General features: G+C 63.1%; 59 protein-coding genes and 1 tRNA gene (1 of these 60 cut by a window edge). 24 read left to right on the forward strand and 36 right to left on the reverse strand.

Annotation, left to right across the window (positions count from 1 at the left end; translation table 11 throughout):
* The first annotated feature begins 137 nt into the window (after positions 1–137).
* The 3 genes from acnA to FFS68_RS03755 are packed head-to-tail and all read left to right on the forward strand — an operon-like array spanning position 138 to position 3,444.
* Positions 138–2,813, forward strand: a complete 2,676-nt coding sequence (acnA, locus tag FFS68_RS03745; protein WP_137751979.1) for an aconitate hydratase AcnA — start codon at positions 138–140, stop codon at positions 2,811–2,813.
* A 24-nt stretch (positions 2,814–2,837) separates the two neighbouring features.
* Positions 2,838–3,122 carry a ribosomal protein L7/L12 gene (locus FFS68_RS03750; RefSeq protein ID WP_137751980.1) on the forward strand — a complete coding sequence of 95 codons (285 nt, stop codon included), beginning with the start codon at positions 2,838–2,840 and terminating at the stop codon, positions 3,120–3,122.
* Positions 3,123–3,168: 46 nt separating this feature from the next.
* Entirely contained in the window at positions 3,169–3,444 is a 276-nt protein-coding gene (locus tag FFS68_RS03755; protein ID WP_137751981.1) for a hypothetical protein, read from the forward strand.
* On the opposite strand, the gene FFS68_RS03760 is transcribed toward FFS68_RS03755, so the two are convergent.
* Together FFS68_RS03760 and FFS68_RS03765 are read right to left on the reverse strand one after the other, a co-directional pair.
* Positions 3,441–4,895, reverse strand: a complete 1,455-nt coding sequence (locus FFS68_RS03760) for an amidohydrolase family protein (RefSeq protein ID WP_137751982.1) — start codon at positions 4,893–4,895, stop codon at positions 3,441–3,443. The genes FFS68_RS03755 and FFS68_RS03760 overlap by 4 nt on opposite strands.
* A gap of 70 nt (positions 4,896–4,965) precedes the next feature.
* Positions 4,966–5,041, reverse strand: a tRNA-Val gene (locus FFS68_RS03765).
* A gap of 182 nt (positions 5,042–5,223) precedes the next feature.
* On the opposite strand from FFS68_RS03765, the gene FFS68_RS03770 reads away from it, so the two are divergent.
* Positions 5,224–6,120: a hypothetical protein gene (locus FFS68_RS03770; protein WP_137751983.1), complete on the forward strand. Its 897-nt coding sequence runs from the start codon at positions 5,224–5,226 to the stop codon at positions 6,118–6,120.
* A 58-nt stretch (positions 6,121–6,178) separates the two neighbouring features.
* On the opposite strand, the gene FFS68_RS03775 is transcribed toward FFS68_RS03770, so the two are convergent.
* Complete coding sequence (locus FFS68_RS03775) at positions 6,179–7,111, reverse strand: MarR family winged helix-turn-helix transcriptional regulator (RefSeq protein ID WP_212742316.1); 933 nt, start codon at positions 7,109–7,111, stop codon at positions 6,179–6,181.
* 346 nt (positions 7,112–7,457) lie between these two features.
* Here FFS68_RS03775 and FFS68_RS03780 point away from each other — a divergent pair, with 346 nt between their 5' ends.
* Genes FFS68_RS03780 through FFS68_RS03805 form a run of 6 tightly spaced genes read left to right on the forward strand, consistent with a single transcriptional unit; the run spans position 7,458 to position 11,233 of the window.
* Positions 7,458–8,039, forward strand: a complete 582-nt coding sequence (locus FFS68_RS03780; RefSeq protein WP_137751984.1) for a thermonuclease family protein — start codon at positions 7,458–7,460, stop codon at positions 8,037–8,039.
* Positions 8,040–8,090: 51 nt separating this feature from the next.
* A complete protein-coding gene (gene crcB / locus FFS68_RS03785; RefSeq protein WP_137751985.1) occupies positions 8,091–8,468 on the forward strand; it encodes a fluoride efflux transporter CrcB in 378 nt (125 codons plus the stop codon).
* Entirely contained in the window at positions 8,465–9,694 is a 1,230-nt protein-coding gene (locus FFS68_RS03790) for an RluA family pseudouridine synthase (RefSeq protein WP_137751986.1), read from the forward strand. Before crcB ends, FFS68_RS03790 begins: the two co-directional genes overlap by 4 nt.
* Positions 9,694–10,314: an FMN-binding negative transcriptional regulator gene (locus FFS68_RS03795; RefSeq protein WP_137751987.1), complete on the forward strand. Its 621-nt coding sequence runs from the start codon at positions 9,694–9,696 to the stop codon at positions 10,312–10,314. The genes FFS68_RS03790 and FFS68_RS03795 overlap by 1 nt, the downstream gene beginning before the upstream one ends.
* Positions 10,311–10,547 carry a hypothetical protein gene (locus FFS68_RS03800; RefSeq protein ID WP_137751988.1) on the forward strand — a complete coding sequence of 79 codons (237 nt, stop codon included), beginning with the start codon at positions 10,311–10,313 and terminating at the stop codon, positions 10,545–10,547. Before FFS68_RS03795 ends, FFS68_RS03800 begins: the two co-directional genes overlap by 4 nt.
* Positions 10,544–11,233 carry an ATP12 family protein gene (locus tag FFS68_RS03805; RefSeq protein WP_137751989.1) on the forward strand — a complete coding sequence of 230 codons (690 nt, stop codon included), beginning with the start codon at positions 10,544–10,546 and terminating at the stop codon, positions 11,231–11,233. Before FFS68_RS03800 ends, FFS68_RS03805 begins: the two co-directional genes overlap by 4 nt.
* Before the next feature lie 119 nt (positions 11,234–11,352).
* Here FFS68_RS03805 and FFS68_RS03810 read toward each other — a convergent pair whose 3' ends face one another.
* From FFS68_RS03810 to FFS68_RS18085, 4 genes are all read right to left on the reverse strand, one after another.
* Positions 11,353–12,156 carry a crotonase/enoyl-CoA hydratase family protein gene (locus FFS68_RS03810; protein ID WP_137751990.1) on the reverse strand — a complete coding sequence of 268 codons (804 nt, stop codon included), beginning with the start codon at positions 12,154–12,156 and terminating at the stop codon, positions 11,353–11,355.
* 17 nt (positions 12,157–12,173) lie between these two features.
* Positions 12,174–12,782 (reverse strand): 2-hydroxychromene-2-carboxylate isomerase, encoded by a 609-nt coding sequence (locus FFS68_RS03815; protein WP_137751991.1) that lies wholly within the window; start codon positions 12,780–12,782, stop codon positions 12,174–12,176.
* A complete protein-coding gene (locus FFS68_RS03820) occupies positions 12,782–14,308 on the reverse strand; it encodes an acyl-CoA synthetase (RefSeq protein WP_137751992.1) in 1,527 nt (508 codons plus the stop codon). Before FFS68_RS03820 ends, FFS68_RS03815 begins: the two co-directional genes overlap by 1 nt.
* Positions 14,309–14,398: 90 nt before the next feature.
* Positions 14,399–15,112, reverse strand: coding sequence for a response regulator transcription factor (locus FFS68_RS18085; RefSeq protein WP_249340008.1), 714 nt, complete (start codon positions 15,110–15,112; stop codon positions 14,399–14,401).
* Between the two features lie 87 nt (positions 15,113–15,199).
* On the opposite strand from FFS68_RS18085, the gene FFS68_RS03830 reads away from it, so the two are divergent.
* On the forward strand, positions 15,200–16,732 hold the full coding sequence (locus FFS68_RS03830; RefSeq protein WP_137751993.1) for a class I adenylate-forming enzyme family protein: 1,533 nt from the start codon (positions 15,200–15,202) through the stop codon (positions 16,730–16,732).
* A 143-nt stretch (positions 16,733–16,875) separates the two neighbouring features.
* Here FFS68_RS03830 and FFS68_RS03835 read toward each other — a convergent pair whose 3' ends face one another.
* Genes FFS68_RS03835 through crtY form a run of 7 tightly spaced genes read right to left on the reverse strand, consistent with a single transcriptional unit; the run spans position 16,876 to position 22,587 of the window.
* On the reverse strand, positions 16,876–17,394 hold the full coding sequence (locus tag FFS68_RS03835) for an ATP-binding protein (RefSeq protein ID WP_137751994.1): 519 nt from the start codon (positions 17,392–17,394) through the stop codon (positions 16,876–16,878).
* The gene (pnuC, locus tag FFS68_RS03840; RefSeq protein WP_137751995.1) at positions 17,391–17,960 is read right to left on the reverse strand and encodes a nicotinamide riboside transporter PnuC; all 570 of its coding nucleotides are present in this window, start codon (positions 17,958–17,960) and stop codon (positions 17,391–17,393) included. The genes FFS68_RS03835 and pnuC overlap by 4 nt, the downstream gene beginning before the upstream one ends.
* Entirely contained in the window at positions 17,957–18,931 is a 975-nt protein-coding gene (locus FFS68_RS03845; RefSeq protein WP_137751996.1) for a phytoene/squalene synthase family protein, read from the reverse strand. Before FFS68_RS03845 ends, pnuC begins: the two co-directional genes overlap by 4 nt.
* Positions 18,931–19,512, reverse strand: coding sequence for a TIGR00730 family Rossman fold protein (locus FFS68_RS03850; RefSeq protein WP_137751997.1), 582 nt, complete (start codon positions 19,510–19,512; stop codon positions 18,931–18,933). The genes FFS68_RS03845 and FFS68_RS03850 overlap by 1 nt, the downstream gene beginning before the upstream one ends.
* Positions 19,509–19,952: a T6SS immunity protein Tdi1 domain-containing protein gene (locus FFS68_RS03855; RefSeq protein ID WP_137751998.1), complete on the reverse strand. Its 444-nt coding sequence runs from the start codon at positions 19,950–19,952 to the stop codon at positions 19,509–19,511. The genes FFS68_RS03850 and FFS68_RS03855 overlap by 4 nt, the downstream gene beginning before the upstream one ends.
* The gene (locus FFS68_RS03860) at positions 19,949–21,433 is read right to left on the reverse strand and encodes a phytoene desaturase (RefSeq protein ID WP_137751999.1); all 1,485 of its coding nucleotides are present in this window, start codon (positions 21,431–21,433) and stop codon (positions 19,949–19,951) included. Before FFS68_RS03860 ends, FFS68_RS03855 begins: the two co-directional genes overlap by 4 nt.
* Positions 21,430–22,587 carry a lycopene beta-cyclase CrtY gene (gene crtY / locus FFS68_RS03865; RefSeq protein WP_137752000.1) on the reverse strand — a complete coding sequence of 386 codons (1,158 nt, stop codon included), beginning with the start codon at positions 22,585–22,587 and terminating at the stop codon, positions 21,430–21,432. The genes FFS68_RS03860 and crtY overlap by 4 nt, the downstream gene beginning before the upstream one ends.
* A 46-nt stretch (positions 22,588–22,633) precedes the next feature.
* On the opposite strand from crtY, the gene FFS68_RS03870 reads away from it, so the two are divergent.
* From FFS68_RS03870 to FFS68_RS03905, 8 genes are all read left to right on the forward strand, one after another.
* Positions 22,634–23,386 carry a sterol desaturase family protein gene (locus FFS68_RS03870; protein WP_137752001.1) on the forward strand — a complete coding sequence of 251 codons (753 nt, stop codon included), beginning with the start codon at positions 22,634–22,636 and terminating at the stop codon, positions 23,384–23,386.
* Positions 23,346–23,741, forward strand: a complete 396-nt coding sequence (locus FFS68_RS03875) for a DUF2141 domain-containing protein (protein WP_137752002.1) — start codon at positions 23,346–23,348, stop codon at positions 23,739–23,741. Before FFS68_RS03870 ends, FFS68_RS03875 begins: the two co-directional genes overlap by 41 nt.
* A gap of 33 nt (positions 23,742–23,774) precedes the next feature.
* Positions 23,775–25,484, forward strand: coding sequence for an apolipoprotein N-acyltransferase (gene lnt / locus FFS68_RS03880; RefSeq protein WP_137752003.1), 1,710 nt, complete (start codon positions 23,775–23,777; stop codon positions 25,482–25,484).
* Positions 25,485–25,551: 67 nt separating this feature from the next.
* The gene (gene metK, locus FFS68_RS03885; protein ID WP_137752004.1) at positions 25,552–26,775 is read left to right on the forward strand and encodes a methionine adenosyltransferase; all 1,224 of its coding nucleotides are present in this window, start codon (positions 25,552–25,554) and stop codon (positions 26,773–26,775) included.
* Positions 26,776–26,845: 70 nt separating this feature from the next.
* Positions 26,846–27,937, forward strand: a complete 1,092-nt coding sequence (locus FFS68_RS03890) for a hypothetical protein (RefSeq protein ID WP_137752005.1) — start codon at positions 26,846–26,848, stop codon at positions 27,935–27,937.
* Between the two features lie 48 nt (positions 27,938–27,985).
* Positions 27,986–28,699 carry a tRNA (guanine(46)-N(7))-methyltransferase TrmB gene (locus FFS68_RS03895; RefSeq protein ID WP_137752006.1) on the forward strand — a complete coding sequence of 238 codons (714 nt, stop codon included), beginning with the start codon at positions 27,986–27,988 and terminating at the stop codon, positions 28,697–28,699.
* Positions 28,700–28,744: 45 nt separating this feature from the next.
* Positions 28,745–30,058: a site-specific integrase gene (locus FFS68_RS03900; RefSeq protein WP_231729164.1), complete on the forward strand. Its 1,314-nt coding sequence runs from the start codon at positions 28,745–28,747 to the stop codon at positions 30,056–30,058.
* A 191-nt stretch (positions 30,059–30,249) separates the two neighbouring features.
* Positions 30,250–30,903 carry a GntR family transcriptional regulator gene (locus FFS68_RS03905; RefSeq protein WP_161786582.1) on the forward strand — a complete coding sequence of 218 codons (654 nt, stop codon included), beginning with the start codon at positions 30,250–30,252 and terminating at the stop codon, positions 30,901–30,903.
* Positions 30,904–30,977: 74 nt separating this feature from the next.
* Here the strand turns inward: FFS68_RS03905 and FFS68_RS03910 are convergent, their stop codons facing one another.
* Positions 30,978–32,183 (reverse strand): CaiB/BaiF CoA-transferase family protein, encoded by a 1,206-nt coding sequence (locus FFS68_RS03910; protein WP_037557658.1) that lies wholly within the window; start codon positions 32,181–32,183, stop codon positions 30,978–30,980.
* A 58-nt stretch (positions 32,184–32,241) separates the two neighbouring features.
* Between FFS68_RS03910 and FFS68_RS03915 the strand changes: the two genes are divergently transcribed.
* From FFS68_RS03915 to FFS68_RS03925, 3 genes are all read left to right on the forward strand, one after another.
* On the forward strand, positions 32,242–33,327 hold the full coding sequence (locus tag FFS68_RS03915; protein WP_235211618.1) for a DMT family transporter: 1,086 nt from the start codon (positions 32,242–32,244) through the stop codon (positions 33,325–33,327).
* Between the two features lie 246 nt (positions 33,328–33,573).
* On the forward strand, positions 33,574–34,416 hold the full coding sequence (locus tag FFS68_RS03920; RefSeq protein WP_058540050.1) for an IclR family transcriptional regulator: 843 nt from the start codon (positions 33,574–33,576) through the stop codon (positions 34,414–34,416).
* Between the two features lie 72 nt (positions 34,417–34,488).
* The gene (locus FFS68_RS03925) at positions 34,489–35,022 is read left to right on the forward strand and encodes a TIGR02444 family protein (protein ID WP_058456271.1); all 534 of its coding nucleotides are present in this window, start codon (positions 34,489–34,491) and stop codon (positions 35,020–35,022) included.
* Here FFS68_RS03925 and FFS68_RS03930 read toward each other — a convergent pair.
* The 10 genes from FFS68_RS03930 to hpaH all read right to left on the reverse strand — a co-directional run bounded on the left by FFS68_RS03930 (position 34,988) and on the right by hpaH (position 44,485).
* Positions 34,988–35,329 carry a cytochrome c gene (locus FFS68_RS03930; RefSeq protein WP_037557657.1) on the reverse strand — a complete coding sequence of 114 codons (342 nt, stop codon included), beginning with the start codon at positions 35,327–35,329 and terminating at the stop codon, positions 34,988–34,990. The genes FFS68_RS03925 and FFS68_RS03930 overlap by 35 nt on opposite strands.
* Before the next feature lie 23 nt (positions 35,330–35,352).
* Positions 35,353–36,813, reverse strand: a complete 1,461-nt coding sequence (locus FFS68_RS03935) for an FAD-binding oxidoreductase (RefSeq protein ID WP_037557721.1) — start codon at positions 36,811–36,813, stop codon at positions 35,353–35,355.
* Positions 36,814–36,825: 12 nt separating this feature from the next.
* Complete coding sequence (locus FFS68_RS03940) at positions 36,826–37,065, reverse strand: non-oxidative hydroxyarylic acid decarboxylases subunit D (RefSeq protein ID WP_037557656.1); 240 nt, start codon at positions 37,063–37,065, stop codon at positions 36,826–36,828.
* On the reverse strand, positions 37,062–38,540 hold the full coding sequence (locus FFS68_RS03945; protein WP_052182498.1) for a non-oxidative hydroxyarylic acid decarboxylases subunit C: 1,479 nt from the start codon (positions 38,538–38,540) through the stop codon (positions 37,062–37,064). Before FFS68_RS03945 ends, FFS68_RS03940 begins: the two co-directional genes overlap by 4 nt.
* Positions 38,540–40,000 (reverse strand): aldehyde dehydrogenase family protein, encoded by a 1,461-nt coding sequence (locus FFS68_RS03950; RefSeq protein ID WP_037557719.1) that lies wholly within the window; start codon positions 39,998–40,000, stop codon positions 38,540–38,542. The genes FFS68_RS03945 and FFS68_RS03950 overlap by 1 nt, the downstream gene beginning before the upstream one ends.
* 33 nt (positions 40,001–40,033) lie before the next feature.
* Positions 40,034–41,587 (reverse strand): FAD-binding protein, encoded by a 1,554-nt coding sequence (locus tag FFS68_RS03955; protein ID WP_037557655.1) that lies wholly within the window; start codon positions 41,585–41,587, stop codon positions 40,034–40,036.
* Entirely contained in the window at positions 41,584–42,156 is a 573-nt protein-coding gene (locus FFS68_RS03960) for a hypothetical protein (RefSeq protein WP_052182497.1), read from the reverse strand. The genes FFS68_RS03955 and FFS68_RS03960 overlap by 4 nt, the downstream gene beginning before the upstream one ends.
* A complete protein-coding gene (locus FFS68_RS03965; protein WP_231732769.1) occupies positions 42,156–42,779 on the reverse strand; it encodes a UbiX family flavin prenyltransferase in 624 nt (207 codons plus the stop codon). Before FFS68_RS03965 ends, FFS68_RS03960 begins: the two co-directional genes overlap by 1 nt.
* Positions 42,780–42,912: 133 nt before the next feature.
* The gene (locus FFS68_RS03970; RefSeq protein WP_231732770.1) at positions 42,913–43,623 is read right to left on the reverse strand and encodes an aldolase/citrate lyase family protein; all 711 of its coding nucleotides are present in this window, start codon (positions 43,621–43,623) and stop codon (positions 42,913–42,915) included.
* A 61-nt stretch (positions 43,624–43,684) separates the two neighbouring features.
* On the reverse strand, positions 43,685–44,485 hold the full coding sequence (gene hpaH, locus FFS68_RS03975) for a 2-oxo-hept-4-ene-1,7-dioate hydratase (protein ID WP_037557653.1): 801 nt from the start codon (positions 44,483–44,485) through the stop codon (positions 43,685–43,687).
* 111 nt (positions 44,486–44,596) lie between these two features.
* On the opposite strand from hpaH, the gene FFS68_RS03980 reads away from it, so the two are divergent.
* Positions 44,597–45,520, forward strand: a complete 924-nt coding sequence (locus FFS68_RS03980; RefSeq protein ID WP_249340010.1) for an alpha/beta hydrolase — start codon at positions 44,597–44,599, stop codon at positions 45,518–45,520.
* 68 nt (positions 45,521–45,588) lie between these two features.
* Here FFS68_RS03980 and FFS68_RS03985 read toward each other — a convergent pair whose 3' ends face one another.
* Genes FFS68_RS03985 through FFS68_RS03995 form a run of 3 tightly spaced genes read right to left on the reverse strand, consistent with a single transcriptional unit; the run spans position 45,589 to position 48,271 of the window.
* Positions 45,589–46,086 (reverse strand): aromatic-ring-hydroxylating dioxygenase subunit beta, encoded by a 498-nt coding sequence (locus FFS68_RS03985; RefSeq protein ID WP_037557651.1) that lies wholly within the window; start codon positions 46,084–46,086, stop codon positions 45,589–45,591.
* Positions 46,083–47,258, reverse strand: coding sequence for an aromatic ring-hydroxylating dioxygenase subunit alpha (locus FFS68_RS03990; protein ID WP_037557650.1), 1,176 nt, complete (start codon positions 47,256–47,258; stop codon positions 46,083–46,085). The genes FFS68_RS03985 and FFS68_RS03990 overlap by 4 nt, the downstream gene beginning before the upstream one ends.
* Entirely contained in the window at positions 47,255–48,271 is a 1,017-nt protein-coding gene (locus FFS68_RS03995; RefSeq protein WP_037557715.1) for a dihydrodipicolinate synthase family protein, read from the reverse strand. The genes FFS68_RS03990 and FFS68_RS03995 overlap by 4 nt, the downstream gene beginning before the upstream one ends.
* 173 nt (positions 48,272–48,444) lie before the next feature.
* Between FFS68_RS03995 and FFS68_RS04000 the strand changes: the two genes are divergently transcribed.
* Positions 48,445–49,230, forward strand: coding sequence for a 1,6-dihydroxycyclohexa-2,4-diene-1-carboxylate dehydrogenase (locus FFS68_RS04000; protein WP_037557649.1), 786 nt, complete (start codon positions 48,445–48,447; stop codon positions 49,228–49,230).
* A gap of 11 nt (positions 49,231–49,241) precedes the next feature.
* Here the strand turns inward: FFS68_RS04000 and FFS68_RS04005 are convergent, their stop codons facing one another.
* The 8 genes in view from FFS68_RS04005 to FFS68_RS04040 are tightly spaced (at most 27 nt apart) and all read right to left on the reverse strand, a layout consistent with a single transcriptional unit that may run on beyond the window.
* Positions 49,242–50,474: an FAD-dependent oxidoreductase gene (locus FFS68_RS04005; RefSeq protein WP_231732771.1), complete on the reverse strand. Its 1,233-nt coding sequence runs from the start codon at positions 50,472–50,474 to the stop codon at positions 49,242–49,244.
* Between the two features lie 11 nt (positions 50,475–50,485).
* A complete protein-coding gene (locus FFS68_RS04010; RefSeq protein ID WP_037557648.1) occupies positions 50,486–51,991 on the reverse strand; it encodes an aldehyde dehydrogenase family protein in 1,506 nt (501 codons plus the stop codon).
* A gap of 14 nt (positions 51,992–52,005) precedes the next feature.
* On the reverse strand, positions 52,006–52,284 hold the full coding sequence (locus tag FFS68_RS04015; RefSeq protein ID WP_037557647.1) for a 2Fe-2S iron-sulfur cluster binding domain-containing protein: 279 nt from the start codon (positions 52,282–52,284) through the stop codon (positions 52,006–52,008).
* 5 nt (positions 52,285–52,289) lie between these two features.
* On the reverse strand, positions 52,290–52,496 hold the full coding sequence (locus tag FFS68_RS04020; RefSeq protein ID WP_037557646.1) for a 2-hydroxymuconate tautomerase: 207 nt from the start codon (positions 52,494–52,496) through the stop codon (positions 52,290–52,292).
* Positions 52,496–53,266, reverse strand: a complete 771-nt coding sequence (locus tag FFS68_RS04025; protein ID WP_037557645.1) for a fumarylacetoacetate hydrolase family protein — start codon at positions 53,264–53,266, stop codon at positions 52,496–52,498. Before FFS68_RS04025 ends, FFS68_RS04020 begins: the two co-directional genes overlap by 1 nt.
* Complete coding sequence (gene dmpG / locus FFS68_RS04030) at positions 53,263–54,306, reverse strand: 4-hydroxy-2-oxovalerate aldolase (protein ID WP_037557643.1); 1,044 nt, start codon at positions 54,304–54,306, stop codon at positions 53,263–53,265. The genes FFS68_RS04025 and dmpG overlap by 4 nt, the downstream gene beginning before the upstream one ends.
* Complete coding sequence (locus tag FFS68_RS04035; RefSeq protein WP_037557641.1) at positions 54,303–55,238, reverse strand: acetaldehyde dehydrogenase (acetylating); 936 nt, start codon at positions 55,236–55,238, stop codon at positions 54,303–54,305. The genes dmpG and FFS68_RS04035 overlap by 4 nt, the downstream gene beginning before the upstream one ends.
* Positions 55,239–55,265: 27 nt before the next feature.
* Positions 55,266–55,705, reverse strand: partial view of a fumarylacetoacetate hydrolase family protein gene (locus FFS68_RS04040; protein WP_037557713.1) — the 3' portion only. Its footprint extends 364 nt past the window's final position; 440 of the gene's 804 nt are visible here — the last part of the coding sequence; its start codon lies beyond the right edge, outside the window; the stop codon is at positions 55,266–55,268.

Genomic DNA, 55,705 nt, shown 5'->3' on the forward strand with positions numbered 1-55,705 from the left:
CCCCCTTGCAATTCCCCGCCCCCGGCGTAAGGCGGCGCCAACATAAACCCGCGCGTGCGACTCCCGTTGGCCCCGCTCTCCCGCTTCGCCTTCGGACAGTCTTCCCCCGCCGCGCCAAAAATGGGGACTGCTGCAAAATGACGACCACGGGCAACGACACGCTGGGCACCCGTTCGACGCTGAGCGTCGGCGGCAAGGATTACGCATATTATTCGCTCGACAAGGCCGCGGCAAAGCTGGGCGATGTCTCGCGGCTGCCGTTTTCGATGAAGGTGCTGCTCGAAAATCTGCTGCGTTTCGAAGATGGCGGTTTCACCGTGTCGACCGACGACGTGCAGGCGCTGGTCGACTGGCAGAAAGACCCGCATTCGAACCGCGAGATTCAGTATCGCCCGGCGCGCGTCCTGCTTCAGGATTTCACCGGCGTCCCGTGCGTCGTCGACCTCGCCGCGATGCGCGATGCGATCGCCAAGCTGGGCGGCGACACGACCAAGATCAACCCGCTCGTCCCCGTTCACCTCGTCATCGACCACAGTGTGATGGTTGACGAATTCGGTCATCCCAAGGCGTTCGAGCAGAATGTCGAGATCGAATATTATCGCAACGGCGAGCGTTACGACTTCCTGAAATGGGGGTCGAAAAGCCTGTCGAACTTCAAGGCGGTCCCCCCGGGCACCGGCATCTGTCACCAGGTCAATCTGGAGCATATCGCGCAGGCGGTGTGGTCGAGCGCGGATGCGGACGGCACGACGGTCGCCTATCCCGACACCTGCGTCGGCACCGACAGCCACACGACGATGATCAACGGCCTCGGCGTGCTCGGCTGGGGCGTCGGCGGGATCGAGGCCGAGGCCGCGATGCTGGGCCAGCCGGTGTCGATGCTGATCCCCGAAGTCGTCGGCTTCAAGCTGACCGGGGCGCTGAAGGAAGGCGTCACCGCGACCGACCTCGTGCTCACCGCGACGCAAATGCTGCGCGCCAAGGGCGTCGTCGGGCGCTTCGTCGAATATTTCGGCCCCGGGCTGTCCTCGCTCTCGCTCGCCGACCGCGCGACGCTCGCCAACATGGCGCCCGAATATGGCGCGACCTGCGGTTTCTTCGGCATCGACGACAAGACGCTCGATTATATGCGCCTGACCGGGCGCAGCGCCGACACTGTCGCGCTGGTCGAAGCCTATGCCAAGGCGCAGGGATTGTGGCTGACCGCCGACATGGCCGACCCGGTGTTCACCGACACGCTGGAACTCGACATGGGCAGCGTCGTGCCGTCGCTGGCGGGGCCGAAGCGGCCGCAGGACAAGGTCATCCTGACCGAGGTCGATGATGTGTTCAACGCTGACCTCGCGTCGGTGTACAAGCATGACGGGCTGAAGCGCGTTGCGGTCGCGGGCGCGAGCCACGACATCGGCGACGGCGACGTCGTCATCGCCGCGATCACCAGCTGCACCAACACCTCGAACCCTGGCGTGATGGTCGCCGCGGGTCTGGTGGCGCGCAAGGCGAACGCTTTGGGCCTGAAGCCCAAGCCGTGGGTCAAGACCTCGCTCGCGCCGGGGTCGCAGGTGGTCACCGACTATTTCGACCGCGCGGGGCTGACCGCCGATCTCGACGCGATCGGCTTCAACCTCGTCGGCTATGGCTGCACCACCTGCATCGGCAATTCGGGGCCGCTCGCGGGGCCGATTTCGGAAGCGATCAACGGCAACGACATTGTCGCCGCGTCGGTCATCTCGGGCAACCGCAACTTTGAAGGCCGCGTGTCGCCCGACGTGCGCGCCAACTTCCTCGCCTCGCCGCCACTGGTTGTCGCCTATGCGCTCAAGGGCACGGTGACCGAAGATTTCACGACCACGCCGATTGGCCAGGACCAGTCGGGCCAGGACGTGTTCCTCGCCGACATTTGGCCGACCAATCAAGAAGTCGCCGACACGATGGCGGCGTGCATCGACCGCGACATGTTCGAGGCGCGGTACGAACATGTCTATCGCGGCGACGAGCATTGGCAAAAGATCGAGGTCGAGGGATCGGACACCTATCAGTGGCGCGCCGGTTCCACTTACGTGGCCAACCCGCCCTACTTCGAGGGCATGAGCATGACCCCGGCGCCGGTGTCGGACATCATCGACGCGAAACCGCTGGCGATCCTCGGTGACAGCATCACGACCGACCACATCAGCCCCGCGGGCAGCATCAAGGCGGACTCGCCGGCCGGAAAATGGCTGATGGAACATCAGGTTAACAAGGCCGACTTCAACAGCTATGGCGCCCGCCGCGGCCACCACGACGTCATGATGCGCGGCACCTTCGCCAACATCCGCATCAAGAATGAGATGGTCCCCGGCATCGAGGGCGGCATGTCGCGCTACGGCAGCGAGGTCATGCCGATCTACGACGCCGCGATGCGCCACAAGGCCGACGGCACCCCGCTGGTCGTCATCGCCGGCAAGGAATATGGCACCGGCTCGTCGCGCGACTGGGCGGCGAAGGGCACCAATTTGCTCGGCGTGCGCGCAGTGATCGTCGAGAGCTTCGAGCGTATCCACCGCTCGAACCTCGTCGGCATGGGCGTGCTGCCGCTGCAATTCCTCGACGGCGAGAGCCGCGAGACGCTGGGCCTCACCGGCGACGACCAGTTCACCATCACCGGCGTCGCGGATTTGAAGCCGCGCCAGACCGTCACCGTGAACGTCACCCGCGCCGACGGTTCGACCTTCGCCTTCGACACGCTCTGCCGCATCGATACCGCGAACGAGGTCGAATATTATATGAACGGCGGCATCCTGCACTACGTCCTGCGCAAGCTGGCGGCGTAAGCGCGAACGGGCAAGGATCGGGCGATGGGCAAGCTGCTGTTCCTGATCCTCGGCCTGCTGCTCGGCTTGCTCCTCGCCCGCTATTTGCGCGGGCCAAGGGCGGGCCGCGATCTCTCCGCGCCCCCGCCGCGCGCCGTCCCACGTCCCATGGTGCGGGTCGGCGACGAGCGGATCGACAATGACGAAATCCGCGCCCTGATCCGCCAGGATCGCAAGATCGAGGCGATCGAGCTGGTCCGCGAACGCACCGGCCTCGGACTCGCCGACGCCAAGGATGCGGTCGAGGCACTCGAACAGACGATGCGCTGAACATCCTGTCCCCCAGCGGGGTGCAGGTCACCCAAAGGGACGGCATATGAGCGTTTTACAGATCGCGATCGAGGTTATCGGCTGGCTCGCCGCCGTCCTTATCCTCGCCAGCTACGTCCTGCTCTCACTCGGCCGGATCGAACCGCGCGGCTATCTTTATCAATGGATGAACGTGATCGGGGCGAGCGGCTTTGTGCTGAATTCGGGCTATAATGGCGCGCTGCCCTCGGCGGGGCTGAACGTGGTGTGGGCGCTGATGGGCGTCTTCACCCTGTGGAGCGTGTGGCGCGCGCGCAAGGCGGCGGCCGCCACCGTCCACTAGGGCTTCGCCGCCGCATCCCACGCCGCGACCTTGGCCTTCGTATCGGCGAGCATGCCGTCGAGCGCGGCGCGATCATGCACCGTGCCCCGCATGATCACGGTGTCGATCGCTCGCGTCGCCGCAATATCGTCCAGCGGATTGCGCGTCAGCAGCACCAGATCGGCGGCCATGCCGGGCTTGATCGCGCCATAACGACCCAGCCAGCCGAACCACGCCGGCCCCGCGCGCGTTGCCGATGCCAGCGCCTGTGCCGGGGTCAGCCCCTTGTCGACGAACAGCGCGAGCTCGTCGTGCAGGCCAAAGCCCGGATAGTTGAAGCTGTTGAGAAACCCCGCGTCGGTCCCCGCGATGATCGGCACCCCGGCCTCGGCCAGCATCGGCAGGATCGTTCCGACATCCTCGATCTGCTGGTGCCGCGCCGCGATGGCGGCGGCGTCCGCCTTCGCCGCGCGCTCGACCCGCCAGGCATAGGTCTGGCGCAGTTTCGGTCCGATATAAGCGAGCCCAGCGTCTTTCGAATGATCGTCGCGATCGAGATAGGCGATGATCCGGCTGCCGTTCAGCGTCGGGGTGACAAACACCCCCTGCGCGGCGAAGCGGCGATAGGCGGCCATCGCGGTGGCGCGGTCGAACCCGGCGTCGAGCCGACGGTTCGCCTCAGCCCGGTCGATGCGGCCCGCGGCGAAATCGGCCGCGATCGCTGCCTCGTCCTTCGCGCCCGCGTTATAGGCATAGTCGAGATGCTCGATCGAACTGATCCCGGCATCGACCGCCTGCTGCACGGTCAGCGCCATCGGAATATGCCCCGACGTGCGTAGCCCGAGCGCCTTTGCCTTGCCCAGCATATAGAGAAATAATTCGGGTTTCAGCGTGCTGTCGGTGATCTTGACGAAATCGACCTTGTCGCGCTCCTTGAGCCGGATGAGCGCCGCATCGACATCGGCCTCGCTGCCGACCTCGATCGTCCCCTTCCACAGCGGCGCAATCCCCTCGATCTTGGCGCCGGAAGTCAGCAAGCGCGGGCCGAAAAGGCGGCCGTCCGCAATCTCGCTCCGCCAGCCAAGCACCTGATCCGGCAGATCGCCCGACGCATCGCGGATCGTCGTGATCCCGTTCGCGACATACAGCGGCAGCAGCGCCCTGTTCTCCTCGATCAGGTCAGAACCCCCGCCGAAATGGACGTGCATGTCCCACAATCCGGGGATCAGGAACTTGCCTTTGCCATCGACCTGCCGCGCCGCCCGCCAATCGCGCGCAATCATGGCGTCGGGGCCAACCGCGACGATATCTGCCCCGCGCAAGACGACCGCCTGCCCCGCTTCGGCTTTTGCAGCCTCGACATCGACCAATGTGACATCGCGGATGATGACATCACCCTGTTGCGCCGCCGCCGATACAGGCGACACGACGGCGAGCAGGGTGGATACGAGCGCGGCAAGCAGACGCTTCATGGCGGGGGAATCCTTCCGAACAGGAAAGTCCCTTAACGCCGCAACGGCGGGTACAACAAGATCGGAAAACTGGTGGGCGCTGACGGGCTCGAACCGCCGACCCTCTCGGTGTAAACGAGATGCTCTACCAACTGAGCTAAGCGCCCCCGTGCAGGGAAGGGCGCCCCTGCCATAGACGCGCGATGCGCGCAAGAGAGGTGCGCCGCCGATACAAGGCGCGGCGGTTGCGCCTCGCGCCTGTTTCATTCGGAAAACGAAACCCAGACCGCATGTGCAACCCCGATCCGGTTCAGAGCGTTTGCTGTTCGCATTTGCAAAGGACCGCATCATGATCACGACAAAGACCTTTACCGCCCTTGCTGCCGGCGCGTTGATCCTCGCTCCGGGCATCGCCATCGCCCAGACCGGCTCGGGCGAACAGTCGACTGGAAAACAGCAAGATCGTGTCGGCGCGATCCTCGGCACATTGTTCGGCGACCGCCTTGGCGTTTCGACCTCGGTCGAAAGCCAATGGGCCGTCGGTCGCAAGCCGCTCGCGACCCAGCGGACGCAATTCAACGCTCGCATCGACGCTGATGTGCGGTCGGGGGCGCTGACCGCTGCCAATGGCGCGCGGGTGAAGGCCGAGTATGATCAGATTGTGGCGCTGGAGGCGCGCTATGGCGCCGACAACCGATTCACGACGCAGGAGCGCACCGAGCTCAGCGATCGCTATGGTGCGCTGACCCAGGCGTTGACCGATGGAGGGTTCGCCGATGACGATAGTTCGGACACTTTGTCGGTTGCCGATGGCCGCGCCGAGTTCAACAGTCGGGTAGATGCGCGCGTCACCGCCCGCCGCCTGAGCCGGACCGAGGCGACGCGGCTCAAGAGCGACTACGCCGCCTTGATCCAGACCGAAGCATCCTACGCCCGCGACGGCATCAGCAACCAGGAAAGGGACGATCTCGACGCGCGCCTCGATGCGCTCGACACGCGAGTCGGCGACACCGCCTATGGCGGCGGCGCAGCGGTGCTCGACAATCGCACCCGTCTGTCGAATATCGACCGCGCCCTCACCGCCAGTGGCCTCTCCGCCGCCGTGCAGGCTCAGCTTCGCGTCGAAGTCAGCGACTTGACCCGCCTCGAGGCGGCCTATGCCCGCGCGACCCCGACCAATGACGATCGCGCTTATCTGGAGCTCCGCATCGTCGATTTGGAAACGCGGGTCAGGATCCGCCGCTAAAATCTCGCTTGCGTGTGCTTGGCGGCGCGATCGATCGCCGCCAGGCGCGCCAAACCGGCTATTCCTCCAGCGCCTCGAAATAGCGGGCGAGCGCGTCGCATGCGCCTTCGGCCAGGGCGATGAAGATGCGGCGGCCATCGTGCGGATCGGCCTCGCGCACGAACAGCCCGGCGTCGGTCATCGTCTTGATCCAACGCAGCGCCGTCGTCGCCGGCACCGCGGCGGCGATGCACAGGCTCGATACCGACACCGGCTGGCGTTCGAGCCGTGCGGCATAGAGGTCGAGCAGCATGTCCCACGCGGGATCGGCGAACAGGTCGGCCGGAAAATATTGCTCGCGCATCCGCCGCTGGCGCAGCATCCGCCGCACCGCCTTGGTGCGTTGCCGGTCGATCGTCCGCTCTTCGGGCACAAAGCTGCGCGGGATCGCGGCATAGTCGCGCGTCGGCGACCGGACCTGTCCCATATGGTCGGAAAACTCGTCGCCAAGCGGCACAAAGCCCGTCGGCGTGCCGGCAAGCCCGCCCCGCTGCCCCGCCATATCGCCCAGCAGCCGCGAAATCCGCGCGACCTCGTCCTGCAACCGATCGATCCGTTCCATCGCATCATCGCGGGCGATGTCATGCACCACCCGGTGTCGGGTGCGCCGCGCTGTGGTCAACGCGATGGCCTTGTCGACCGGATCGGCATCGACCAGGAACTGGACCGCGATGGTGGACGGAATCGCTGCGATCACCCGGTCGAGCGCGGCCAGCGAGGTTTCGCAAATCAGATTGCCCCCCTGCTGGCCCACCGCGGCGCAAATGTCGGCGAACATCTCGTCTTCCACCGCATCCGCCGCCACGACCCAGACGATGTCGAGCAAGGCGCCGTGCCGGATATAGGCCGCCGCGCGGGATGGCGGCAGTGCCGCAACCTGGCGCACGTCGGCAAGCGCCATCGTGCCAGGCGCATCGGCGGGCGGCCCAACAAACAGCAACGGCGATACCACGCCATCGCCGCTCGCCCGCCCGGCAACCCGGGTCGGCCACGCTGGTCCGGCAGAAAAATCGCCGCGCGGCAACAGCGACCTATCCCCTCGACTCAATATCCCATGGTTCGTCATGCCAATCGTCCCCATTCTATCGCGCCACCTTGGTGTAACTATGCCGTCATTTCGGCGATATTCACCTTTTGTTCGTTCCCATTTGCCGCCAATTCGGACCTAAGCCATCGCGACTGTGCGAGTCGGCGGCGCGACGGTGAATAGAATAGGTCCATTTTGGACATGCTTTGTTCTTTTCGTCAATATCTTCTTCACCCTTGTCAATCCGGCGCAATCGGATCAGGCGGGCGACATGGTGTTTCGCCCTCCCTCGCTCGCCCGCCTGCGCTGGCGGCGGCGTATCCGGTCGCTGCTGGCGTTATTGCTCTTGAGCGGACTCGCCTGGGCCGCGTGGGCGTGGTTGCCCGCCCCGGTCGACACCGTGCCACTGGTCCATGTCATCGACGGCGACAGCCTGACCGTGCGGCAGGGCGGTGGCTTGGTGACGATCCGTCTGACCGGTATCGATGCCGCCGAATATCGGCAGGATTGCGCGCGCCGCGATGCCGTTCGCTGGCCTTGCGGGCGCGAAGCGCGGGCGGCGCTCGAAAAGGTTGCGGGCCACGGGCCGCTGCATTGTGAGGTCGCCGCCAAGGACCGTTACGACCGCACCCTCGCCGCGTGCCGCACGCATCCCTTCCCCGACGGTATCGACCTGGGTGCCGAAATGGTGCGGTTGGGCTGGGCGGTGGCGACAAGCGACGCCTATTTGGTCGACGAAGCCGAAGCTCAGGCCAAGCGGCGGGGCATCTGGCAGGGCGACTTCGTCCGGCCCGCCGCCTGGCGCGCGGCGCAGGGCCGTCCGGCGACCGCGCTGGCAGCTCCCGACTCTTAGCGAAAACGCACCCGCTATGCCTCGCCGCCATTTCGGGCTAGGGCGCGTGCTATGAACAATGTGCTTCCCGTCATGATCGGCGGCGCGATCGGTGCCGGTGCCCGCCATCTGGTCGGGCAGGCGATGCTCGCGCGGCTTGGTCCCGGCTTTCCGTGGTGGACGCTGGCGATCAATGTCGTCGGCAGCCTGCTCATGGGCGTCCTCATCGGCACGCTCGCGCGCGGCAGCAGCAGCGATACGGTTCGGCTGTTCGTCGGCGTCGGAATCCTCGGCGGCTTCACCACCTTTTCCTCTTTCAGCATGGAATTCTGGATGCTTTTCGAACGCGGCCAAAACGCTCAGGCGGCCGCCTATGTTATCGCCTCGGTCGTCGGCGCGATTGCCGCCTGCGGGGTCGGCCTGTTCCTGATGCGGCAGGTGCCGGCATGACGGGCGCAAAGGCACCGCTCGACGGCGCGACGATCGCCGAAGAAGACGACGGCATCCGCCTCGACCGCTGGTTCAAGCGTCACCGCGAAGGCACGCCGCACGCATTGCTGGCGCGCTGGGCGCGCTCGGGGCAGCTGACCCTCGACGGCAAAAAAGCCGATGTATCGGACCGCATCGCGACGGGCCAGATATTGGCCATGCCGACCCCGCCGGTCGAAGCCGCGGCACGCCCGGCGCGCAAGGGCCGTCCGCTGACCGACGCCGATGTCGAACTGGCCACAGGGATGATGATCCACCGCGACGCCGCCGCCATCATCCTCAACAAACCCCCGGGACTCGCAACGCAGGGCGGGACCAAGACCGACGCGCATGTTGACGGGCTGCTCGACGCGCTGAAATTCGATGGGCCGACCCGCCCGAAGCTGGTCCACCGGCTCGACAAGGACACGTCGGGGGCGCTGCTGATCGCGCGGACGCCCAAGGCCGCGGCCTATTTCGCCAAGAGCTTTTCCAACCGCAGCGCGCGCAAAACCTATTGGGCGCTGATCGTCGGGGTGCCCGACATCCAGCAGGGCGAGATCGACCTGCCGCTGGCCAAACAGCCCGGATCGGGCGGCGAAAAGATGCACGTCCATGACGACGGCCTGCCCTCGAAAACGCGCTACCGCGTCATCGAGCGCGCGGGGAACAGCGCCGCCTGGGTCGAATTGCAACCGCTGACCGGCCGCACCCATCAGCTGCGCGTGCATATGGCGGCGATCGGCCACCCGATCGTCGGCGACGGCAAATATGGCGGCAAGGGCGCATTCCTGACCGGGACGATCAGCCGCAAGATGCATCTGCACAGCCGCCGCCTGCGGATCGACCATCCCGACGGCGGCGCGATTGACGTGCATGCCGACCTGCCCGACCATTTCGCCGCCAGCCTCGACGATCTGGGATTTGACATGCTGCTGGGCGATGTCGGCATCGATGCGGGCGAAAAGGGTCCGCCGCCCAAAGCGGCGCTGAAGGCGCAGGCCAAGGCGCACAGCAAGCAGATCCGCAAGGCGCGGCGCGGCGAACGGCGCGGGCGAACGGCCGACAGCAAGCCGACCGATTTTGCCGGCAAATCGGCGAAAGAAAAGGCAAAGGCGGGCAAGGCTGGCAAACCGGCGCCAAAGAAACCGGTGGGCAAGAAGCCGAGCGCCAAGAAACATCCGGCGCGCCCCGCCAAACCGACCTGATGCATCCCAACGCTGACTTTCGGCCGCGGCAGGACGACCTTGCCGAATATCTGGTCCGCGAGATCGGCTTTGCCGCGATCTTTGCCGCCACCCCCGACGGGCCGCGCGTCGCGCATGCGCCGGTGGTGCTGAGCGACGATCGCGTCACGCTGCAATTCCACCTGGCGCGCGGCAATGCGCTGACGCGGCACCTGGACGGCGCCAGCGCGCTCGCGGTGGTCCACGGACCCGACGCCTATGTCAGCGCCAGCTGGTATGAGGCGCCCGACCAGGTACCGACGTGGAATTATGTCGCGATCGAAATGGAAGGCACCGTCCGCAAGCTGGACGATGCCGCGCTGATCGCCCAGCTTGACGCGCTATCGGCGAGCCATGAGGCGAGGGTCGGCGCCAATCCGCCTTGGACCCGCGACAAGATGAACCCGGCGCTGTTCAGCAAGATGACCGGTGCGATCACCGGCTTTGAGCTGCGGATCACTGCGTGGCGTCCGACGATCAAGCTGTCACAGAACAAACCCGCCGCCGAACGCGGCCGCGTCGCCAAGGGCGTCGAGGCGAGCGGCCATGGCGCGCTCGCCCAGTTGATGCGCCACCTCGGCGGCGATAAGGAACCGGCATGACCTCTGCCAATGACGCGCTCGCCAAAAAACGTTTCTTCGCCATCGCCGCGATGCGCATCGCGGGTGCGCTGCTGGTGCTGATCGGCTTTGTGCTGATCCGCGGTGGCTGGGAATTGGCGGGGCCGCCGACCGACCGCTGGATTGGCGTCGCGCTCGTCCTGATCGGCGCGTTCGATTTCGCGGTGATGCCGCTGCTGCTCGCGCGGCGCTGGCGCTCGCCCAAAAACCTGTGAAACGCTTTTGGACAGACGTCGCCATCGTCGCGCAGGACGGTGGCTGGGGCATCGCGCTCGACGGACGGCCGATGCGGACACCGCAGCGCGCGTCGCTGGTGGTTGGCAATGCCGCGCTTGCCGAAGCGATCGCGGCGGAATGGCAGGCGCAGGGCGAGACGGTTGATCCGGGCGCGATGCCGATGACCGGCCTGGCCAACGCCGCGATCGACCTCGCCGTACCCGACCCGGCCGCCTTTGCCGAACCCATTGCCGCTTATGCCGCCACCGACCTGTTCTGCTACCGCGACGACCGCGATGCGGCGTTGCAAGCGGAGCAGGTGGCGGCATGGAATCCGTTGCTCGCCTGGGCCGAGGCACATTTCGGGGTCGAATTTGCGATCACGCAAGGCATACTCCCGATCGATCAGCCGGCGGCGACGGTCGCGGCGCTGCGCGAAGCGGTGTTCGCGGTCGATCCGTGGCGGATGACCGCGCTGACCCCGCTCGTCACCATCGGCGGATCGCTGGTCGCCGGGTTGGCGCGGATCGAGGACGCATTTGACGCCGAGACCCTGTGGGACGCGGTCAGCCTGGACGAACTTTATCAAGAACGTCGCTGGGGCGCCGATACTGAAGCGCAGGCGCAACGCGCCGCGCACAAGCGCGACTGGGACAATGCGGTGCGGTTTTTGGGGTTGCTGTAAAGAACCCGCCCCTCAACCCGTTCGTGTCGAGCGAAGTCGAGACACGCTAGCACGGCGTTAGACGCATCTCGACTTCGCTCGATGCGAACGGAGAAGGAAAGGGCGGCCTTGCGGCTCGCTCAATCCACAAAATTCGGCTTCCGCTTCTCCATCTCCGCCATCACCGCTTCCATCTGGTTCGGGGTACGGATGACCTTCACCTGCTCGTCGCTTTCCGCCTGTAAAATCTCTGCGTCGCTCGCATCGGCGAGCATGTTGCAAAGCCGCTTGGCGCCGCGGATCGCATGCGGATTCTTGTCGGCGATCACCGCGGCCAGCTCCATCGCCTTGGCCAGCGGATCGTCCGAAACATGCGTCGCAAAGCCGAGCAGCTTGGCCTCCGACCCGTTGAATTCGCGGTTGGTATAGATCATCTCGCGCAGCACATCGTCGGCGACCTGCGTGCGCCACAGCGCCATCCCGGCGACGTCGGGGACCAGCCCCCAGCGCATTTCCATGATCGCGATGCGCGTGTCGGGGTGGACGATACGGATGTCCGCGGCGGCCATGATCTGGCTGCCCGCCCCGAACGCCACCCCATGCACCGCCGCGATCACCGGCACCGGAATTTCGCGCCAGCCCCACGCGGCATATTGCGGGCCGTTGGCAATCCCGTGCGCGCGTTCGTTCAGACTGCCGCCGGTGCTGCTCGTCCCCGGCGCGCGCTCGCCGCTCAGGCTGGCGAGGTCGAGCCCGGCGCAAAAGGCGCGGCCCTCCCCCGACAGCACGACGACGCGCAGCCCCGCCATGGCTTTGAGCGTGTCGATCGCCTCGGTCAGCGCCGCCCACATGGCGGGGTCGAGCGCGTTCATCTTGTCGGCGCGGATCAGCCGGACGTCGGCGATGCCGCCGTCCAGCATGGTGACGGAAATCCGGTCTTTCATGGGAGAGTCCTTCATGTTCAGCGGCACAGCGCCGCTTCGACGAGCGGCAGTTGGTCGTTGCCGAAATACATATTGTCACCATCGACGAACATCGTCGGCGACCCATAGCCGCCGCGCGCGATCACCTCGTCCGTGTTGGCGCGCAGCCGCGTCTTGACCGGGTCGCTCGCTGCTGCGGCGCGGATCGCGGCGCCGTCGAGCCCTGCCGCCGTCGCCGCCGCTTCGAGCACGTCGGGATCGTCCAGATTGTCCTGGGCGCCAAAATAGCTGGCGAACGCGGCGCGCGAAAAGGCGATCAACGCCGGCTGGTCATCCTCGAGTGCGGCGGCAAAGCGCATCGCGTTGACGCTCTTTGCCGGGTGCCATTGCGAGGGGAAATTCATCGCGACCCCGGCCAGCCGTGCCCAGTCGCCCAATATCTTCCAGCTATGCTGGAGTTTGCGGTTGTCGGCCTGTTCGCGCGCCGCATAGACGCCTTGGTTGACCGCGTTGAACACCCCGCCGACCAGAATCGGCCGAAAGGTCGCCGCCGCCCCGCTCTGCGCGATGATGGCCTGGACATTGGTGAACGCCAGATAGGTCCAGGGCGACGAAAGATCGAAGAAAAACTCCAGCCGACGCGGCATCACGTTTTCGCCTTGTCCCAATATTGGTCGCGCAGCAGGCGCTTGTAGAGCTTGCCGGTGTCGTGCCGCGGCAGCGCCTCCATGAAGTCGATGCGGCGCGGGATTTTGACCCCCGACAATTTTTCGCGCGCATAGCCGATCAGCTCGTCGCGCAGCGCATCGGTCGCATCGGCCATGTCGGCGGGCTGGATCACCGCGATCACTTCTTCGCCCATTTCGTCGTGCGGTCCGCCGACCACCGCGACGTCGGCAACCTTCGGATGGGTGACAAGATGGTTTTCGATTTCCTGCGGATAGACGTTCACCCCGCCGGTGATGATCATGAAGCTCTTGCGGTCGGTCAGATAGAGGAAGCCTTCGTCGTCCAGCTTGCCGACATCGCCCAGCGTCGACCAGCCCCGCGAATTGCGGCTCGACGCGGTTTTTTCGCTGTCGCCATGATATTCGAAGACATTCTCGCTTTCGAAGAAAACAGTGCCTTCCTCGTCCGGCCCCAGCTCGGTCTCATTATCCTCGCCCATGATATGCACCGCGCCCAGGATCGGGCGGCCGACGGTGCCTTTGTGGGTCAGCCAGTCGGGGCTGGAGACAAAGGTCATGCCATTGCCTTCCGACCCCGCATAATATTCGAACAGCACCGGTCCCCACCAGTCGATCATCGCTTGCTTGACGGGGATAGGACACGGCGCGGCGGCGTGGATCGCGACCTTGAGCGAAGAGGTGTCGTAGCGCGTGCGGACCTCCTCGTGCAGTTTGAGCATCCGCACAAAATGGGTCGGCACCCACTGGCTGGAATTGACGCGATATTTTTCGATATGCGCCAGCGCCGCTTCGGGATCGAATTTCTTCATCAGGACGACGGTGCCGCCGAGCCGGTGGATCGTCATCGACCAGCGCAGCGGCGCAGCGTGGTAGAGCGGCGCGGGCGACAGGTAGATGCTGTCCGAATTGATCTGGAACACTGCCGAGGCGAGCATGACGAGACTGTTGGTCGCGTCGATCGCGGGTTCCTCGGGCAGCGGGACGCGCACCCCCTTGGGCCGCCCGGTCGTCCCCGACGAATAGAGCATGTCGACCCCGGCGCGCTCGTCGGCGACGGGGGTCGCAGGCATCGCGGCGACCGCGTCTTCCCAGCTAGCCCAGCCTGCGATCTCGCCGCCCATCGCAAAGCGGGTAATCGTCGTGGTCAGTTGCTGCGCTGCGGCGCCCAGGCTGGCCGACACGACGAGCATCTTCGCGCCCGAATTTTCGAGGATATAATCGGTCTCGTCCTGCGTCAGCCGCGACGAGATGCAGACATAACGCAGCCCCGAACGCTGCGCGCCCCAGGTCAGCCCGTAATAATGCGGCGTGTTTTCGAGCATGAAAGCGACGACATCCTCATGCCCCAGCCCGTGGGCGCGAAACAGCTGCGCGGCGCGATTCGACGCGGCGTCGAGCGCACCATAGCTGATCGCCTCGCCCGTCTCGGCGACGATAATCGCGGGTTTGTCGGGGTTGCTGCGGGCATGGACGGAAGGGTGCATCGGGCCATCATCTCCGGAATCGTTGATTTCTTATGTCGAAGATCAGTAGCAACCTGAAACTTTCGGTCAAGCGAGGCTGCGTCGCCGCGCCTAATCGGGCCGCGACCGCAGCGCATAGCCCTGCCCCTTCACCGTCCGCAGCATCGGCCAGGCGAAACCCCGATCGACCTTGGCGCGCAGCCGCGACATATGCACCTCGACGCGGTTGGTGCCGGGGTCGAAATCAAGCCGCCACACCGCCCTGAGCAGCGCCGCGCGCGAAATCGGGCGGTCGGGGACGCGCGCCAGATTCGCCAGCAGGTCGAATTCGCGCAGCGGCAGGCGGATCAACCGCCCCGCGCGCTCGACCCGCCGGTCGATCAGGTCGATGCGAAGTTCGCCCTCACCCAGCTGTCCAGCGGCAATGCGGCTGCGCCGGAGCAGGCTGGCGATCCGCGCCACGACCTCGGGCAGATTGCCGGTCCACCCGACCGCATCGTCGGCACCGGCCCCCAGCGCCACCATGCGGTCGGCGAGCGACTCGCGGTCCGACACGATAAGCAGCGGCCGGCGCCCGGCGATCGATCGCGCCAGACGGACAAACTCGGCGGGCTCCTGCCAATCGAGAAACGGGTTGATCAGCAGCAGGTCGAAACAGCAATCGACCCAATGCCGCAGGCCATTGACCTGCGGCGGCAACATCCGCGCCGCGCATCCGCCAGCTTCGATCGCGTCGCGGAGCGCTTCGGCGCGCGGCGCGTGTGGATGATAGAGAGCGACGCGCAATTTGCTGTCGCCCATTCCGGCAAGACCCGATGATGCCATCTGCCCCCCCCGTCGTCGTCGCAACATCCTGTCGCGCCGCCGCCCCACCGGCATTGCACCACCTTTTGGCTGTGCTAACCGATAGGCATGACCAGTATCGAAATGCTTGACGGCGACTTCGCCACCCTGCCCGACCTTGTCCGTGCCCATGCCGAGGAACGTCCGGATGCCGTAGCGGCTGCCGATCCGGCGCGGCGGCTGAGCTGGTCCGAACTGGATCAATTGACCGACCGAATCGCCGCGCGGTTACAGCAGGACGGGTTTGCCAAGGGCGAGCGCACCGCGATCGCAGGGCTCAACAGCGTCGAGCAGATGGCGGTCATCCTCGGCACGCTGCGCGCCGGCGGGGTCGCCGGGCTGGTCACCAACAGCGCGACGGGCGAGCAGATGGCGGCGATGATCGCCGATACCGGGGCGCGGCATCTGTTCCTCGATGCCGCTGCCAGAGCGAGCCTGGAGGGCCAGGTCATCACCGCGAGCGACCTGATCGCGATGGACGGCAGCGATGCGGGGACACCGCTCGACGCCTGGCTGTCGCTGGCGGGCGCCAAACCAGCGCCCGTCGACATCCAGCCCGAGGACGGCTTCAATATCATCTATTCGTCGGGGACGACGGGAACGCCAAAGGGCATCGTCCACAGCCATGCGATGCGCTGGCAGCATATCATCCGCGGCGCGCCCGCTTATGGTCCGAATGCGGTGACGATATTGTCGACCCCGCTCTATTCGAACACGACGATGGCCAGTTTCATGCCCACCGTCGGGTCGGGCGGGCAGACCGTCTTGATGAAGAAATTCGACGCGCGCGGGTTCCTTGAGCTGGCGGCGCGCGAGCGCGCGACCAACACGATGCTCGTGCCGGTGCAGTATCGCCGCATCATGGCGCTGGAGGATTTCGCCAGCTTCGACCTCAACAGCTTTGTCGTCAAATATTGCACCTCGGCGCCCTTCCCCGCCTCGCTCAAGGCCGATGTGCTCGCGCGCTGGCCCGGCGGGCTGGTTGAAATTTACGGGATGACCGAGGGCGGGGCGGCGTTCATTCTGGAAGCGCATCAATTCCCGGACAAGCTGCACACCGTCGGCCGCCCCGCGCCGGGGCATATCGCGAAAGTGATCGACGAGGACGGCAACGAACTGCCGCAAGGGTCGGTCGGCGAAGTCGTCGGCCGCTCGCCCGCGATGATGACCGGTTACAACAACCGTCCCGACGCGACGAAAGCGATGCACTGGTACGACGGAGAGGGAAATCTCTTCTATCGCCACGGCGACATCGGGCGGATCGACGAGGACGGATTCCTGACCCTGATGGACCGCGCCAAGGACATGATCATTTCGGGCGGCTTCAATATTTTCCCGAGCGACCTAGAAGCGATCCTGCTCGCTGACGACCGCGTCGTCGAGGCTGCGGTGGTCGGGATGCCGAGCGAGGAATGGGGCGAGACCCCGGTCGCGTTCGTGGTGCTGAAGGATGGCGCCGATGCCGAGGCGGTTCGCGAGACATGCAACGCCAAGGTCGGCAAGACCCAGCGGCTGAGCGCGATTACCGTCGTCGCCGAACTGCCGCGCAGCCCGATCGGTAAGGTGCTGAAGCGCGAATTGCGGGACGCTTACACCGCTTGATCCTCCCTGTGGCGAAGCCATGGGGAGGTGGCAGCGCGTAGCGCTGACGGAGGGGCTTTGGCGCTGCCGTCGCGGCCCCTCCACCATTCGCTTCGCGAACGGTCCCCCTCCCCATCGCTGCGCGACAGGGAGGATTAATCAAATCAGACCAACCCCGCCGCCGCGATCGCCGCCAGCGCACTGCGCAGCCGAGCGTCGCCGTCACCCTCGACCCAGGCCCATTTCAGCTTTCGCCGATCGAGTTCGCCAATCGCAACGTCCATGAACTGCCGCCGCGCCAGGTCGCTGCCGAACAGGCGGGTGCCGTCCTCCTGCCATTCGAGGTCCATCGCCGGGACCAGATAAAGGTCCGCGACATCGTCCCACCGATCGATTTCAGGCAGGCGGCGGCCGAGCAGCATGATTGCCCACGCCTGCGTCATCAGCGCGTCGGTGTCGGAGATCAGCCAGTCGGGGTTTTGCTCGCGGGCCAGCCTGGTCGCCGCGACATGCCCGTCGAAAATCGCCAGCAGGTCGATGTCGTCCAGATCGGTGCCATTGGCCTCTGCATAAGTGCGGCCATATTCGGGAACGACCAGCCCGCCCAGCCGCAGGGCCAGGCGCGGTGCCAGCGTCGATTTGCCGGTGCTTTCGGCGCCGTGGAAACAGATATGGTGCGTCATAGCGCCACCCTGCCCGTTGCCGCGGCGCGGCGCCACTGGATCAGCCCGTCGATCGACAGGCCGAGCAGCACGACATAGACCGCGCTGGTCGCATAGAGGCCGCGCGAGGCGAACAGCGGGATCGCGATCAGGTCGACGAGAATCCACAGATACCAGCTTTCGACCCGCCGCCGCGCGAGCAGCCATTGCGCCGTGATACTGAGCATCGCGATCGCACCGTCGATCCACGGCGCGACGGCATCGGTATGGCGGTCCATCGCAAAGCTCCACGCGGCCCACGCGATGATCGTCACCGCGGCCCAGATATGGCGCGATTGGGCGTCCAGCCAGCCGACCGGCACCCCGCTGTCGTCCTTGGCGCGCAGCCAGCTGGCCCAGCCGTAAAGATTGAGCGCGAAGAAAAAGCCCTGCAATACCATGTCGCTGTACAGCCGCGCGTCATAGAAAACGATCGCGTAAAGGCTGACCGCGACGAGCGCGAAGGGATAGTTCCACACGCTGCGCAGCGCCACGAGCGCCACGTTGATCAGCACCAGCGCCGCCGCCAGCCATTCGAGCTGGCTCATGCGGCGGGTTCCAGCCCCGCCGCATCCACGCGCGGGCGCGTCCACAGCCCGTCGCGGCTGATCCGGCGGCCCGGCGGGCGGCGCAGCACCGACCAGCCGGCGCGCGCGATCCAGCCGAACTTGGCCAGCCGCGTCGTGCTGGCGCGGTGGTCCCACGCATGGTCGCCGCGGGCACGGACTTCGCGCGCGATGTCGCCGTAAATGCCCGCGGCGGCGAGCACCGCCCAGCGGCTGCGCGGCTGCAGTTTGCGCGCGCCCCAGCGCGCCGACGCCTCATATTCCTCAGCCATTTCGGCGAGCCATTTGGCCATGACCGACAACCGCCCGCGAAAAGCGGGGTGCATATGTTGGCCGGGCGGAATGTCGAGTTCGACCATCCATTCCATCGGCAGGTAACAGCGGTCGGCGGCGGCATCCTCGGCCACATCGCGCGCGATATTGGCGAGCTGAAACGCGATGCCGAGGTCGGACGCGCGATCGAGCGTCGCTTCGTCGGCGGGATCGACCCCCATGACCTGTGCCATTGCGACCCCGACTGCGCCGGCGACATGATAGCAATAACGCAGCAGATCGGCCTCGCTGCGCGGGCGCCAGTCATCGGCATCGAGCGCGAAACCGGCGATGATGTCGTCGATGACCGCGCGCGGGATCGCGACGTCGGTGAGCAGATAACCGAGCGCATCGAACGCTTTGTCGCCGGTCGACTCTCCGGCGAAGGCGGCATCGGTGAGGGTGCGGATGCGCGCGAGAGCGGCCTGCGCATCATGATCCTGCGACATCGCGCCGCCATGATCCTGTCCGTCGGTCAGATCGTCGGCAGCGCGGCACCAGGCGTAGAGCAGCCAGACGCGCTCGCGGGTTTCGCGGTCGAACAACTGGCTGGCCAGCGCGAAACTTTTCGATCCGCGCGCGATGCTGTCGTGCGCGAAACCGTGGAGGGCGTGCGCGTCATAGACCCCCGCCGCGTCCATTATAGATCGTCGGCCTTCATCGCAAAGATCGGCGCATGGGGTTCATAGGTCGCCATCTTGTCGAGGAGGTCGTCGAGCCCGGCGTCGACGATCATGATCCCGGCGTGCGCGGGGCGGATGAAACCGACGTCGATCATATTCTGGTTGAACGCGATCAGGTCGTTGTAGAATCCGGCGGCGTTGAGCAGTCCGACGGGCTTGCTGTGATAACCCAGCTGCGCCCAGCTGATCGCTTCCCACAATTCGTCCATCGTGCCGACCCCGCCGGGGATGGTGAGGAAACCGTCGGAGAGGTCGGTGAACATCTTCTTGCGTTCGTGCATGCCCGAAACGACGTGCAATTCGGTGCAGCCGCGGTGCGCGACTTCGGTCCCGACGAGCGCGTCGGGGATCACCCCTATGACTTCGCCGCCCGCCTCGAGCGCGCTATCAGCGACCGCGCCCATCAGCCCGAGGCGGCCACCGCCATAGACGACGCCGATGCCGCGGTGCGCCAGCGTGCGGCCAACATGGCGCGCGGTGTCGATATAGATCGGATCGGCAGGGGTCGCGGACCCGCAATAGACGGCAAGACGTTTCATTCGGTCACTTTCAATTCGAATTTCGTTCCCTCCGGAAGGTGACGTGTCTGCTCCTCGACGCTTCCGGTGAACCGGACCAATTCGACGATCGGCACGATCCAGAGATTCTCGGGGTTATAGTCACCTGCGAGCAGGGCATGAGGTGTCAGCGAGTAACAGCAGCCTAGTGGCGGCGCTCCTAGTCGATCTTGCGCTTGTGCAACAAGATTTTCTGCGAACCAAGCCTGTTTCACCTCAGCCTTGTTCATATGCACGAACAGTTGCTCCTCGGTGTCAGCGATGCGATCGACCTGACGGAGCTCGGGATCGAGATACCAGAAGCGGCCATCCTCGTCGCGGATCACCAAATGGCCAACGGGGCTGATCGCCGTAACGTCTGCGGCACGCAGACCGGTCCATCCCCAACCGTCTCCAATCGCATCGATCAGTTCGTCACTCATTCCACGCCCCCGATCATCAAGGCTGCCGTCGCTTTCGCGCTGCCGACGACCCCCGGGATGCCCGCGCCCGGATGCGTCCCCGCGCCGACGAAATAGAGGTTCGAAATCACATCGTCGCGGTTGTGCGCCCGGAACCACGCCGATTGCCACAGCACCGGCTCCAGACTGAACGCGCTGCCGAGATGCGCCGACAGATCGCGCCCGAAATCGGCGGGGGTGTAATGGAAGCTGGTCGCGAGATTGGCCTTCAGCCCCGGCAGCACCCGCGCCTCGACCTCGTCCAGGATCGCATCGGCAAATTGCTGGCCGAACGCGCCGTCCCAATCGACCTTTGCCTTGCCCAGATGCGCGACCGGGGCGAGGACGTAGAAGGTCGAGTAACCCTCGGGCGCCATCGCCTTGTCGGTCGCGGTCGGGTGGTGAAGGTAGAGCGAGAAGTCGTCGGGCACGACGCCATTCTTGTAAATATCGTCGAGCAGCCCCTTGTAACGCGGGCCGAACAGGATGCTGTGATGCGCGATGTCGGGATACTCGCCTTTGACCCCGAAATGGACGACGAACAGCGACGGTGACCAGCGTTTGCGCGCCAGCGACTTGGCGGCTTTCTTGCCGCGTGGATGATCCGACAACAGCGCGGCATAATTGTGCATCATGTCGCCGTTCGACGCGATCATATCGGCCTCGCCGCGCCAGCCGCTCGCGGTCTGCACCGCGGTCGCGCGGTCACCCTGCGTTTCGATCTTGGTCACCGGATCGGCGAGGCGGAGCGTGCCGCCCAGCCGTTCGAACAGCGCCACCATGCCCGCGACCAGCTTGTTGGTGCCGCCACGCGCGAACCAGACACCGCCCTCTTTTTCGATCGTGTGGATCAGCGCGTAGATCGAACTGGTGTTCATCGGGTTGCCGCCGACCAGCAGCGTGTGGAACGACAGCGCCTGGCGCAATCTTTCGTCCTGCACATAAGACGACACAATCGAATAGACGCTGCGCCACGCCTGATATTTCATCAGCGCCGGCGCCGCCTTGATCATTGAGGCGAAATCGAGGAAGGCGGCCGAGCCGAGCTTGACATAGCCCTCCTCATACACCCCCTTCGAATAGGTCAGGAATTTCTCGTAACCCGCGACATCGGCGGGATTGAGCTTGGCGATCTCGGCATTGAGCGCCGCTTCGTCGTTCGAATAATCGAAATTGGTGCCATCGGGCCAGTTGAGCCGGTAAAAGGGCATCACCGGGTCGAGCGTCACATCGGCGACCATGTCCTGCCCGCTGAGCGCCCATAATTCCTGAAGGCATGGCGGATCGGTGATCACCGTCGGCCCGGCGTCGAAGGTGAACCCCTGCCGCTGCCAGTGGTAACCGCGCCCGCCAGCCTTGTCGCGCGCCTCGACGATCGTCGTTGCGACCCCCGCCGATTGCAGCCGGATCGCGAGCGCAAGCCCGCCGAAGCCGGCGCCGATGACGATCGCGGTACGAGTCATTTCCAGTCCAGTTTCGCAAGCGCCGCAATCGCGCGGCGTACAGATACGGGCGGCTTGCCCGACAGGATGCGCAATTTGTCTGCGGTGTTCGACCGCCCGGCATAGAAGCGCGCGATCAGGCCGGGCGCGAGGCCGTAAAAGCGCTGGAAGATGCGGTAACGCTCGCCCGGATCGGCGGCGCGGAACAGCAGCGCGCCGAGCATGCGATAGAAACGCTGGCGGCGCCATGACCCCGCGGCGCGACTGCGCAGCCGGACGCCGAGGTCTCCACGATCGATCAGCGCGGGGAGCGCCGCCGCCGTGCGCACGGCATCGGGCAGCGAATAGCCGGTCATCGCGTGGAATACCCCGGCGCGCACCCCGATCCGCGCGGTGCGGTCGATCGCGGGCCACAGCCGGTCGAACGCGCCCGCGACGACGACGGGGAGCACCCCGGTTTCCTCGCGCGTGACGGCGGTGACATTCCACTGCCGCCGCGCCGCATAGGTCGCGATCCGGTCGCGCACCGCTGCGACGTCAAGGTCCGGGGTGTCACTGTAATAGGTGTCCTCGACAAAGACCGTCTCGGCATCGAAAGGCAGCAGATAGACGAAGCGATAGCCGTCCATTTGCTCGACGGTCGCGTCCATTACCAGCGGGCGGTCGATTCCATGCCCGCCCTCGACGGTCAGCGCCTGCCCGACGAATTTCTGCCAGCCGCAGTCGAGCATCGCCAGTTTCCCGACACCGCGCGCGTCGATGACATGCTTTGCCGACAGCCGCCCGCCGCGCGCCAGCAGCACATGGTCGGGCGCGACATGTTTGGCCTTGTCGGCGATGATCCGCCCCGGCGGCAGTGCCGCGGCGACCGCTTCGGCGAGCGCCTCGCCGGTAATGCTCTTATACCCCATCCGTACCCGGCGCTCGCGCGCGGGGAAGGCGACGTCATAGCTGTCCCAATGGTGGCGGACGAGCGGCGCGACGAGCCAGCGATCGCGCTTGGCAATGTCGCTGTCGAAGAAGGACCAGATATGATTGCCGCCGATGGCGCCCGGTTCGACCAGCCGCACGTCGAGCGCGGGGCGCTTTGCCGCAAGCGCCAGCGCGGCGAGCCCACCGGCCAGCCCGCCGCCGACGATGGCAATGTCGCAATAATCGGGTTCGGCCGCGGTCATCCGTCCGCCCTAGCCGCCGCGCGCGCGGGCGGCTATCGCTTCATGCATGGATGCGATCATTTTCTCCGCGCTAGCGATGACCGCGATCGTCGGGGTCCGCTACCTGATCAGCAGCGGCGGTTTTGCGCTGGCGACGCGGATCAGACACCCCGGCCTCTATCGCGGGCTGGAACCGCAGATACGGCGCGAGATCGGCTGGAGCCTCGCCAGCGCCGCGATTTACGGGGTCCCCGCGGGCATCGTCGCATGGGGGTGGCAGGCGCACGGCTGGACGCGCATCTACACCCACGTCGATGCCTGGCCGCTCTGGTATCTGCCGGTCAGCCTGCTCGCCTATCTGCTCGCGCACGACAGCTGGTTCTACTGGACCCACCGCTGGATGCATCGACCGCGCCCGTTCCGCATCGCGCATGCGGTGCATCATGACAGCCGCCCGCCGACCGCCTGGGCGGCGATGAGTTTCCATCCGATCGAGGCGATCACCGGCGCGGTTGCCATTCCGGCGCTGGTGTTTCTGATCCCGATCCATGTCGCGGTGCTGGGACTGGTGCTGACGATCATGACGGTGATGGGGGTCGGCAATCATATGGGGTGGGAAATGTTCCCGCGCGCGCTTGTTCATGGACCAGTCGGGCGGTGGCTGATAACCGCAACGCATCACGAGCAGCATCATGCCGCTTACCGGGGGAATTATGGCCTGTATTTCCGTTTCTGGGACAAGATTTGCGGCACCGATATTGGGCTTGGCAGTTTTGCCGATGCTCACAGCCGCAGCGAGCGCGCCGCCGCCGACAATTGACGTCAGCGTAGCCGGATTGCGCAGTACCAAGGGACAGATACTCGTCTGCCTGACCGCCAACCCCAAGGCATTTCCCGATTGCAGCAAGGACAAGGCGTCGGTGCGGCTGGCGGTGAAAGCCGCGAACGCGGGTCATTTCAAGGTCGCCGCCCCCGTGGATGGCACCTATGCCATCGCCGTCGTCCACGATGAAAACAGCAACAACAAGATGGATATGGCGCTGTTCATGCCCAAGGAAGGCTTCGGCTTTTCGCGCAATCCCGCGATCGGCATGGGGGCGCCCAAGTTCAAATCGGCCAGCTTTGCGATCACCGGCGACACACGCCAGGCGATCAAGATGAAATATATGCTCTAGTGAGCATCGCGGCGCCCGGCTAAAGCAGGGCGCGTGACCGCGCTATCCCCCCGCATCGCCGCTTTTGCCGACCGCTGGCCCAAGCTGATTGCTCTCGCGCTCGGCGCCGTTTCGGCGACTGGATTTGCGCCCTTGCATTTGTGGCCACTGACTTTGCTCGCGCTCGCGGGCTGGTTGGCGCTGGTGGCGCGCAGTCCCAAGGGCTGGCGAACGTTCGGCATCGGCTGGGCGTTCGGGGTCGGGCATTTTGTCGTCGGACTGAACTGGATCGCAACGGCGTTCACCTATCAGGCGGCGATGCCCGCATGGCTGGGGTGGGTCGCGGTGGTGCTGCTGGCGCTTTATCTGGCGGTGTATCCGGCGTTGGCCGCGTGGGGGGCGTGGGCCATGACCAACTTCGTCGCCCCCGCGCAGGCGGGGACCGACAGCGCAACGCCGCCAACGGCCCCCGCCTTCGCGGGGGCGACGCTGTCCTTCATCCTCGCTTTCGCGGCGCTGTGGACGCTCACAGAATGGCTGCGCAGCTGGGTGTTCACTGGCTTTGCGTGGAATCCGCTGAGTGCGATCATCGCGCCGATGACGCCGATGCTCTCAACGACGCGGCTGGTCGGTACCTACGGAATGTCCGCGATCGTCATGCTGGCGGCCGGGTTTGTTGTTGTCCAAGCGGCGCAATGGCTGCCCGCATGGCGGCGGGCACTCGGCCCGTCGTTGAAGGATGGCACATTTCCGTCCATCATTCTCGGCGGTATATTGGTCGCGGCCGCAGTCATCACGCTGGTATTTGCTCAGGCCAGCGCAGTTGGCAATTTGGTGGACACCACCGTCAATGCGGCGGATTCGCCGCAACCGAAAACCATCCCCATCACCGTCGTCCAGCCCAATGTCGGGCAAGCCGACAAATGGGTCGGCGCCAAGGCAGACGCCAATTTCGCCAAGCTCGCGCGGCTGACCGCGCCGAAGGACGATACCCCGCGGCTGATCCTGTGGCCCGAGGCGGCGGTGCCCGATTATCTCGAGGCGGGCTATCCGCTGCCCTATTATGACCGCTCGCCCGCCGCGGCGCGGGCACGGTTGACCGCGCTGATGAACCCCGGCGACCTGATGCTGCTTGGCGCATTGAAGCTCGAGCTCGACAAGACCGGCGACGTCGTCGGCGCCCGCAACGCGGTGATGACTGTCCACGCCGACGGCACCCTCGGCCCACGTTATGACAAGGCGCATCTGGTCCCTTATGGCGAATATCTGCCGCTGCGCCCAGTGCTGTCGGCGATCGGCCTGTCGCGGCTCGCCCCCGGCGACATCGATTTCTGGCCCGGTCCGGGCGCACGCACGCTCGACCTGGGCGCCTTTGGCCGCGCCGGGCTGCAAATCTGTTACGAGATCATCTTTTCGGGGCAGGTCGTCGACCGCGAGCACCGCCCCGATTTCATCTTCAACCCGTCGAACGACGCATGGTTCGGCGGCTGGGGGCCGCCGCAGCATCTGGCGCAGGCGCGGCTGCGCGCGATCGAGGAAGGGCTGCCGGTCGTGCGCGCCACCCCGACCGGGATCAGCGCGGTGATCGACGCCGATGGCCGCGTCCTCGAATCGCTGCCGATGCACGTCGCGGGACGGATCGACACCGTCGTGCCGCCCGCGCATGCCCCGACGCTGTTCGCGCGTCATGGCAACATGCTGCCGGTCGGATTTGCGCTGCTGTTGCTCGCGGCGGCCATTGCCTTTCGCCGCCGCGGACGCTAACAGCACCCGCACATAAAGCATCCTTTATATCCGATTCCCCTCTGATCAATTCCAAGAAGGCTCCCCCATGCGCAACAGCTTCCTCTTCACCTCTGAAAGCGTGTCCGAAGGACATCCCGACAAGGTGGCCGACCAGATCAGCGATTCGATCGTCGACCTGTTCCTGTCGAAGGATCCCGAGGCGCGCGTAGCCTGCGAAACGCTGACCACGACGCAGCTTGTCGTGCTGGCGGGTGAAATTCGTGGGCGCGGGATCATGGACGAAGACGGCAATTGGGCGCCGGGCGTGCCCGAGGAAGTCGAGGCCGCGGTGCGCGCGACCGTCCGCGACATCGGCTATGAACAGTCGGGTTTCCACTGGCAGACGTTCCGTTTTGAGAACAATCTGCACCCGCAATCGGCGCATATCGCGCAGGGCGTCGATGCCGGCGAGAACAAGGACGAGGGCGCAGGCGATCAGGGGATCATGTTCGGCTATGCGTCGGACGAAACCCCCGACCTGATGCCCGCAACGCTGGATTACAGCCACAAGATCCTCGAGCGCATGGCCGCCGACCGCAAGGCGGGCAACGCGCCGTTCCTCGAGCCCGACGCCAAGAGCCAGGTCACGCTGCGCTACGCCAACGAACGCCCGGTCGAAGCGACCGCGATCGTCGTGTCGACCCAGCATGCGCCGGGCTATTTCTTTCACAACGGCGACGGCGACGAGGCGAAGTACACCGAACTGCGCAAATATGTGCTGGGCGTGATCGCCGATGTGCTGCCCGCCGAGCTGCTGACCGCCAACACCGTCTATCACATCAACCCGACCGGCTGTTTCGAGATCGGCGGCCCCGACGGCGACGCCGGGCTGACCGGCCGCAAGATCATCGTCGACACTTATGGCGGCGCGGCGCCGCACGGCGGCGGCGCATTCAGCGGCAAGGATCCGACGAAGGTTGACCGTTCGGCGGCCTATATCACCCGCTATCTGGCCAAGAATATCGTTGCCGCCGGGCTCGCGCGCCGCTGCACGATCCAGCTGTCCTATGCGATCGGCGTTGCCGAACCGCTGTCGATCTATGTCGATCTGCACGGCACCGGCACCGTCGAGGAAAGCCGCATCGAAGCGGCGATCCCGCAGCTGGTGCGCCTGACCCCGAAGGGCATCCGCACCCATCTCGGGCTCAACAAGCCGATCTACAAGCAGACCGCCGCCTATGGCCATTTCGGCCGCACGTCCGAAGGCGACAGCTTCCCGTGGGAACGCACCGACCTGACCGACAAGCTGAAAGCCGCGCTCGCCGCCTGAGGCGACGCCGCAGCGCTTGCCATCATCGTCCCGATCTGACAGCACTCGCGTCGGATCGGGGAGGTTGCGCATGGCAAGTCATTGGTTGAAAATCCTTTTGGCAGCGCTGGTTGCCACGGGCATCGGGGCCGCGCCCGCGGCGGCGCAACAGCCGCTGCCGCTCAAGGATGGCAAGGCGTGGAAACACAAGCATAGCGGCATCGTCGTTCCAGCGACGCTGGGCGGCGCGGCGCGCGAGCGTGGCATGGCCTATGCCGCCGACGATCTCGACGTCGGCCTGTCCTACATTGTCGGCGATGCCGTCGAATCGATGTCCTTCTATGTGTTCCGCAAGACCAACGGCGCGGTGCCGGTGTGGTTCGCGCAGGCGCAATGGGGGATCGAGAATCGCGACACGTTCGGCCACCCGGCGATCGCGATGGCCGCGCAAGCCTTTGTCCCGCCGAACCAATCGACCGCATCGGGGTTGAAAGCTGTCTATGAGCCAAAGGGCGGCGCGTATCGCAGCACGGGCGTGGCGATGCTGCAGGTCGGGGATTGGTACGTCAAGCTGCGCGCCTCGTCGCAGACACGCTCGCCCGCCGAGCTTTCGCAGTGGATGGACGCCGCATTGGCGGAAATCCAGTGGCCGCGGAAAATTCCCCTCGCGCCTGAAGCGGCGCCCATCGGCGATTGCACCGCCCCGCTCAGCTTTCCGGTCGCGGCAAAGGACGCCCCGAAAAACAGCGGTGCGGACATGATGTCCAGCCTATTGACCATGGCCGCGGCGCGCAGCAAAGCCAAACCGACGCCCGAGACGACCGCTGCGCTCGCCGCCGCGCGCTGGTGCCGCGACCCGGATCTCGGCGGCAATACAAGGGTCTATCGTCAGAATGCCGATGCCGAAAATTACCTGCTGGCGGTTGGCGACAACGGCAATGGTATCTGGGTCGGACCTGACCCCGGGGCAAAGCTGATCGCGATGACCGAAAAGGGCAAGCCGGCCGAACCGCGTTATGCCATCACCGCGGTGACCGCGACGCAGAATATCGGTTTCGCCGCGCAGGACCAGCTGCCCTCACCGCAGCGCGTCATGGAGATTGTCGCCGCAAACCGCCGCGTCACGGCCGTTCCAACTTGGGGCAAGAACAAAACGATCAGCATCAACAACGACGCGCTTTAAGCGCGTGCTGCCTTGCGGCGGCCCGGTCGCGGCGCTAACCGGCGCGGCATGACTGCACACAAGCCCGGCGATCCGACGACGATCAACCGCCTCTATGGCCGCTCAAAGGGCAAGCCGCTGCGCGCCGGACAGCAGGATCTGGTCGACACGCTGTTGCCGCAGATCGCGGTTCCCGGCGATGGCGATGTCACCGCCGAGGCGCTGTTCGGCTATGACCGACCGCTCCATTTCGAAATCGGTTTTGGCGGCGGCGAGCATATGGCGGGACGCGCCGACATGCTGCCCGATCACGGCTTCATCGGCGCCGAGCCGTTCATCAACGGTGTCGCGCAGGCGCTCGTCCATATCGCGGGGGATCATGGTGCGAAGTTGCCGCTGGCCAACGTCCGCATCCATCATGGCGACGCGCTGGAGGTGTTGCAGCGCATCCCCGACGGCGCGCTGAGCTTTGCCTATCTGCTCCATCCCGATCCCTGGCCCAAGGCGCGCCATGCCAAGCGGCGGATGATGAACGACGGCCCGCTCGACCTGATCGCGGCCAAGCTGAAACCCGGCGGCGAGTTCCGCTTCGGCACCGACCACCCGATCTATCTCGGGCACGCGCTGATGGTCATGCGCCGCCACCGCCACCAGTTCGAATGGCTGGCCGAGGACGCACAGGATTTCCAGAACCGGCCGGGCGGCTGGCCCGAAACGCGTTATGAAGCCAAGGCGCGCCGGCTGGGCCACGAAGTCTGGTATTTTCGCTGGAGGCGTATATAGGAGTGCTATAGGGTTGAAAAGGCTAGTTTTTTATAGCCACTCCCTATGCTATCTTTTCCCCAATTACGCGGCAATTTCCGCCACGGTGATTGCCGGGTGATTGCTGGAAACGCCGTATTGGGAGACCAATTTATGGCAAGCGGAAAGATCACAAAACGGTCGGTCGATGCTCTCATTTCGAGCGGGCAACATGACATTCTTTGGGATGATAGCATAAAGGGTTTTGGCGCAAAGCGAACCAAAGCTGGCGCCGTGTCTTACGTGTTGCAATTCCGAATGGGCGGTCGCGAATCTAAGACGCGTCGCTACACGATAGGCAGCCATGGCTCGCCATGGACGCCAGCCACCGCCAGAGCCGAAGCGGAGCGACTGGCTATTCTGATCGCCCAGGGAATCGATCCAGGCGAAGCAGAGCGGCAACGACGGCGAGAGTCGGTCGATCTAGCCTTCGATAATTACTCTGATCGCTTCGCTGAGGCCTGCGTTGGAGAAGGCTGGAGGCGCCTCGTCAAGCGCAGCCTCGAGCTGCATGTAAAGCCGGTCTTGGGATCAAAGCCCCTTCCCAATCTTACGCGAATCGACATCGTTGCCGTCTTCGACCGCATGCCGCGCGCGCAGATCGCAAATATCCGTAACGTCTTCGCTGTTTTGCGCCGCCTTTTGCGCTGGGCCGTCAGCCGGGGAGATATCGATCGGAGTCCGATGGAAGGCATGGAAACCCCGCCCCCGGTCAAACCTCGCGATCGCTGGCTTTCAGACGAGGAGCTTGGCCGCATCTGGATGGCGGCGCCAAACACGCATTCCTGTTTCGGACCCATCATCCGCCTTCTGATCGTCACCGGTCAGCGACGAGAGGAGGTTTCGTCGCTGCGTTGGGAGGAACTCAACCGTAAAGATCTCCTATGGACCCTGCCCGGCGAACGGGCAAAGAATGGCGAGCCCAACCGAATTCCGCTCAACGAACTTGCAGTTGCGATCCTCGACGAGGTTGCCGGGTCGGCTATCTGGCCGCGTAGCGGCAGGATGTTCACGACCTCCAGGGGCGGAAGGTTCACCGGATATAGCAAAGGCAAGATCAAGCTCGACCTGCTTATGTCGCAAGACGGCCGCGAACCGTTACCGGACTGGCGACTGCATGACTTGAGACGAACTCTTGCAACCGGGTTTCAACGGCTAGGCGTTCGATTTGAAGTGACCGAAGCTGTGCTCAATCACGTCGGAGGTTCCCGCGCGGGCGTCGCCGGTATCTACCAGCGCCACGACTGGAAGGACGAGAAGCGCGAAGCAATGAAGAGTTGGAACGATCATCTGGCGGCGATCATTCGTTTGGCGAATATGGCGCGTGATCGCGCATGGTAAGCGCTTATAAAAAGACTTGCTGTCCACGATCGATTGCGCCGAACAAAATATGCAGAGTGAATCTGTCGATTTCCGTTGCGAACAGCTCTTGCAGCCGGATCCGTTCGCCAACGACTGACTCTTGCGTTCTTGCTGAATCAAGGGGGATATTCGCGGCGTGCGTAGCAGCGCCAAAGTTGGAGACAATTCGAGTGAACAAGAAGGATGAAATTTACGATCTTCTCGTTAGCCGAATGGTTGGCGCGCAATATAATTTTGGCCAGCGGCTGTCGGTCAAGGATCTTGTGAGCGATACCGGAGCGAGCCGCCAGCCGATCATGGCCGCGCTCAACCGTTTGAGTTCGGAAGGATTTGTTCGCATAATTCCGCAGGTCGGTTGCGAGGTGATAAATCCAAGCTATGACCAGATCGCAGATTTCTATATCATGTTTGAAAGGCTCGAGGGACTGCTGACGGAACTGGCGGCAGCGCGTCGGACCGATTCGCAAACGCGCGATTTGCGCGCGCTGCAAGCACGTATTCTCACGATCGACTTTGACGAGCCGCGCAGCGCGGTAATTTATTGCGAACTCAACCGTGCCTTCCATCAGCTCATCCACGATATGGCTCAGTCGCCCTTTCTCGACGCGCGGCAGAACAGCAATTTTGACATGTCTGATTTCTTCATCAACCAAGCCGGTGGTTTCAATCATTTCATGGCCGATACCGCACGTGAACATGATGAAATCATTGAGGCGATCGCTTCCAAATCTCCTGCCCGCGCGCGCGGGCTGGCAGAATCACACATCGGCGCGGTCGCCTCGTCGGCGTTGGCGGGCCTGCGAAAACATCGCGCCGCCGCCTAACTAATATTCATGAGAGCATGGTGAGGAAGGGCATGATCGGAGGCTCCATCGTCGCTCGGTGCGGTCGATGAGGATCACCCTATTACTCCTCTTGTCTTTAGCCCCACTACTTCTAAGTCGCCCAGTCCGAGCTCTCTCCGCAGAACGGAATCAGTATTCTCGCCCAAGAGCGGTGGTGGTGTGGAGGCAACCGCGCGCTCGCCATCGACTTTGATGGGGCTGGCTATGCCTGGAAGATCACCCAATTCCTTGTGGTTGAGCGAAATCTTCATTCCACGGTGCAGAACATGAGCGTCCTTAAAGACGTCCGAAATTTCATTGATCGGACCAGCCGGGACATCGGCGGCGTCGAGCCGTTCTATCCATGAAGCTGCGCCCGCGCCTACAAAGATCGGCGCCAACTCATCTTCCAGCGCCTGTTTGTTTCCGGCCCGCGAACCATTGGTGCCAAAGCGTGGGTCGTCAGCAAGGTCACTCCGCCCAATTGCGTCGCACAGCCGACGAAACTGAGAGTCGTTCCCGATTGCGAGATTGATCCCGCGGTCGGCTGTCGGGAAAGACTGGTATGGCACGATGTTGGGGTGAGCGTTGCCATAACGGGGCGGATTCTCCCCCGTGGCGAAAAAGTTAAAGGCTTGATTTGCAAGGGTGGCAACGGTGACATCGAGCAACGACACGTCGAGATGAGCGCCCTCGCCGGTATTTCCCCGCCGGACAAGAGCTGCCAGGATCGCGATCGCCGAGTAGAGACCCGTCATGATGTCAGACAGGGCAACGCCCGTCTTCATCGGGCCACTTTCCTGCGAACCCGTGACGCTCATTAATCCGCCCATGCCCTGCGCGATAAAATCATAACCGGGCCGGCCGCTATAGGGGCCGTCTTGGCCAAAGCCCGTCACGGAACAATAGACCAGGGCCGGGTTGGCCTCTCGCAGCCTCGCAGCGTCGAGCCCGTAGCGCTTGAGCGTCCCGACTTTGAAATTCTCAACGACAACGTCGCAACCGGCCGCCAAATCTCGAATAATCTGCTGTCCCTCGGCGTCGGTGAAATCGACGGCAATCGCTTCCTTTCCCCGATTTGCGCACAGATAATAGGCAGACGTTGCCTCTCCGCCGGCATAAAGCCAAGGCGGCCCCCAACGACGCGTGTCGTCCCCTTCGAGCGGGCGTTCGACCTTGATAACTGTGGCGCCCAAATCGGCCATGAGCTGCGTTGCCCAAGGTCCAGCAAGGACCCGACTGAGGTCAAGAATCCGAATTCCTTCTAACATTCGGGTCATGGTGCCCCTCCAGCGAGCGCCACCTTATGCGCTTCCTTATTGCATTTAGAAAAATGTGATGCACTATGTGCAACGCGATGACGCAGATCGGATCATGGTTCAAGCCAAATTTTGCGAGCCAGAAGAAGCGCAGGGCGGCGCACCAGATCGGCAAACTGACCAAAAGGGGCATCCATTGACGCATCGATTTCCAATATTTCAGCGAGCCTGGGGTTCTGCTGGCTTATTGCTTTGTGCAGCCTCGCTTTTTTGGGCCCTCAACCCCATTGTTGCGCGCGCAGTTCACCACCTCGTTACCCCCCTCGGCATGGCCTTTTGGCGATGGGTCGTAGCAATGGGGGTAGGCTTACTTTTCGCTTGGCCGCATCTTGTCGCGGATCGTCGCGCAATTCTGCAGAATTGGAAAATGCTGTCGTTTCTCGGAACGCTTGGGATCGGAGCGTTCGCCCTCGTGGTTTATTGGGGCCTTCAATATACAACGGCGACGAATAACCTGATGATGCAGGGCGCCATGCCTTCGATGATACTCCTGCTTTCGACAGTGATCTTTCGAGACCGAATTACGATCGGTCAGTTGGCAGGCACGCTCGTATCACTGGCCGGTTTGCTCGTCATCGTCGCGCAAGGAAGCCTAGCCAATATTCTGGCCATGACGTTCAACCGCGGAGATGCCGCCGCCCTTTTCGGCGTTTTTCTCTACTCGCTCTACTCGACCCTTTTGCGGAAGAAACCCGCCATACATCAGCTCAGCTTTCTCGTAACGCTGTTCGCGGTCGGGGCCGCAAGCATTGCCATCCCGTATCTTCTGGAGATTGCGCACGGCCATTATATGGCGGCGAGGATTGAGGTTCCGCTCGCCATCCTTTATGTCGGAATTTTCCCTTCGCTCCTTGCATATTTCTTTTTCAACCGTTCAGTGGATTTGATCGGTGTCGCTCGCGCGAGTATCTATATGAATCTGCCCCCAGTCTTTGGGGTTGCGCTTGCAATTCTCCTGCTTGGAGAACATCTCGCTCCCTTTCACATTGCGGGCGCGGCACTTGTCGGTGCAGGGGTGTTCATGGCGACACGCCGCGAGGACGAGCCGCCAGCAGCAGGCCGCGTCGAAACTGTGGCCGTCGAGGCTGCATCCTCGCCGCGCTAATTTTCACGTTCGATTTGCCGGCGGACACTGGCACACGGCAGGAGAGCGGATACGCGCGAATGGCTGGCAACAGGGCGCAATCTGCCATTGCATAGGAATGCCGCGCGGGCAGTTGCACAAGAAACGACTTTGCATCTTGAGATATGAATTGTATCTGTTGTTGCTTCCTAGAACCCTCGTATCCCTGCAAAAGGGACAAAATAAGAGAATGGAAGAAGTTTGGAACGTCAGGCAAAAAGCGTGAGAGTGACAGAGCTTGAAGACGATCACTCCGATATGTCCGCCTCTTCCAAATCGCCGCGCGATGTTGCGCAAAAGCCTCGCAAGAGTATCCAGTCGGTAGAGACTGGGGTCCGCGTGCTCGAAGCGCTGATATCTTGTCCCGGCGGCTGCGCACCCCTTCGCGATATCGCCGCGGGAGCCGAGATGTCGCGCAGCCAGGCGCACCGATATCTCCAGGCCTACATTAATACTGGGCTGGTCCAGCAGGAGCCTGCGGACGGTCGCTATTCTCTCGGTCCAACCGCCCTCAAGATCGGACTCTCGGCCTTGTCGAGGCTCGACGTTATTCGCATCACCACCGCCTATCTGCGGCAGCTTGCGGATGATCTCGAGACCACTGGTCTGCTCTCGATATGGGGTGACTATGGGCCGACGATCATCCGTTGGCTCGATGGCGGCGTTCCAATTGCGACGTCTTTGCACGTCGGATCGGTCCTTCCCATTCAGCATTCGTCTGCAGGGCTAGTTTTCATGGCTTTCCAGCCACTCCCTGCCTATAAGCGGCTGCTTGAACGTGAGCGCGCTGCGCGGACGTCCATCGATGAAATCGAGCTGCAAGCTATGCTGACGGAGATCCGGAGGCAAGGCTACGCCAAGGTGGACGGCCAAGTGGTACCGGGGCTCGCTGCCATTTCAGTCCCGGTATTCGACATGCAGGAAAAGCTGATCGCGGTGATTGGCGTACTTGGCCGGATGACCGACGAAAAATTCTTTTGCCAGAGCAATATCGACAAAGTCCAGGCCGCCGCTCTCAAAGCCAGCAACGCAATGGGCTGGCAGCCGGAGGAGATGCGTGGGGATTCCTGACCCGCTTGGTGCGATCGCCATAAACGGGAGCCTCCCGGGCGCTGGCATGCGAGGGGATTTCGGGGGCAGGACGTGAAGCCACTCGATCCCGACACCTTCTGGCGTTTCTCGGTATCAGCTTATGCGCAGCCCGGTGTAGCGGATATTTGCCTCAGCTTGCAGGACGACCATGGCTTCGATGTCAACCTCCTGCTTCTGTGCTGCTGGTTAGCGCAGCTGCGGTCGATCGTGCTTAGCGAGACGGAATTGCGTTTTCTCCTCGCAGAAATTGAGGCGACAAATTCAGAAGTCATCGGGCCACTGCGTCAGGCCCGCCGGTGGCTGAAAGCTCCCGCCAGTACCAGCGGGGCCTCGGCTGCCAAGGCGCAGCGTGTCCGGCGCCTCGTAAAGATGGCCGAACTCGAAGGGGAACGGCTGGCGCAGCACCTGCTAATCAGCGCGGCGAGTGCGCTTGGAGCTGAGAGCTGCGCGGACCGAATGAACGCCGCAAACCTCAGTCTGACGGCCTATACGCGGATCGTTAACGAGACTGACGCTGCCGATGCCTTGCAAAGCCTTGCGCGCCTCGTCGTCAAGGAGCGTTCGAAGGACCCTTTGCCGTCTTGATGTAGGTGAATACAAGATCCACATCGGCGTCTGTCAGCTCGGTTGGGCGGAATGGCGGCATTTCGATCAGCCCGTTTCGGACGACCGAGTGGACATAGTCCTTGTCGAGGTCCTTGCGGCCAATGAGGGGCGCAACGGGTCGCTCCATCTCTTCAAGCAGCATAGTGGCGGGATGACCCGGGCCCGGGTCGTGACAACCCGCGCAGTTCAGGGCATATAATTCTGCACCGTCCGGTTTGTCCGCATCTGACGATTTCGAACAAGCGGTTAGCATCAGCAGAGCGACCGCCAGCAATCCCATCTTCATGCTTTCGATTCCCTTGTTTGAGGTCAGGCCGACAGAAAGAGGTTCGCGGGATCGAGCGCGCGTTTCACGCGCGCGTGCAGTTGAGTTATCGCGCCGCTTTCATAGGTCGCCCTAGCAGAGGCGGCGAGCGCCGGCTCGACGTGCGTCTGTCCAAATCCGGCACCTGCCTGCGCATCGATCAGCTCGATAGCGCAGTCTCTCGCCCGTTTACTGCCCGCGGGACTGCCATCGAAGCACAAATACTGCCGATGCTGGGCAGAGCGCCAGACGGCATTCGTTTCTCCGACAAAATCGAAACCGTGCCGGCCGGAAATATCGCGCGACAAGTCATAAAGGCGAAGCCCTTCCTTGCCATCAACCGGGCTGATGGGGCCGATGTCGAGAGAGGATCCTCCGGCCCAGGCCGAAGGGCGGCCAAGTGCATTACCGACCGAACCAAGCATCATGCCTTTTCGCCACGCCCACAGTCCTTCCATCCCGGCTGCGGGAGCGGCCAGCACCCGCGAGCCTTTGATCGATGCGAACGCGTCCTGGACCATCGACCAAGCGATGCGAACATTGTCGGGGAGCCCGTAAAGCGAGCCGTAAAGAGTCCAGTAGCCAAGCCCGATCGACTCCCCGGCTTTTCGAACCTCGCCGGCGGACATTGGGCCGGTGCCGCCGAAGTCGCGGCGTACCTTGCCCGAACGCGCTGCTTCGTGCAGCGCATTTGCCACCGCCACGCCATTGGGGACGACCATATTGGTCTTGAGCGGGCCCAGTACATCGAGAAGTTTGCCAAGATCGTCTTCGTCCGGCACCGTGACAGCAAAGGATTGCGCTGCCGGGGGCTGGGGCATGAGCCAGAGGCCGAGCTTGGTCACGACGCCAAGATCGGATTGTGTGAAGAGCCCGTCGATCCAGGGCCCGTAACCAAATTTGAAGAGCTGCCAGCAGGTACTCTTGGGCATAGCACCCATCCCTGTCCGGACACTGCGGCCGTCGGCCAGCATCAACTCAAGCCCGCATTGCATAAGATAATGATCGGCATATGGGGTATAGCCCACGCGCCGCTTCAGAAAGGCGCTCGCCACCGATTCGTCGGGCTCACCCGGGCAATCGACCCAGAGCTTGAGCCCCCGCTCGCCTATCTGTTCGGAGAGTTGCCGAAAGGTGACGCCTGGCTCGACGAGGCAGTAAGCCAAGTTCTCATTGATCTCGAGAATCTCATTCATGCGGCCAAGATCGAGCAATATGATCTTGTCGCGTGCCGCCACCTCCTGACCTGCGACCGCGCGGCACACAGGTTGAAGCGCCGCTCCGGCCTCGCTCGCCACCGCGAGGACCTTGGCAAGTTGCTCGGTGTCGCGCGGCGCGATGATACCCAGGGGCAGGGCGACTCCGGAATGGAAGGGTGCGAGCGCCGCCGGATCGCGCGTTACCCCATCGGCACCGACCAGTGCTTCTAGCGCGTCGAGCGCGGCGGCTTGGCGATTTGCGTCCATCTTGATCACCCCCTATTTCCGCATGGTCGAAGGTTGCAGGACGATCGGAAAAAGATCCGGCTCCGAAACATCGATCGCGAACTCCTCGGCGCGCACACGCGGGTCGATCGCACTCGCCGGCTCGCTGTCGCGCCAAGAGAAACAGCAGGCCGTGCAGCGATGGATTGTCCAAATCGTTTTCTCGCCATCGACGCCGCGGAAATCAGGGATCGAAGCGTCGGAGCCACATCGCGGGCAATGGGGTGCAGTCATAGCGTCTCGCCTCGTTGCATCGCCTGGATCCGTTTGCCGAGGTCATCGATAGTCTGGCCGGTGGGCGGGGTGACCAGATGTGCCTCGCCCACCGGATCGGGCGGGAGATAGCTTGTTGCGTCGATAATCAGATGGTGCCCCTTCCCCGGCGTCACGGCAGCGGGGTCGATCGGGACCATCGCCATGTTCGGCAGGACGATGATGTCCTCCGCGCGCGTCCGGGTCGACAGGGCCCACATGACCTGGTTGAGATCGAAGGGATCGATATCGCCATCGACCATGATCAGATTTTTCAGATACATGAGGCCATGGGGCGTACCAAGCGCGCGGAGCGCCACGGATTTTGCGAAGCCCGCCATCCGGTTCTTGACCGCGATGATCGCTGTCAGTCCGTGCTGGTACAGCGCATTCACCGCGGTGACTTCGGGAAAGGTCTGGCGCAACTGTGCATAGATGGGCGCCGACGTATGAAGACCGATCAACGTGTCGTGCTCCGTCCAGCCACGACCGATGTAGATATTCTCGAATATAGGGTTCTTTCGGTGCGAGACGGCGGTCACCTTGAAGACAGGGGCGCGTCGCACGCCGCTGTAGGATCCTGGGAATTCACCGAACGGCCCTTCGAAGACGCGCTCACCAAGCTGGAGCTCGGCTTCGATGACGATCTCGCTATCCGCGAGGATGTCGATACCGTTGCCGGAATTCGTCAGCCGGATCGGCGCTCCCATCATCGCCGAGGCATAAGCATATTCGGACTCGTCGTAGCCGATTGGTGTTGCTGCGAACAACGCGACGCCGGGATGGTTGCCGAGCATGACGGCGATCTTGAGCGGCAGGCCTTCGCGTTCCGCTGCGAGGATCTGGCGTCCCATGTCATGCGACGGGATCGTCATCAGGCTGAAGCGATCGGGACCCTGGATCTGAAGCCTGTAGATGCCGACATTCTGCTTGCCGAAATTTTCCGGATCCAACGGATCGCGCGAAGCCACCGACGCCTTGGCCAAATAGAAACCCCCGTCAAACTCGTTGATGCGATACACGGGCAGCAGGTCGTAGAGATTGATATTCTCCTCGTGCCGGCACTCATGGACAGGCGCCTGCCCCTCGGAAACGCGGCTGATCTGGGCAGAGGCATCGCCCCAGCGCCCGGCTATGTCGAAGAACATATCCCGGATTGTGGTGCCTTTTGGCTGACCCAGGAGCAGCGCGATATTATCCCAAGAGCCGTGCACCCCGACAACCGTGCGTTTCCCGGGGTAGCCCGCTATATTGTCGAACAGGATCGCAGGAGCATGGTTGACATCGCGCGAGGCGGCCACGGCAATGTTGCGCAGGTCGGGCTCGGGCATGATCCGGTCCGTCCAGGTAATGGCCTGCCCATATTCTTCGAGGAGCTCCAGAAAATCGCGCAGCGATCCGACGCCTCTTGCGCGATCGGCGAGGTTGGCGCGAATGGATGACTTTCCTTGAGACATCAGTGTGCTCCCCCAACGGCCGCGTCGGTCTGGATGCTCACCCATTTCCACTCGGTCATGATTTCAAGATCGGCCTCGGTGCCCTCGCGGCCAAATCCGGAAGCCTTGGAACCGCCGAACGGCACGTGAGGCTCGTCGTGCAACGTGGGCGCGTTGACATGGACCATCCCGGACTCGATTTCGCGAGCGAACCGAAGCGCCTTGTCGATGTCGCGCGTGAAGATCGCGGCGCTCAGGCCATATTCGGTGTCGTTGGCAAGCCGGAGGGCTTCATCGAGGTCATCGAACGGATAGAGCGACGTGACCGGCCCGAAGGTTTCCTGGGCCGCTACCTCCATCCCGGGCTGGACACCGGAGAGGATGGTCGCATGGCACACATGGCCCGTCCATTCGCCCCCGGCGAGTATTTCGGCTCCCTTGCCGCGGGCGTCATCGATATGCTGCCGCACGCGCGCGCGCTGACGCCCGGAAATGATAGGACCCAGCATCGTTGCGGGATCGCGCAGATCGCCGGATGAGAGTTTCGCAGCTGCAGCAGCGAAAGCCTTGGAGAACCGGTCGAAGATCGGACGTTCGACATAGATACGCGACGCCCCCATGCACACCTGGCCCTGATACATGAAGATGCTGAAGATCGCGGCCGCCACGGCCTTTTCGATGTCGGCGTCGGCGCAGACGACGAGAGGACTCTTCCCGCCGAGTTCGAGGGTATATTTCTTGAAGCCTTCAGCTGCGATGCGCGCGATATGCCGCCCGACCCGGGACGAGCCCGTGAAGGTGATCGCGCGAACCTTGGGATGGCCAGTAAGCGCATCGCCGATTTTGGCGCCGTCCCCATATACAATGTTGAACAGGCCTTCGGGCACGCCTGCTTCCTCCCAGAGGCGCGCGAGTTGATCGGCCACGCGCGGTGCCGCTTCCGACGGAAGCAGGACGAAGGCATTGCCCGTCGCGAGCGCCATGGCCGACTGCTTGATCCCCTTGATCAGCGGGACGTTGAACGGCGTAATGCCGGCAACGACTCCGACCGGTTCGCGAAAACTCATGCTGACGCGGCCGGGCGCATCGGATGGAATAGTCTCGCCGCGAATGCGCCGGGGAACGCCTGCGGCCGCGCGCAAGAAGCTCGTGGCGAACCGGGTCTCGAAACCGGCCTTTGCGATCGGCGAGCCGATTTCATCAACGAGCGTGTCGGCAAATTGCGATGCGTCACGCTCCATGAGAGCCGAAGCCTTTATCATCCATCCCTCGCGCGCGGCTGCGGAAAGGTCGCGGTTCCGGCGATAGGCCGTGTCGGCCGCCTCAACTGCTCGATCGACGTCGGCCGGAGTCCCGGCAGCCGCCCGGGAATAGAGACTGTCGTCAATCGGGTTCAGGCTTTCGAAATAAGCGCCGTCGCCAGGGGCAACCGGTGACCCGCCGATCCAGTGGTCAAGCCCCCTCACTTCGTCCTTACGCATCATGAATCTCCTGGGAGCGTGGGTCGCGTGGCATCAGGGACGCGCCGACTTCGGCCATATGCCCTGCTTTCCGGGCGAAAGAATGCCGTTGGGATCGAGAGCGTCCTTCAGGCGGTGATGGAGATCCCAAAGCGCCCCGTCGTTGTAACGATAGGTTCCAGCAATCTGGTCCATGAAGGCGAGATGAGTACGATATTCGCCGAACCCCGCCGCCGCGGCCTCATCCACCAGGAGACTGAAGAGATCGTGGGCGCTCTTGCGCATCGTTTCATCGGCCCGATTGTACATGATCATCAAAATGTGATGCATGTCCCGCCAGCCGACCAGAAACTCCCCGATGTAGTCGAAGCCGAATTCGTGGCAGCGTTTCTTGATCAGATTATATTGAGCCAAGGCTTCCGCCCCGTCGGGCGCGGAAATCGGGGAAAAGTTGACGTGTCCCCCTCCGCCGATCCAGTTCATGATGCTGAACTCGGTCATATTGGGTTCGCCGCGCATGAGCTTAACGCGATAATCCCACGCAGGATCATTCTCGCGCGCGAAGTGGAACTTGGCGCCCGGAATGTTGCTGAATGCCTCCTCGATCAATTTCCAATTATTCTCGATCATGGGCGGTGGTCCGTAGAGGGCGCCGTAATAATTCCACATCCCGAGATTGAGGTCCGCGGCGATCTTCGTCCGGATCGACGGCGGGAGCGGCCCCTTGCCGTCATAATAATGTCGCCGCGTGGTCTTCGCCGAGGCCTCCCACAATAGGTCGACCGCGACCGCTGCGTTAGGGATCACCTGATTCACCTTGAGCGGGCGCGTGATCTCGAAAATCTGCTCGAGATCCTCTTCGCGTGGAAAGGTGATCATGAACGGCTTGTAACCGGGCGGCTCCGGCATCAGCCAGATGCCGAGTTTGGTGACGACGCCGAAATTCGACTGGGTGAACATGCCATCGAACTGCGGTCCGAGCCCATGTTTGCTGATCTGCCAATGCTTGCTGTTAGAGATGCCTCCCTGGCCCGTGCGAACGACCTGGCCATCGGCAAGCACAACTTCCATCCCGCATTGCATAATGAAGTGATCGCCATAGGGCGTGTAGCCGGCGCCATGCTCGAGCGCGTTCCCCATGACGCCGCCCCAGGCGGGCGCTGCCGGATCGATCCACAATTTGCTGCCGATCCGCTGCAGGTGGCGATAAAGCTGCATGTAGGAAACGCCCGGCTCGACCAGCGCATATCCATATTTTTCGTTGACTTCGATGATCCGGTTCATCCGTTTCAGATCGAGGACAAGATATCCGGATTTGCGGGGTGCCGGCCCGCCATATGCGAAGTTCCGTCCAGTCCCGATGGTCCAGATCGGCAATCGGAAGCTGTTGGCGATGGCAAGGATCCGCTGCACCTGTTCGACGCTTTCCGGAGCGACGGCGGCAGAAGGAAGCAGAGTGCCATCGGCAAGCGGCGAATACGCGTCGCGGTAAGTCGACAGCGGAAGCTCGTCGACGAAAACCCAGGTTTTGCCGACGACGCCTGCGAGTTCATCGAGGGCCCGTGAAAAGTCGGCCGCCGCAATTCCCTCGGGCAGCGGCGGCCTCACCGCGTTTCTCCGGCAAGCCGAAAGGCCCAGGTCACAAGTAGGCCGGGGCTATTCGAGGCGAGTGCACATTCCCCCGAAATGCACGCGGCCCGGCGCGGTGATGATTTGTGGCCGTCCAGCTCATCGCGAACTTTCTGCGCAACGACGGCGGGCCAAGTATATTGCGGGAGCGCGCCCAAGCCGGGGGCGGCGCCGATGCGGTGTGTCCAGCGGCCCGCCTCATAGGAATGTTCCCATCGAAGCAAAGGCTCCGCTCCACTCTCGATGAGCAACTGGGCCGCAATCATTGCAGCGGGGTCGGAGGTCAGGCCTGCAATCACCTGCGCGCCGCGGGGCCAGTCGCCAAGCAACTCATCCAGCCCGCTTCCGACATCCAGCGCGAGAGACTTTTTCGAAGACGATATGAGGGACGCGGCAAAACGCTCGCTTTCCTCAACCCTTGGCTGGCTGACGACGAGAACGGCCTCTTCGTCCGCCGCACTTCCTGACCGGAAGCGGGAGGCTCCAACCAGACCCGCGCAAAAAACCCCGGCGCCCAATAGCTCCCGGCGCATCAGCACTGCCGCCATCAAATTGTCCTTTCCGATTTATCCGCCTGCGCCAGAGGCATCACTTCTGCGCCCTTCAGTCCGGTCCATCGGCGATCGGCGGCCCGATGGATGCCGAACTGGTCGAGGACCCGGATGCAGCTATGGTCGACGATTTCGTCGATCGACGATGGCCGAGCGTAGAACGCCGGGACGGGTGGGAAAATTATCGCCCCCATTTCGGTACAGGCTGCCATGTTTCGAAGATGGGCAAGGTTCAGGGGCGTCTCTCGCACCATGAGCGTTAATGGACGACGCTCCTTGAGCATGACGTCGGCAGCTCGGGTGATCAGATTGTCGGAGAGCCCATTGGCGATCGCCGCAAGGGTGCGCATGGAGCAGGGCGCGACAATCATGCCGTCACAGAGAAACGATCCGCTCGCGATACTGGCGCCGACATTCCGTATGTTATGAACCACGTCAGCCGACGCTTCAAATTTTTTCAGCGTTAGCGGCAGTTCCTCGCGGATGTTGAGCACGGCTGCCTGGGAGACCACGAGGTGCGTTTCGCAGCTCGGATCTTCACGCAGCATTTCCAGCAGACGCAGACCGTAGATTGATCCTGTCGCGCCGGTGATCGCGATCACGATCTTTTGCAACGTCATCGCCCCCGCCGGCGGAGGCCGCCTGTATCCGGTCGATTCGGCACTAGCATAGCCCGCTCCCGATTTCCTATTTGGACACAGCGTACAATCCGTTGCTTATTGTGCAAGGCCAAAACCGGCGCGCGGATCGCGGTCACTGGCGGAATCGATCGAGCAGCCCGCGTGCCGCATCGGCGAGGGCGAACGCATCTATTCCGACAGCGACGAAGCTTGCGCCGCCGGCGAGATGTGCATCGAGAAGCGCGAGATCGCGCGACAGAATTCCCGCTGGCTTTCCCGCGGCAAGGATGCGGGACAACGCGCCCATCGTGAGCTCGCGCACCCGCTCCCGGTTGGCGCTTCCCAAGAGCCCGGCCGACGCTGCCAGATCGGCTGGACCGATGAACAGCGCGTCGATCCCGTCGACGCCGGCGATTGCTTCGATATTCTCGACACCCTGAATCGTCTCGATTTGCGCAATCAGACAAAGCCGCTCGTTGGCATCGGCAACATGGGTCGCAATGCCGCCCCAGCGCGATGCCCTTGCACCGCCGATGCCTCGGCTGCCCGATGGGGGGTAGCGGCATGCTTCGACCAACCGGAAGGCCTGCTCAGCCGTTTCGACCATCGGAACCATGAGGGTCGTCGCTCCCAAGTCGAGGATTTGACGGATCGCGACGGGGTCTGATGAAGGCACGCGCACGACGGCAGCGCAGGGCGGGCAGGACGCTATTGCCCGCAATTGCTCGATTATCCCGGGCAGAGTTTGCGGTCCGTGCTCGGCATCGACAAGGAGCCAGTCGAACCCCAGTCCGGCGCAGATTTCGGCGATGTCGGCGTTCGCCAGCGCCAGCCAGAATCCCATCTGCGTCCGCCCTTCGGCGAGCGCGACTTTGAAATGGTTGGGAGGATTTGCTGACGACATGTCAGACAAACCGCATCGCGATCGAGCCGAGCCTGCCATAATCCGCAGATATCACGTCGCCGCGCGACACAGGGACCGGGCGGGTAAAAGAACCGCCCAGCAGGATTTCGCCCGCCTGCAACTCTTCTCCCCACTGCGACAAGCGATTTGCCAACCACGCGACCCCTCGCGCTGGATGGTTTAGCACGCCAGCCGCAATTCCTGTTTCCTCGATGACGGCATTGCGAGATAATATGGCGCCGGCCCATCGCAGGTCGATGGCGTCCGGCCGGATGGGCCGGCCGCCGAGGACGATCCCGGCATTCGCCGCGTTGTCGGCAATCGTATCCTGGATTTTCCGGGCGCTGCCGGTCTCCGCGTCGATCGGCTGAACGCGGCTGTCGATGATCTCCACGGCGGGCACTACATATTCAGTGGCAGCGAGAACAGCCCGTGTCGTCACATCGGGACCACCCAGCGGCCGGGAGAGAATGAAGGCCAATTCGACTTCGACCTTCGGATTGATGAAGCGATCGATGGGAATTTCGCTCCCCTCCTCGAACGCCATGTCATCGAGCAACGTGCCATAGTCGGGCTCGGTGATACCAGCAGACGCCTGCATCGCACGCGATGTCAGACCAATCTTGCGGCCAATGGACCGACGTCCCGCCGCCTTCTTGAGCTCAACCCACGCGCGGGCGATGCGATATCCATCTTCTATCGTCATCTGAGGGAAGCGAAGCGACAGCTGCCGGACGGGTGTTTGGCTCGCCTCGGCGACATCCAGTTCACGCGCGAGCGATGCAACAGTCTCGTCGTCCATCTCGGCTACTCCCCGTCCCACAATTGCTTATCTGGCAAATGCATTGCACAATGAGATATGAGAGTCCAGTCGGCAGGTCGCTAGAGTTTACAATGGACAACACGATAGCCATTGTGCAATGTCCAGGTCGGATGGAATGCCATCGATAAGACGGAAGGGAGAGATTTCATGGGTTCGGATGTCATCCGGGAAGAGAAAATCGAAGGACGCGGGCTTACGTCGCACACGATGATCGCCGGCGATCCCAAGAAGCCTGCCATATTACTTCTGCATGGCGCCGGGCCGGGTGCGCACGCCGCATCAAACTGGCGCCACCTAATGCCCGATCTCGCCGAAAATTTCTTCGTGATCGCACCCGATCTGATCGGATTTGGCCAGTCCACCATACCGGATCCGTTCCCGGACAATGTCATGGCGTGGATCGGTGTCCGCGTCGAACAATGCCTCGGACTGATGGACGCGCTTGAGATCGACAGCGCCCATATCGTCGGAAATTCGATGGGCGGCGCGCTGACACTGCAGCTTCTGAGCGAAACGCCCGAACGATTCGATAAGGTCATTCTCATGGGGTCGATAGGTGCCCCGGCGCCGCGGACGCCGGAGTTGGTTCGGCTGCTCTCCTTTTATTCCGATCCGCGCCCAGCGCGATATCGCCAGCTGATGCACAGCTTCGCCTATGACGCTGACAAGTTCGAAGGAATGGAAGAGATCGTATCGTCGCGCTATCAAATTGCGACCGATCCCGCTGTCATGTCCATCGCGTCGAAGATGATCGATTCGATGAAGGTCGGGATCGAAACGCTTGCAATGCCGCCGTCGATCTTGGGCAAGCTTCCGCACGACGTGCTGATTTTTCACGGCAGGCAGGACCGGATCGTCCCTCTCGATACGAGCCTCTATCTGCTTGAGCATCTCCAGCATGCCGAACTCTATGTTCTCGATAGGTCGGGACACTGGAGCCAGCTTGAGCGATGGGACATCATGCGCCCGATGCTCGAACGCCATTTTGGCGCACGCGACTGGACGACGGCCTGAGGGCCGTTGTCACCCCGATGACGTACATATCCAAGGGCGCTGGCTCTCACCATCGCTCCCAGGTGTGACTAGATCGGATAGACCAGATAGCGGGGTAGTACCGTCGTATCGAGGAGGGTGCGACGGGAAAGAAGCTTAAGATCTCCATCCGCGCCTTCTCGAACGAGATCCTCATATTGCCCCGTCGCGAGGACTTCGGACACGCCGCTGTCTTCGGGCGTCATGAACACGCTGAAGTTGGACCGCGCTTTCCAGGTGTTATCATCAATTCGGTCCGCCGCGACGCGCTGAACGAAATGCCGAGTTCGATAGTCCTGAAATGTCCCGGCCCATATCTTCGTGATATAGGTCACTCGGTCGAGCAGGCGCGCGTGGCAGTCGTCGTACATGAAGCCCAGCGCGAGCCCCTGTTCCTCATTTTCACGCGACAGACAGATATAGGATGCGTCGTCCTCTTCCACATAGTTGGATAGCCAGCGCTGCATATCCTTGCTGTCGAGTGCGTCCGCGTCCGCGACGAGCAAGTCGTCGAGCGCGCGATTAAAGTTTTCGGGCGCCAAGGTCATGCTGCGCGCCTTTCGAAACCCATTATTTCCCGATAATATTCCCATCTCGGAAGATTTCCGCTCTCGTCGTTCTGAAGGAACTCGTCCTCGATCTTCTCTTTGTCACGGACACCTTTTTGAAAGATGGCCGCGCCGGGCGTGTGGTTCCCGATATGAATCCGGTGAAAAATCGACGCGTCTTCCATGCTGATCAGGCCGCTCGGACCCAAGAGGTTCGAACTTTGGCGCAAGCGGTGCCGCACCATCTCCTCATCGTCATCGGCATGCGCGAAATAAGCGTAATGCACTTCGACCCGCTCATGATCGATGGGCGTCGCGAACCGCAGGTTGATAACGTCCAAATGCTTCGTTGCAACGAAGGTCGGAAAGAGGCTGACGATCCGGGATCCGACGGAGGGGTCCTGCCCCTTGAACTCGATGATCGACGGATCTTCGAGCATCGTATCGCCACGGGCAACCGACAGCTCGGATTCAAAGCCTATATGGCCCCGTTTCGTGCTGGTGAACTGGCGCCCCTTACCGCCCTGCCAGTTTAGGAGATTGAAGGCCTGGTGCAGGAGCGGTGCATGATAGCCGTCATTGTCGGTATAGGACTTCCAGTTCGTGTTGTACCGGACCTTCTGGTAGCCGAGCAGCTTGAGGCGGCCGTCCCCCCCCACGAGCTCGCGGAGCGTTTCCACGATCGATCCGAGGCATTCGAGAAGGGGTTCGGTTCGAGCGGACATGGTGACGAACACGACGCCGTAGACGCTCTCCATCCGGGGTTGGGCCAAGGGATAGTCGGAGCGGTTGAAGCCAGGCACGAACTCGCGCTGGTTCGGACACCCGACCAGGTCCCCCCGCGTGCTGAACAGCCAGCGATGATATGGGCATTCGAATTCCTGCTTGTTACCCATCGGAGCGGTTTCGAGCTGGTTCCCGCGGTGCGAGCAGGCGTTGAAGAAGGCGCGAACGATACCATCATCGCCGCGCGCGATCAGCAGGGGAATACCGGCGAGACGAAACGTCTTGAAATCCCCCCGTTCCGGGATCTCGCTCTCATGGCAAACCGGATGCCACTCCTCGCCATGAAAAATGCGCTGCAGTTCGGTGTCGTAAACGTCCTTGCGTACAAAAACTTCCTTCGGAATCTCATTGAAATTGTGAGGCCAGTCCAAATCTAGCTTCGTCATGGGATTGCCTCCAATGATAATGGCGTGGATTGCTCGCGTTCCAGCTCGCGTCCCAGATCGGCCCACATCGTGCCGGATTTGCGCGCCCCGGCCAGAAACGGCTCGGGTACGAGATGATAGGGCGGCCGAACTGGTCCCGCTTTCATCCACCCTGCAGCGTCCATTCGGGCCTTCTCGAGGCCGATGTTATACGTTGAAAATTCCTTGAAGCTCCCATTCGGGAACAGGGGCGCGGCGGTGGGGCCCAGACGCGCCTGCAGCGCCCGCGCGGCCGCCCAGTCGCCGCTTGCCCTCGCCTTCGCGACAATATCGCGCAAACTCGTCGTCACGAGCGGATGGCAAACGGCGCCACTGGACCAGAAGGCATCGATCTCGTCGACCATCCGCGCCGCCGCATAATAATCGAAATCGATGGGGAGTAGCTTGATATTGCCCTTCACGGCCGCGAGATCGGCCAGCAGCGTACCGACCCCGATATATTTCGCGGTCACGACCTGGGGAATTTCCGCGACCTGCGCCCAGAATGCCCGCGGAAAATCGAACTTGAACGCTTCGGGGTTGGCGTAAATGGCGATATTCATTTCGGGGACGGCCTCGGCGACGTCGCGATAGAATTGCACGGAAACGTCGAGCGCGGGCGCGCACCACATCGGAATGCCAAGCATGGTCCCGTCGGCGCCAAGCGCAAGCGCTTCCCGGGTCAGGGCGATCGTATCGCGCGTGTTAAGGCAGGTCGTGCCCACGAACACGGGAACGCGGCCGCCGGCCGCATCGACAATCGCTCGCATATAATCGAGCTTTTCGCCGTGGGTGAGCGTTGCCGCCTCTCCCAAAGTTCCCATGCTGAGAATGCCGTCAATTCCAGCGTCGATCAGCCCGTTCACCACCCGCGCGGCTTCATCCAGGTCGACCGTGTTCTCTGAGCGCCAGTCCGAGGCGTTTTCGGTAGCGGGCGTCGGCACGATGGCCCAGGCGCCTTTGATATCATCGGGTCGGAGCAGCCGGCTGCGCATCATCCCTCTCCTTTTGGACCTGCAGAATCACGGCCCTTTCGTTGTTCATAGTGTAATGCATTACTCCTTGTGTTTGCAAGCTGCGACATGTAATTCCTGAATCAACCATTGCGTAACAATTCTATCCAGTTGATATTTATCAATTTTAGTTGCGCAATAATGGAGAGCTCACGATGATTTCCTCCGGGCGATATGCCGATAAAATTGCCGTGGTTACGGGCGGAGCCCAAGGCATCGGATTGGCGGTTGCGACCCGAATGGCCCGGGAAGGCGCGACAGTGACCATCGCTGACCGCGCCGAGGACGCCACGATGGCGGCCGTTGCGGGCCTTCGTTCCGACGGGCTCGACGCTTATGGTGAAATTCACGACCTTGAGAAAAGAGACGGCGCCTGTTCGCTTTACGGGAATGTGATCGAGCGGCATGGGCGCGTCGATGTCGCGGTCCATAATGTCGGCGGCACGATCTGGGCCAAGCCCTTCTGGGACTATTGCGCGGAGGAGATAGAGGCTGAGATCAACCGTTCGCTCTGGCCTACGATCTGGTGCTGTCATGCCGTGCTCCCGCATCTTTTGGCGGCGGGCCAGGGTGCGATCGTCAACGTCGGCTCGGTCGCGACGCGTGGGATCAACCGCTTGCCCTATGCCGCAGCGAAGGGCGGCGTTGCTGCGCTGACCGTGGCGCTTGCCCAGGATCTCGAAGACAGGCCCATTCGGGTCAATTGCGTGGCGCCAGGCGGCGTGAACGTCACGAGAGTCACACCCAGAAATCCGGCCGAGCCCACCGAGGCAGACAAGGCAGGGTTCGAGGCTGTCGTAAGGCAGACGCTGCGCGATACCCCGATGGCGCGCTTTGGCGAGGTCGACGAGATAGCTGCCGCCATCTGTTTTCTCGGCGCCCCCGAGGCCTCCTACATCACCGGACAGACGCTCTATGTTGCCGGAGGCGGGATAGGCTGAAGTTCGGGGACCTAGGAAGCAGACTTCTTCAATATTTCGCGCAGCGGGACATCGACATCGGCCAACTCCGCCGGTCCGACGCGCGCGCGGCGTTCGACAAGGCGCTTGGCGACTCCCATATCTGCCGACCGGTTCGCGGTCAGCGCGCCCATGACGAGATCTCCTGCGAGGAAGAATGCGCAAAAGGCATCATCCTCCACCCTCCCGCGCATGATGAGCTGCTGCTGCGCGTCGATGCGCCCGGTCACTTGTATGTTCAGATCATATTGGTCGCTCCAGAACCAGCACGGGCGGCAATATTCGACGGGTTGACCGAGCATGGCGGCCGCTGCAGCTGCGCCCTGCTCGGCTGCATTCTGATAGGTCTCCATTCGCACGCGGCCGCCGAAGAAGTCGGGTTGCTCGGCGACGTCGCCCGCGGCGAAGATGACGGGATTGCTGGTACGGCATTGCGCGTCGACTACGATCCCATTGCCGACGATCAGGCCGGCATCCGCTGCCAGTTCGACGGCCGGGACGATCCCGATACCCACAACAACTGCGTCGCAGGCAAGTTCTTCGCCATCATCGAGCTCGACGGCGCAGACTTTCGCGCCGCTCAGGCGAAGACCTTTGACCGATCGGCCGTAGAGCGCACGAACGCCCTGCATCCGGTGATGCTCGCCGAGCCAAGCTCCAAAATGGTCCCCGAGTGCCCGGATCATCGGCGAAGCGAACGGCTCAACAGCGGTAACATTGCAGCCCATTCGCCGCGCGCTGGCAGCAACCTCGGCGCCGATGACGCCCATTCCGATGATCACGATCTGCGCGCCGGGCCGCAGATCGGCGGCAAGGCCGGCGGCGTCGCCAAGGGTGCGAAGATGGTGCACATTGGCAGCCTCGGCCCCTGGCAAAGGCAGGCGGCGAGCGGCGCCGCCCGTTGCCAGGAGAATGCGGTCCGCCTGAACCGCTTCGCCGGACGCGAGCCTCAGCGCGCCGGCGCGCAGGTCGATCGCCGTTGTTCGCACGCCCAGGCGGAGCTCGACCTTGTTCGAGGCGTACCAATGCTCGTCATGAAGATAGAAGCTTCCAGAAGGCGTTCCGCCTTCCCACAGAAACTCCTTCGAAAGCGGCGGCCGTTCGTAAGGGCGCCACGGCTCCTCGCCGATGAGATGAATATGGCCGTCATAACCTGCGCTGCGCAGTGATTCCGCCGCCCTTGCGCCGGCCATGTTTGCGCCGACGACCGCAATGCTATTGATCACTATTGGTCACCCTATTGATCGAACATTCCAAGCTTGCCCTCGTCGAGGTTCACGATCACCGACTTCGTCTGGGTATAGTGGTTGAGCACCTCGTGACTAAACTCCCGGCCAAACCCGCTCTGCTTGTATCCGCCGAGCGGCATGTTTGGTTTGAGGTTATAATATCGGTTGATCCATACCGTCCCGGTTTCAAGCTTCCTTGCAATGCGATGCGCGCGCGCGAGGTCGCGGGTCCACACGCCGCCGGCGAGGCCGAAGCTCGTGTCATTGGCACGCGCCATCATCTCGTCCTCGTCGCGCCAGCTTTGCACTGTGGTAACAGGACCGAAGATCTCTTCTTGCGCAATTCGCATGTCGTTTGCGACCTTGGTGAAGATTGTCGGCTGGACGAAATGCCCTTTCGCGAGCCCGGCATCCGCCGAACGCGCGCCGCCGGCAAAGACCGTCGCCCCTTCCTCGATCGCGAGCGCGAGGTAGGATTCGATCTTCTCCATTTGCATAGTCGAAGCCTGCGCTCCGAGCTGCGTGGCAGGGTCCAGCGGATCGCCCTGCCTGATGTTGCCGAGCGCATCACGAAATTTCTCGAGAAACTCTTCCTCTATTGCCTCGTGAAGGAAGAGGCGCGACCCGGCGAGGCACACCTCGCCCTTGTTAAGGACGGTCGACATCGTTGCGCTCTCGACAGCCGCGTCGATATCGGCATCGGCACAAATGATGTGCGCCGATTTTCCGCCGAGTTCGAGCGTCTGCGGAATGATATTCGCCGAGGCATATTGGATCACGCGGCGCGCGGTCGCGACCGATCCCGTGAAAGCGACTTTGCGCACGTCGGGATGGGTTACGAGCGCCTCTCCGACGTCGGCCCCATAACCCGTGACGACATTCACCACACCCGGCGGCAGAATATCGGCCATCTCCACGAAAAATTCGAGCACCGAGAGGCATACCGTTTCGGCCGGCTTCAATACCACCGTATTGCCCGCCGCCAGAGCCGGCGCGATTTTGCACGCCATCATGAGCAGGGGAACATTCCACGGTATGATCTGGGCGCAGACGCCCAGCGGCTCGCGGTGCACGATGCCGATCGCATCGGGAAAGTCCAGCGTCTGGCCATGCAGGCCGTAGGCGGCACCCGCGAAGAGTTCGAACTGGCCGATCGCGTTGGGCAGGTCGAAATACAGCGACTCGCGGATGGGCTTACCGTTGTTCAGCGTTTCGAGGACGGCATATTCTTCAAGGCGCGCCTTGAGGCGGCGCGCAATTTCGTAAAGAAGGTCCTGCCGCTCCGCCGCGCTGCTCTGGGACCATGCGGGAAAGGCCGCTTTTGCCGCCGCCACGGCCCGACCAACATCGGCGGCGTTCCCAGCTTGAATTCGGGCGAGCGTCTCACCCGTAGCAGGGTTGAGCAGCGCGATTGTCTTGCCGCTGGCGCCCCCGACCCATTCTCCGCCAATCAGATGGCCATATTCGTCGCGAATGCCATAGTTGCTTTCAATCGCCTTCAGATTTGTCGACATGTCGCTTCTCCACCTTATTCCACAACTTCGATCGTCAGACGACCGAGAGGATAGAGCCGGCAAGCAAGGGCATAACCCGCCTGGAGCTCCGCGTCCGATACATGCGCCTTGCTCATCTTGCCGAGCCGATGCGCGCCTTCGATAACCCGTACCCGGCAGATTCCGCAGCCGCCGCCCCGGCATCCGACGCCGATGTCGCTCGCTCCGCTGCGCTCCATGGCAACGAGCACGCGCTCCCCGTCCGGGCATGGAAAGGCGCTGCCTCCCACGATTTCCACGAGATGCGGGCGCATAGCGACTATCCCCCGGACTCGCGCGCGCGCCGCGCGGCGAACGACTGGCCGCCAACTGCGAAATGTGCTGCGGGAACCTCACGCAGGATGACGCGAACCGACTCGATCGGCGCCCCGACGGCGGATACGGCGGCGTCGGTCAGCGCCGCGACGAGAGCTTCCTTCGCCTCCGGCGTTCGTCCCTCGAGCAAGGTGACCTCGATAATCGGCATCAGGCATCAACCCTGATCGAAACTGATCCGAGATTCTGGACAGTCGTGCGGATCGACTGACCCTTGGCAAGGGTCGGAGCAGCTGTGATCCCGCCCGCCAGGACGATATCCCCGGCCTCGATGCGCTCGCCGCCCTCCGACACCATGCGCGCGGCCGCAACGAGCGATCGTAGCGGATGCCCCAATATGGCGGCGCTGGACCCCACTTCGACGACTTCGCCGTCGATTTCGAGAATGACCCCGAGATTCGAGATATCCTGGTGCGGGTCGTTCCAGCTTCCGACGACAAAGCCCGAGGAAGAACTGTTGTCAGCGATGACATCGGCGAGCGCGAACTTGAAATTCTCGTATCGGCTGTCGATCACCTCCATCGCAGGCGCCACCGCGGCAACCGCGGCGAGCGCCTGGGCCATCGTAACCCTACCGGCGAGGGGAGCCGACATCAGGAAGGCGATTTCCGGCTCGATGCGTGGGTGGACGAAGTTAGCGAGCGCAAGGCTGCCCCCTTCCTCGATCAGCATCTTGTCGGTGAGTCGGCCCCAAGCCATCTGGTCGACGCCCACTTGTTGCATCTTGGCCCGGCTCGTGAGACCCATTTTGACGCCGACACGCCGCTCGCCGCGCTGGAGGCGACGATCGATGGACAGTCGCTGGATTTCATAAGCGTCCTCAACCGTCAGCTCGGGTCGGGCATGGGTCAACTGCGGCGTAGCCACGCGTTCGTGCGCGGCCCGGTCCAGGATTTCGGCCAGACTTGCCAAATCGCTCATTGCGACACCGCCAGTTCCTGGTCCCGAACGAGGTCGAGGGCGACATCGACGATCATATCTTCCTGGCCGCCGACCATCCGCCGCCTGCCGAGCTCGACCAGGATCTGGCGGGTATCGAGACCATATTGTTCGGCCGCCTTTTCGGCATGGCGCAGGAAACTGGAATAAACGCCTGCATAGCCCAAGCTGAGAGTCTCGCGATCGACGCGCACCGGGCGGTCCTGCAGTGGCCGCACAATATCTTCCGCGGCGTCCATCAAGCCCATCACGTCGCACCCGTGCTTCCAGCCCTTGCGATCGGCGGCGGCGATGAAAACCTCGAGGGGGGCATTGCCCGCCCCGGCACCCATGCCGGCGAGACTGGCGTCGATGCGCACCGCGCCGGCCTGCGCCGCGACGATCGAGTTTGCGACGCCGAGCGAGAGATTGTGATGCGCATGCATCCCGCGCTGCGTTTCGGGCTTGAGGACCCGATCGTAAGCTTCGAAGCGGGTCCGGACGCCGTCCATGTCGAGGGCTCCGCCGCTGTCGGTTACATAGATGCAATGGGCGCCATATCCCTCCATGAGCAAGGCTTGCTGCGCGAGCGCTTCGGGATCGATCATATGGCTCATCATCAGGAAGCCAGAGACGTCCATGCCGAGGTCCCGCGCAATCCCGATATGCTGCTTTGCAACGTCGGCTTCGGTGCAATGGGTAGCGACGCGCACCGAGCGGACGCCGAGACTGTGCGCGCGCCTCAGTTCCTCGACCGTTCCGATGCCCGGAACCAGAAGCGTCGTCAGCACCGCATGTTCGATGACATCAGCCGCTGCCTCGATCCACTCCCAATCGGTGTGGGCCCCAAACCCGTAATTAAAGGATGTCCCGTTGAGGCCGTCGCCATGCGAGACTTCGATGGCATCGACCCCGGCTGCGTCGAGCGCCTTTGCAATGGCTCGCACGCTGTCGGTGCCATACATGTGAAGGATGGCATGCATCCCGTCGCGGAGCGTTACATCCTGGATGTAAAGCGACTGGCTGGATGGATCGAAGGTCATGCTGCGATTCTCCCCGTCTGACGCACGAGGACTTCGGCGGCAGCCTTTGCCGCAGCGGTCATGATATCGAGGTTGCCGGCATATTTTGGCAAATAGTCGCCGGCGCCTTCGACCTCGAGGAAGACGCTGGTCTTCATTCCTTCGAATTCGCCATAGCCCGGGATCTTTAGCGGCCGGTTCGATCCGAACCGTTCGAACTGAATGTCCTGCTTCAATCGATACCCTGGCACATAACGCTGGACCTCGGCGACCATCGCCTTGACGGCATCGCAGACCAAGCTCTCGTCAACCAAGTCGGTCAGGGTGAAGATCGTGTCGCGCATGATCATCGGCGGGTCGGCCGGATTGAGAATGATGATCGCGCGGCCTTTGGCCGCTCCCCCAACAACCTCGATGCCCTTGGCCGTGGTGCGCGTGAACTCGTCGATATTGGCCCTTGTACCGGGTCCGGCCGACCGGGACGAAACCGACGCGACGATTTCCGCATAATGGACCGGCGTGACGCTCGACACCGCAGCGACAATCGGGATCGTCGCCTGTCCGCCGCACGTGACCATATTGATATTGCGAGCGCCCGAGGAGACCGCTGCGTTGACCGGCGGTACCACGAAAGGGCCGAGCGCGGCGGGCGTCAGATCGACGACAAGCTTTCCATCCGCTGCGAGGGCCTTGGCATGTTCGACATGCGCATAGGCTGAGGTCGCGTCGAAAACGAGCTCGATGTCAGGGTAATTCGTAAGCGCGCGCAGTCCATCGATACCTTCGTGGGTCGTGGTTACGCCGCGCGCGCGCGCCATCGCAAGGCCTTCGGAGGCGGGATCTATTCCTACCACAACGGCAAGTTCGAGTTCGCTCGAGCCCCGCAATATCTTGACCATGAGATCGGTGCCGATGTTGCCCGATCCGATGATCGCGCATTTCGTCTTCGCCATCTCTTTATCCCTTTCCGGTTGATCGCCTCAGCTTGCAAACGCCGCTTTGACGGTCCCGACTCCATTGATTCTGGCCTCGACGACGTCGCCGGCCGCGACGGTTGCCATGGGTCCGAGAGCGCCCGACAGAAGAACATCTCCGGCAAGAAGCGGACGGCCTTCGCGTGCCATGACGCGCGCCAGCCACAAGGAGGCACTGATCGGGCTGCCAAGACAGGCGACGCCCGCGCCGACAGAAACAGGCTCGCCGCGGCATTCCATCACCATCCCGCACGCGCGTAGGTCGAGCCCGTCGAGCTTGCGCGGAACGGCGCCAAGCACGAACAGACCGCTCGAAGCATTATCGGCGATGGTGTCCAAGATCCGGATGTCCCAATTGGCGATGCGGCTGTCCACGACCTCGATCGCGGGCACGACATATTCGACCGCCCGGATCAGTTCGGCGATCGTAAGGTCGGGCTGAAGGA

It is taken from the genome of Sphingopyxis sp. L1A2A (assembly GCF_005502465.1).
Classification (GTDB): Bacteria; Pseudomonadota; Alphaproteobacteria; order Sphingomonadales; family Sphingomonadaceae; genus Sphingopyxis.

Coding starts and splice junctions, on each gene's coding strand:
- FFS68_RS03895 (WP_137752006.1), top strand. CDS start 27,986: ATGACTGCACACAAGCCCGGCGATCCGACGACGATCAACCGCCTCTAT.
- FFS68_RS03770 (WP_137751983.1), top strand. CDS start 5,224: ATGATCACGACAAAGACCTTTACCGCCCTTGCTGCCGGCGCGTTGATC.
- FFS68_RS03860 (WP_137751999.1), bottom strand. CDS start 21,433: ATGACTCGTACCGCGATCGTCATCGGCGCCGGCTTCGGCGGGCTTGCG.
- FFS68_RS04010 (WP_037557648.1), bottom strand. CDS start 51,991: ATGTCGACAAATCTGAAGGCGATTGAAAGCAACTATGGCATTCGCGAC.
- FFS68_RS03790 (WP_137751986.1), top strand. CDS start 8,465: ATGACGGGCGCAAAGGCACCGCTCGACGGCGCGACGATCGCCGAAGAA.
- hpaH (WP_037557653.1), bottom strand. CDS start 44,485: ATGGACGACGAGACTGTTGCATCGCTCGCGCGTGAACTGGATGTCGCC.
- FFS68_RS03930 (WP_037557657.1), bottom strand. CDS start 35,329: ATGAAGATGGGATTGCTGGCGGTCGCTCTGCTGATGCTAACCGCTTGT.
- FFS68_RS03960 (WP_052182497.1), bottom strand. CDS start 42,156: ATGGCGGCAGTGCTGATGCGCCGGGAGCTATTGGGCGCCGGGGTTTTT.
- FFS68_RS04020 (WP_037557646.1), bottom strand. CDS start 52,496: ATGCCGATTATCGAGGTCACCTTGCTCGAGGGACGAACGCCGGAGGCG.
- crcB (WP_137751985.1), top strand. CDS start 8,091: ATGAACAATGTGCTTCCCGTCATGATCGGCGGCGCGATCGGTGCCGGT.
- FFS68_RS03750 (WP_137751980.1), top strand. CDS start 2,838: ATGGGCAAGCTGCTGTTCCTGATCCTCGGCCTGCTGCTCGGCTTGCTC.
- pnuC (WP_137751995.1), bottom strand. CDS start 17,960: ATGAGCCAGCTCGAATGGCTGGCGGCGGCGCTGGTGCTGATCAACGTG.
- FFS68_RS03950 (WP_037557719.1), bottom strand. CDS start 40,000: ATGCGTAAGGACGAAGTGAGGGGGCTTGACCACTGGATCGGCGGGTCA.
- FFS68_RS04025 (WP_037557645.1), bottom strand. CDS start 53,266: ATGAGCGATTTGGCAAGTCTGGCCGAAATCCTGGACCGGGCCGCGCAC.
- FFS68_RS03850 (WP_137751997.1), bottom strand. CDS start 19,512: ATGAAACGTCTTGCCGTCTATTGCGGGTCCGCGACCCCTGCCGATCCG.
- FFS68_RS18085 (WP_249340008.1), bottom strand. CDS start 15,112: ATGGCATCATCGGGTCTTGCCGGAATGGGCGACAGCAAATTGCGCGTC.
- FFS68_RS03940 (WP_037557656.1), bottom strand. CDS start 37,065: ATGACTGCACCCCATTGCCCGCGATGTGGCTCCGACGCTTCGATCCCT.
- FFS68_RS03830 (WP_137751993.1), top strand. CDS start 15,200: ATGACCAGTATCGAAATGCTTGACGGCGACTTCGCCACCCTGCCCGAC.
- FFS68_RS03935 (WP_037557721.1), bottom strand. CDS start 36,813: ATGGACGCAAATCGCCAAGCCGCCGCGCTCGACGCGCTAGAAGCACTG.
- FFS68_RS03970 (WP_231732770.1), bottom strand. CDS start 43,623: ATGGGATTCTGGCTGGCGCTGGCGAACGCCGACATCGCCGAAATCTGC.
- FFS68_RS04035 (WP_037557641.1), bottom strand. CDS start 55,238: ATGGCGAAGACGAAATGCGCGATCATCGGATCGGGCAACATCGGCACC.
- FFS68_RS03875 (WP_137752002.1), top strand. CDS start 23,346: ATGCTCACAGCCGCAGCGAGCGCGCCGCCGCCGACAATTGACGTCAGC.
- FFS68_RS03900 (WP_231729164.1), top strand. CDS start 28,745: ATGCTATCTTTTCCCCAATTACGCGGCAATTTCCGCCACGGTGATTGC.
- FFS68_RS03780 (WP_137751984.1), top strand. CDS start 7,458: ATGGTGTTTCGCCCTCCCTCGCTCGCCCGCCTGCGCTGGCGGCGGCGT.
- FFS68_RS03800 (WP_137751988.1), top strand. CDS start 10,311: ATGACCTCTGCCAATGACGCGCTCGCCAAAAAACGTTTCTTCGCCATC.
- acnA (WP_137751979.1), top strand. CDS start 138: ATGACGACCACGGGCAACGACACGCTGGGCACCCGTTCGACGCTGAGC.
- FFS68_RS03915 (WP_235211618.1), top strand. CDS start 32,242: ATGCACTATGTGCAACGCGATGACGCAGATCGGATCATGGTTCAAGCC.
- FFS68_RS03845 (WP_137751996.1), bottom strand. CDS start 18,931: ATGGACGCGGCGGGGGTCTATGACGCGCACGCCCTCCACGGTTTCGCG.
- FFS68_RS03910 (WP_037557658.1), bottom strand. CDS start 32,183: ATGACCCGAATGTTAGAAGGAATTCGGATTCTTGACCTCAGTCGGGTC.
- FFS68_RS03870 (WP_137752001.1), top strand. CDS start 22,634: ATGGATGCGATCATTTTCTCCGCGCTAGCGATGACCGCGATCGTCGGG.
- dmpG (WP_037557643.1), bottom strand. CDS start 54,306: ATGACCTTCGATCCATCCAGCCAGTCGCTTTACATCCAGGATGTAACG.
- FFS68_RS03815 (WP_137751991.1), bottom strand. CDS start 12,782: ATGCCGCGTCGGCTGGAGTTTTTCTTCGATCTTTCGTCGCCCTGGACC.
- FFS68_RS03945 (WP_052182498.1), bottom strand. CDS start 38,540: ATGTCTCAAGGAAAGTCATCCATTCGCGCCAACCTCGCCGATCGCGCA.
- FFS68_RS03760 (WP_137751982.1), bottom strand. CDS start 4,895: ATGAAGCGTCTGCTTGCCGCGCTCGTATCCACCCTGCTCGCCGTCGTG.
- crtY (WP_137752000.1), bottom strand. CDS start 22,587: ATGACCGCGGCCGAACCCGATTATTGCGACATTGCCATCGTCGGCGGC.
- FFS68_RS03755 (WP_137751981.1), top strand. CDS start 3,169: ATGAGCGTTTTACAGATCGCGATCGAGGTTATCGGCTGGCTCGCCGCC.
- FFS68_RS03990 (WP_037557650.1), bottom strand. CDS start 47,258: ATGACGAAGCTAGATTTGGACTGGCCTCACAATTTCAATGAGATTCCG.
- FFS68_RS03810 (WP_137751990.1), bottom strand. CDS start 12,156: ATGAAAGACCGGATTTCCGTCACCATGCTGGACGGCGGCATCGCCGAC.
- FFS68_RS03795 (WP_137751987.1), top strand. CDS start 9,694: ATGCATCCCAACGCTGACTTTCGGCCGCGGCAGGACGACCTTGCCGAA.
- FFS68_RS03820 (WP_137751992.1), bottom strand. CDS start 14,308: ATGCACCCTTCCGTCCATGCCCGCAGCAACCCCGACAAACCCGCGATT.
- FFS68_RS03890 (WP_137752005.1), top strand. CDS start 26,846: ATGGCAAGTCATTGGTTGAAAATCCTTTTGGCAGCGCTGGTTGCCACG.
- FFS68_RS04015 (WP_037557647.1), bottom strand. CDS start 52,284: ATGCGCCCGCATCTCGTGGAAATCGTGGGAGGCAGCGCCTTTCCATGC.
- FFS68_RS03835 (WP_137751994.1), bottom strand. CDS start 17,394: ATGACGCACCATATCTGTTTCCACGGCGCCGAAAGCACCGGCAAATCG.
- FFS68_RS03965 (WP_231732769.1), bottom strand. CDS start 42,779: ATGACGTTGCAAAAGATCGTGATCGCGATCACCGGCGCGACAGGATCA.
- FFS68_RS04000 (WP_037557649.1), top strand. CDS start 48,445: ATGATTTCCTCCGGGCGATATGCCGATAAAATTGCCGTGGTTACGGGC.
- metK (WP_137752004.1), top strand. CDS start 25,552: ATGCGCAACAGCTTCCTCTTCACCTCTGAAAGCGTGTCCGAAGGACAT.
- FFS68_RS03855 (WP_137751998.1), bottom strand. CDS start 19,952: ATGAGTGACGAACTGATCGATGCGATTGGAGACGGTTGGGGATGGACC.
- FFS68_RS03985 (WP_037557651.1), bottom strand. CDS start 46,086: ATGACCTTGGCGCCCGAAAACTTTAATCGCGCGCTCGACGACTTGCTC.
- FFS68_RS03995 (WP_037557715.1), bottom strand. CDS start 48,271: ATGCGCAGCCGGCTGCTCCGACCCGATGATATCAAAGGCGCCTGGGCC.